Origin of the sequence: Serratia sp. YC16 (assembly GCF_009707615.1) — a bacterium.
GTDB classification, from domain to species: domain Bacteria; phylum Pseudomonadota; class Gammaproteobacteria; order Enterobacterales; family Enterobacteriaceae; genus Serratia; species Serratia surfactantfaciens.
The window spans coordinates 56683-106731 of the sequence record NZ_WLYN01000011.1 but is presented as its reverse complement, the minus strand read 5'-3'; the positions used below and the strand labels follow the sequence as shown (position 1 = coordinate 106731).

The window sequence follows — 50049 nt, the reverse complement described above, 5'->3', positions numbered from 1 at the left end:
GCTTTTTGCTATGCGTAAAATGGAAAATCCCCGTTGTAACCCGCTTCAACTTTCATCGTACTGTTTAATATTCATCACAAAACCAACGCATTGTTTCTCTGAATGTCAGATATTCTTCGTCCGCTATTAAGTTTGGCTGTTAACTTATAAATAACAATAAAGTAACACCAGGCGGCAGGAAGCCGAATTTCATCATTGCTATGGCTCGGAGAAAACATCATGACAGAAACAACCTCGGCTCTTGAGGGTGAGCACGGCGTCGAACAGGGGGCGCTCGATAACAAGAAACGCATTTTCGCTATCGTCGGGGCTTCATCAGGCAATCTGGTGGAGTGGTTTGATTTTTACGTTTACTCCTTCTGTTCCATTTACTTTGCCGCCTCGTTCTTCCCGGCAGGCAACAGCACCACGCAGCTGTTGCAAACCGCCGGGGTATTCGCCGCCGGCTTCTTCATGCGGCCGATCGGCGGTTGGTTATTTGGCTACATCGCTGACAAACATGGTCGTAAAAACTCAATGCTGCTGTCGGTCTGCATGATGTGCGCTGGATCGCTGGTGATCGCCTGCCTGCCGACTTATGAATCGATCGGCAGCTGGGCGCCGGCGCTGCTGCTGATCGCCCGCCTGTTCCAGGGGCTGTCGGTAGGTGGAGAATATGGCACCAGCGCCACCTATATGAGTGAGGTGGCGATCAAGGGGCGACGCGGTTTCTATGCTTCGTTCCAGTACGTCACCTTGATCGGCGGGCAACTGCTGGCCCTGCTGGTATTGGTGATCCTGCAGCAAATTTTGTCCGGCGAAGAACTGAAGGCCTGGGGCTGGCGTATTCCGTTCGCCTTGGGGGCGGTGTTGGCGGTGGTGGCGCTGTACCTGCGCCGTTCGCTGAATGAAACCTCCGATGCGAAGACGCGTAACCACAAGGATGCCGGTTCGCTGACGGGGCTGTGGAAAAACCGCAAGGCATTCCTGATGGTGCTGGGCTTTACCGCCGCCGGTTCGCTGACCTTTTACACCTTCACCACCTACATGCAAAAATATCTGGTCAACACCGCCGGTATGGACGCCAAGCTGGCCAGCGCCATCATGACCGTCGCACTGTTCGTCTTTATGCTGCTGCAGCCGGCAGTGGGCGCGTTCTCGGATAAAATCGGCCGTCGCAGCTCGATGTTGATCTTCTCAGCCTTCGCCACCGTGTTGACGGTACCGATCCTGTTCGCTCTGAAAGGAGTGACCAACCCTTTTATGGCGTTTGGCCTGATCGTATTGGCGCTGTTCATCGTTAGTTTCTACACCGCGATCAGCGGGCTGCTTAAAGCCGAGATGTTTCCGCCGGAGGTGCGCGCGTTAGGGGTGGGCTTGTCTTATGCGGTGGCGAACGCCCTGTTCGGCGGCTCGGCGGAATATGTCGCGCTGTCGCTAAAATCGTTCGGCGTGGAGAACGCTTTCTTCTGGTATGTCTCCGGCATGTGCCTGCTGGCGTTGCTGGTTTCGCTCCGGCTGCATCGCAAAGGCAAGGAGATACAGCTGTAATGAAAACCCCGGCCTTGGCCGGGGTTAGCGTAGAGCTTACAGGATGCGGCTAATCAGCCGATCGATGCGGATGCGGCGCAGGCGGCGAATCAGCTTGCGCACCTTGATCGGGTACTGCTGAATGCTTTGCAGTTCCTGATAATGGCCGACCACAGTGGTGTGGGTGCGGATGCACTCCAGCTCTTTTTGCCGCTGCTCGCGCATCTCTTGTTTGGGATCGTGGATCAGAATGGCGTTTTCCAGATCCAGCCGCCAGGCGCGCGGGTTGAGGTTATTGCCGGTAATCAGCTGCCACTCTTCGTCCACCCACATGCCTTTCAGGTGATAGCTGTTATCGCCATCCTTCCACAGCCGCACGATCAGCTGGCCGGTATCGACGTAACGCTGCAACCGGCTCAGGAAGCGGCGCAGGTTGATCTCGTAAAGGTAGGGCAGTGCGCCGATGATTTTGAACGGCTGATCTTCCGGAATATAGAAGTCGTTGGCGGTCTTATCGCCGACGATGATCTCCACCTGTTTGCCCTGGCGCAGCAGATAGATGATGTTGCGCACCAGCAGCGCCGGCAGGTTGAAATAGGGGGTGCACAGCGTCAGTTTCTGGTCGGCGCACGACATCAGGTGATGAATGGTTTTATTCAGCACGCTTTGTTTGCCCAGCCCAACCAACGGTGTCACCGCCAGCTCATCGTTGCCGGCCTTGCCGCGGAAGTGATAACCGGCGCGGCGCAGGGCGAAACGGAACAGGCGGGTCTCGTTTTTAATCTCCGGGCTTTTCGGCCGATCGCTGCGATCGAGGCGCTGCACCGCGCCGGCGGTCAGCAGATGCTGCTTGATGTAATCAATCAGGGTATCGGCCAACACCTCATTGGTGATCAGCTGGTAGCGATCGTAACGGTATTTCTCATGCTGATGCAGATAAACGTCGTTGATGCTGGCGCCGCTGTAGATCACGGTATCGTCGACCACAAAGCCCTTCAGATGCAATACACCCAGCGCTTCACGGGTATTGACCGGCACGCCGTAGATCGGCACCGACTGTTCCGGGTGTTCGCTGGCCATGGCGCAATACCAGTCGGCGTTGGTATTGGCGGCGGCAGCGCCGATGCGCCCGCGCTGTGCGCGGTGCCAGTCGACCAGCACGCAAATTTCCAGCTCGGGCCGCCGTTGCTTGGCTTGATACAGTGCGTTGAGGATCTCACGCCCGGCGTCGTCATGCTCCAGATACAGGGCCACCAGATAGATGCGTTGGGTGGCGTTGGCGATGGAATCCAGCAGCGTGGTGCGAAAGTCGGACGGCGCGTACAGAGTACGAACGTCAGCAACCGTCTGGGGGAGTTTGGGCAGTTGTGCAAGGTGTTGTTGATGTTTGCTACGTTTAAATTTTGACAACATCACAGTGCGCTTCTTCTCTCATGATTGATGGCCGGAACGCCACAGGCTTAAAAACAATAAACCGAATAATCGGGCGATAATACCATTAGTTGCCTCGATTGTGCGTATGTTTTGGCGTTAAGTGGTGGATTCGTAGCGCATTGCGACGCAGGTCACTGCGCGTCGGCGGCCTGCAGCGGCAGCGTCAGATTGACGATGCCGTCCTCAAGCTGCACCTCGATGCCAAAGCCCAGCCGCTGAGCCAGCGCGATCATGCCACGGTTATTCGGCATGGTGATGCCGCTCAGGCGGGTTAGGCCATGGGCGCGCGCATAGGCGATCATTTTTTCCAGCAGTTGCCGGCCCAGCCCCAGCCCTTTCAGGTCGGAACGCACCAGCACGGCGAACTCGGCATCGGTGTTGTCCGGATCGGACAACGCGCGGGTCACGCCGATGATTTCGTCTGCGCGCACCGCCACAAAGGCCATTTCTCGATCGTAGTCGATCTGTGTCATGTTGGCCAAATCGTCATGGGTAAACTCGCTGATCTCGCTGAAGTAGCGATAATAGAGATCTTCCTTGGTCACCCGGTCGATGAAATGCTTCAGCGCCGGTTCGTCTTCGGGCAGGATCGGACGGAACAGGCACTGGCTGCCGTCTTTCAGCGCGATGGTTTCCTCCAGCTCATGCGGATAAGGGCGGATCGCCAGCCGCGCCTGCGGATCGCCGCTGAACGGCGCGAGCTGCATCGAAACGTCCAGCAGGGTGAATTCGCTGCCGGAAGCCAGCACCGGGTGAATATCCAGCCGGGCGATCTCCGGGCAATCGAGGATCAGGTTGGAAACCTGCACCAGCAAGCGGCTTAGCCCGGGGATATCTAAAGGCCGCAGCGCGCTGCGCCCGCGGATCTTGCCGCCTTTCACCGCCTGCAGCACCAGATAACGCGCCAGCGCCATATTCAGCGGCGGCAGCGCGACCGCCACCTGATTTTCCTGACGCCACTCCACGCCGCCTTCGCCCAGCATGATCAGCGGGCCGAAAATGGCATCCTGTTCCACCGCGATACGCAGTTCCTGGGCGCCGGCGCGGTTGGCCATGCTCTGCACCAACAGGCCGTGGATACGCGCCTGCGGATAGGTGCGCTTCACGCGGTCGAGGATCGCCTCCGCCGCGCGTTGCACTTCGGTCGCGGTGCGCAGATAAAGCATCACGCCCTGAACTTCCGATTTGTGCGGGATATCCGGCGAACGCAGCTTCAGCGCCACCGGATAGCCGATCTGTTCGGCGATGTGTACCGCCTCGGCGCTGTCTTCGGCGATCCAGGTTGGCAGGGTGCTCAGGTCATAGGCCTGCAGAATGGATTGCACCTCGTGGGTATCCAGCTGTGTGGCCCCTTCGGCCAGCGCCTGGTGGATCAGACGGTGGGCGTCGGCGGTGTTGGCGGTCAGGCCAACCGGCAGCGCCGGCGTCTCTTTCAGCTGCTTCTGGTTGCGGCGGTATTCCACCATATGCATAAAGGCGGTGACCGCGCCTTCCGGCGTGCGGTAGGTGGGAATGGCGGCTTCGGTAAACAGCCGTCGTGCCTCTTGCGAGGAGTATTCGCCACACCAGTTGGTCAGCAATGTGATGCGCTTGCCGCGCGCATGGCGGTGCAGCGCGTCGATCAGCCGCTGCGCCGTGGCGGTGCCCGGCGCGGCCGCGCTCGGCGCGTGGATCAGCAGCAGCGCGTCATAGTCGTGGCTGTCGAGCAGCGCTTCGAGCGCCGCCAGGTAACGCTGCGGCGTCGCGTCGTCGCGCAGATCGAGCGGGTTGCCGGCGCGAATGAAATCCGGCAGCGCATCGCTCAACGTCGCCAGGCTCTCATCGCTCAGCGTCGCCAGCTTGCCGTTGCGCCCGAGCAGCTCGTCCAGCGCCATCGCCGCCGGCGCCGCACCGTTGCTGACGATCATCAGCCGCTCGCCGCGTAGCGGGTGCATATGGCTGAGGGTTTCCACCGCCGAGAACAACTCGTGAGTATCCTGCACGCGCAGCAGACCGGCGCGCTGGATGGCGGCGTCATAGGCGGCGTCCAGCCCCAGCTGGCTGTTGAGCAACAGCTGCGCCTGTTGGCTGCGGCCGCTTTTGATCACCAGAATGGGTTTGTTGCGTGAGGCGCTGCGCGAAGCGGAGAGAAAACGCCGCGCGTCGCTGATGTTTTCCAGATACAGCAGGATGGCGCTGGTCTTGCCGTCGCGCGCCAAAAAGTCGAGTAGATCGTCGACGTCGATATCCAGGCTGTCGCCCAGCGCAATGAAATAGGAGAAGCCGACCTCGCGCTGTTGCGCCCAATCGAGAATGGTGTTGGCCACGGCGGCGGACTGCGAGATAAACGCCAGCTTGCCTTTTTGGATAGGCACCGGCGAGAAGCTGGCGTTGATGCCCTGCCACGGCGCCAGCAATCCCAGGCTGTTGGGGCCCAGCAGCCGCATGGCGTAGCGCTGCGCGCAGGCTTTCAGCTCGGCGAACTGTTCCGGTGGCGAAGAGAGCACGATGGCGGTTTTACAACCGCGTTGGCCCAGCGCTTCGATCAGCGCCAGATTGCGGTCGGCGTGGGTGCAGATGATCGCCAGATCCGGCGTCAGCGGCAGGCTGGCGACGTCGGGATAGGCCATGACGCCGCATACCGCCTTGTAGCGCGGCGTGACCGGCAAGATAGGCCCGCTGAAACCGCCGGCCAGCAGGTTGCTCATCATCAGGTTGCCGGCGCGGCCCGGCTGTTGCGAAGCGCCCAGAACGGCGATCGATTTGGGACGTAGTAGCGCTTCTAACCCTCGCTGGCTCATGCACGGCTCCTTTTGGCAACGTTACGCCTGATTTTAGGCGCTTTATGGCTACATTGCTGTGACCGGTGCCTCCGGCCGGGTCGGTTTTCCTGCCAGATACTGTTGACGGAAATAGCGGAAATGCTGATTCAATCCGTCGGCGGCCGGCAGATCGCCCGCCTGTTGCAGCAGGGCGGCGGCCACTTCCGCCGTACAGTGTTGCTCGGCGCGGCTGGCTTCGCGCAGTTGATAATCCGATGCGGCGTCGACGTTGAGGGAAAATACCGGGAATTGATTGAGGTACGGGCTTTTACGGAACATTTTGCGCGCTTCCGCCCAGGTGCCGTCCAGCATGATGAACAGCGGCGGTTTGCCGCCGGCGGGCAGCTCGCTGAACACCGGGCGTTCGGCGTCGGCGTAAGAGGCGGGGAACACCACGTAAGGCTGCCGCGTCGGATCGTTGATGGCCGCCAGCAGGGCGGGATCGATCTCGGTGCGCGACCAGAGGAACGCCTGGGTGTCCGGCAGGATATCGGCGATCAGGCGGCCGGTATTGCTGGGCTTGAGCGGCTCGGCGCCGAACATGATCAGGCAGAAACGGCTGCCGGCCTGCTGCGGGCGAATGGTGTCGCACAGGCAGTTTTTATGCGGCAGCAGGCAACCCTGACAACGCGCCACCCGGCAACCGCGCGCCAGGAAGGGGCGGGTGGCGCGGTCTAAACGGAATTGGCGCAGGCGAAGTACGGCGTTGTCGGTCATAACGATCCTGGGGAAAAACCGCTATTGTAACGCAGAAAAAAGCCCGCCGGGAGAGGCGGGCTCGATCGGGGGCGTTCGCGCGCGATGGCGGGATACGGCCTATACTTGCCGAATCACACCAACTCGTTGAGCCAGTTGTCAAACGGCGCTTTCGGCATCGCGCCGTTAAGCATGTCGACCATCTTGCCCTGACGGAACACCATAATGGTCGGGATGCTGCGGATGCGGAAACGGGCGCTCAGCTCCGGCTCGGCTTCGGTGTTCACTTTCACGAAGCGCACCTTGCCGGCGCGCTCTTCGGCCACGTCTTCGAAGATCGGCGCAAAGCTGCGGCACGGACCGCACCACGGCGCCCAGAAATCGACCACGACCGGCAGATCGTCCTGCAGCAACTGGTCCAGCGTGGCGGCGGTGGCGTTGATCACTTCACCGTCGAAGAGCTCGTGGCCGCAGCGGCCGCATTTCGCGTTGTCCGCCAGACGTTCTTCCGGCACACGGTTGGTGGCATTGCAAGCTGCACAAACTGTATTCATGTTGACCTCGGGTACAGAGAAAGCATGGTCCCCGCAACGCGGTTGCGGAGATGTTTCTTTAATGCTGACAATTATCGGCAAAACCCGGCGCATGAACAATGAGGTTTGTTCAATGGATGTGATAGTTGGGAGCTTTTAGCGCAAGTTGGTGGCTTCATGCACCAACATCAGGTAATCTTCGCGCCCTGCGCGTTGGTGGAGAAGACAATGAACGATTCATTTAGTGGCAAGAACGGTAAAGTTAAAGTGATGTACGTCCGCAGCGACGACGACAACGGCGACGACCGCAACAAGAATAAACGTCCGGCCGGCAAAGGCCGTCCGGCTGACGGTGCGCGCTCGGGCCGCACCGGCCAAGACAAGGCGCGCGGCGGCAACGATCGTCGCGGCGCCGACTCCCGCCGCAGTGAAAGCGATCGTCCTCGCCGTCCGGCGCGCTCAGAAGATCGCGGTGGCAACGAGTCGCCGTGGAGAACCGTTTCGCGCGCGCCGAATGAAGAGCCGGCGTTCGATCACGGCGGCATCAGCGGCAAAAGCTTTATCGATCCGGAACAGTTGCGCCGCCAGCGCGCGGAAGAAACCCGCGTTTACGGTGAAAACGCCTGTCAGGCGCTGTTCGCCAGCCGTCCGGAAGCGATCGTGCGCGCCTGGTTCGTGCAGTCGGTCACCCCGCGCTTCCGCGAAGCGCTGCGCTGGATGGCGGCGAACCGCAAAGCCTACCACGTGGTGGACGAGGAAGAGCTGGCCAAGGCTTCCGGCACCGAGCACCACGGCGGCGTGTGCTTCCTGATCAAAAAACGTCAGGGTCTGGATGCGCAGAGCTACCTGAAAACCGCGCCGGCGACCGACTGCGTGCTGGCGCTGGAAGAAGTGGGCAACCCGCATAACCTGGGTGCCATCGTCCGTTCTTGCGCCCACTTCGGCGTCAACGGCGTGCTGCTGCAGGATCCGGCGCTGCTGGAGTCCGGCGCGGCGGTGCGCACCGCAGAAGGCGGCGCGGAGCATATCAAGGCGATCAACGCCGATGATTTCCTGTCGGTGCTGGATACCTTCCGCAAAGCGGGCTACACCATCGTCACCACCTCCAGCCACAAAGGCACCGCGCTGGCGCAAGCCAAGCTGCCGGCCAAGATGGTGCTGGTGCTGGGCCAGGAGCGCGACGGTCTGAGCGACAGCGCCTGGCAGCAAGGCGACATGAACGTGTCCATCGGCGGCACCGGCAAGGTGGAAAGCCTGAACGTTTCCGTCGCGACCGGCATTCTGCTGGCGGACTGGTGGCGTCAGAATCAGGCGTAATATTTATTCCGCCGGATAAAAAACGGGCGCCTCAGGGCGCCCGTTTCGTTTATTGAAGCTTAGTGAGCGCCGCCGCCCCCGCCGCCGCCGGAACTGAACGGCGGTTTCGCCACCCACACCAGCGCCAGCAGCACCAGGAATACCCCGGCCGACAGCCAGAAGATCTCGTTGGCGGAGATGATCAGGCCCTGCGCGGTGATCTCGTTGGCGATGTAGGCCGACGCCTGCTGCTTGCTCATGCCGAGCTGCTCCAGCTGTCGGTACATCTCCTGCGACTGCGGATTGTAAGGGTTGACGAACTCCGTCAGCTGCGCGTGATGCTGCGATTCGCGCTGCGTCCACAGGGTGGTGGTGATCGAGGTGCCGATCGAGCCCGCCAGCGTTCGCGTAAAGTTCGACAGGCTCGATGCCGCCGCCATGCGTTCCGGCGGCAGGCCGGACAGCGTGATGGTGGTCAACGGCATGAAGAAGCAGGCGATGGCGAAGCCCTGAACGAACTGCGGCCACGCCGAAGCGCCGAAGTCCATGCCCGGTTCAAAGGTATAGGCGCGCCAGTAGAAGCACACGGCATACATGATGAAGCTGAAGGTCACCAGCTTGCGCATGTCGAGCCGGTTGCCGAACTTACCGATGATCGGCGACAGCAGCACCGGGATCAGCCCGACCGGCGCCGAAGCCAGCCCCGCCCAGGTGGCGGTATAGCCGTACACCTCTTGCAGCAGCTGCGGCAACAGCACGATGGCGCCGAAGTACAGCATGTAGGCCAGGCTGATGCACAGACAGCCGATGGTGAAGTTACGCGACTTGAACAGCGACAGATCCACCACCGGGTGGTCGTCCGTCAGCTCCCACACCACCAGGAACAGCAGCGCCACCACCGCCACCACGGTTAGGGTGATGATCTCGGTCGAGTTGAACCAGTCTAGCTCCTTGCCCTGGTCTAGCATCACCTGCAGCGAACCGATGCCGACGATCAGCAGCACCAGGCCGACGGTGTCGATCGGCTTGATCTCGGTTTTGGTTTCTCGCCCCTTCAACGTCGCCATCGCCGCCATGATAACGAAGGCGCCGATCGGGATGTTGATGAAGAAGATCCAGCCCCAATGGTAGTTGTCGCTGATGTAGCCGCCGAGGATCGGCCCGAAGATCGGCGCGACGATAACGGTCATCGACCAGAGCGCCAGGGCCATCGCTCGCTTGGCGGGCGGGTAGTTGTTCAGCAACAGACTCTGCGACAGCGGGATCAGCGGCCCGGCCACCACGCCCTGGATCACGCGGAAGAAGATCAGCATGCCGAGGCTGTTGGAGATGCCGCACAGCCAGGAGGCGAGGACGAACAGCGCGGTGGACCAGAGGAACAGCCGCACTTCGCCGATGCGCTTCGCCAGCCAGCCGGTGATCGGGATCGAGATGGCGTTCGCCACGCCGAACGAGGTGATCACCCAGGTGCCCTGCGAGTTGGAAGACCCGAGGTTACCGGCAATGGTGGGGATCGCCACGTTGGCGATGGTGGAGTCCAGCACCTGCATGAAGGTCGCCATGGCGAGCGCGACCGTCATCCAGGCGAGCTGGGCGCCTTCAAGCGGTTTCTGTGGCAAGATGGCCTCCCGCGCGCTTAGCCGGCGTTCGCATGGATCACATCGGCGATCAGCTGATTAACCGGCGCCAGATTCAACGCCAACGCGTTGCTCTGGTACAGCGGTTTATCGCGTACCACGTCGGCCAGCACGCGGCCGTCCAGATTGGCGGTGTCGACGGTCACCAGCGTCGACAGGCCGATGCGCAGCGGATGATCGGCAACCTGTTTGGCGTCGAGCTCAATACGCACCGGCAGGCGTTGCACCACCTTGATCCAGTTGCCGGTGGCGTTCTGCGCCGGCAGCAGCGAGAAGGCGCTGCCGGTGCCCATGTCGATACCGACCACTTTGCCCTGATACACCACGTCGTCACCGTACACGTCGCTGACCACCGTCGCCGGCTGGCCGATGCGCATGTTGGCGATCTGTGTTTCCTTGAAGTTGGCGTCAACCCAGATGTGATCGGCCGGCACCACCGCCATCAGCGGCGAACCGGCGGCAATTTGCGCACCCACCTGCACGCTGCGGCGCGAGACATAACCGGTAATTGGGCTGACAACTTTGGTACGCTGCAGCGCCAGCCAGGCGTCGCGCATCTGCGCGGCGGCCTGTTGGATCGCCGGCTGCTGTTCCAGCGGGGTATTCAGCACCATCGCCTGGTTGGCGTTGTATTGCTGCACCGCCACTTCCAGCGCGGCCTTGGCGCTGTCGACCGCATCGCGAGCGTGTTGCAGCTCTTCGCGGCCGATGGCGTCAACGCTGCCCAGCACCACGCGGCGTTTCAGATCGTTCTCGGCCTTGCTCAGATCGGTCTTGCGCAGGGCGATGTTGGCCTGATACTGCTTGCTGTTGATGATCAGCTGGTGGGTTTGACGCACGCTGTTGGCCAGGCCGGTCTTGGCGCGTTCAAACGCCTGCTCGGCATCGGTCGGATCGAGCGTCAGCAGCACGTCGCCCTGTTTGACGTAGTCGGTGTTGTCAAAATTGACGCTGTTCACGCTGCCTGACACCTGGGCCATGATCTGCACCTGGTTGCCGGAGACGTAGGCGTCGTCGGTTTCCTGGTGATGACGCAGCACCAGGAACCAATACACTAAGTAAGCCACCCCTATAACAATGAAAATAGCCGTCAACAACAGCAGCCAAAACTTGCGCTGCTTCTTTTTGCCGTTCGGCTGCTGCGGGTTTTGGATTTCCGCGCTTGCGCTCATGGTGTTCTCCAAGCCTTATATTATTATGCTTTCGAATCCGCTGCGGCCGGGGCCTGATAGCCACCGCCCAGCGCGCGGATCAGTCCTATCTTCGCCTGCAGTAAATTGCTGCTGGCATTCAACTCCGCCTGTTGCTGCTGCAATAGCTGCGTCTGGCTGGTCAACAGATCGTCGCGCCCGATAATCCCTGCCTGGTAACGGGCACTGGCGACCTGGTACACCTGTTGCATCGACTGGGCCGCGGACGCCGCCTGCAGCTGCTGTTGCGCAGAGCTCTGCTGGATAGTGATGGCGTCGGCGGTTTCCTGTACCGCATTCAGGATGGTTTGGTTATAGGATTCCACCGCTTCGTCATACAGCGCGGATTCCTCGCCCAGCTTGCTGCGCAGCGCCCCGGCGTGGAAGATCGGCAGCGAAATCGCCGGCATCACGTTCCAGGCCTGGCTGGCCGCTTCAAACAGGTTCGGGTTGGTGCCACCGACATTGGTGGTCATCAGACCGGCGAAGGCTGAAATGGTCAGGCTGGGGTAAAACTCTTTGCGCGCGGCGCTGACGCGCTGGCTGTAAGACTCCACCAGCTGGCGCTGCGCGGCGATGTCCGGGCGTTTGCCCAGCAGATCCGCCGTCAGCTCGCCCTGCGGCGCCATCAGGTTGTCGGCGGGCAGCGGCACCTGACGCAGGTGCTGCATGGCGTTTGGCCCCTGGCCCGCCAGCGCGGCGAGCTGGTGTCTGAGCTGCTCGATCTGCGACTGCAGCTGCAGGATCTGCTGCTTGGCGACGTCGGACTGCGCCTGAGTTTGTTGCGGCACGTCGACGCCGGTCAGGCCGGCCTGATAGCGTTGTTGGCGCAGCGCGGTCAGGCGCTCATTGTTGTTCACTTCCTGCTGCAGCAGCTTCTCGAGCGCCAGGTTGCTTTGCAGCTGGTAGTAGGCGGAGGCTACCGAACTGGTCAGCGTCAGCGCCGCCTGCTCCTGCTCGGCGCGTGCGGCGTTCACTTGCGCCTTGGCGGCGTTCACCTGGTTGCGGTATTTGCCCCACCAGTCGAATTCATACGCCAAATTTAACCCCAGTGAGTTGGAGCTTTCATAGATAGGTTTTTGTGGATACCCCAGCCCCATATTGACGTTTTGCGGTATGCGCTGGCGCTGGGTGCTGGCGTTCAGATCCAGGTTCGGCCCGTTGGCTGCGTTGGCTTCGCCCACCACGCTCTGCGCTTCACGTACGCGGGCGGCGGCCTGGCGCAGGGTCGGCGAGCTTTGCAGCGTCTGCGTCATCAACGTGTCCAACTGCGGATCCTTGAGGGCGCGCCACCACTGCGGGCTGACGGCCAGCGAGCTGACTTTCGGCTGAGCCAACTGCAGGCTCTGCGGATCCATCAGCGTGGATTGCGGAGCAATATTATCGGTCGAAGCGCACCCGGCCAGCAGCAACACGGCGAACAGCGGGGTGAATCTCCAGTTAAATGGGGATCGCATAAGTAGGTACCTGAACAGAAATTGTGAATTAGGATAACTGTTCTGTGATTTCCATTTGATCCAGACGTGCCAGCAATTTGCGCGTCAGCTGTTCCAGCTGTTTTTGCTCATCGTCGGTCAGCGTGGACCACAGGAAATGCAGACATTGGTGCTGCGGCGGCAGCAGTTGACTGAGAAATTCTTCCCCCTGCGGCGTCAGATGCAGATGCAGGCAGCGGCGATCGTTGTCGCTTTCCCGGCGCTCGATCCAACCGCGTTTCTCCAGCTCGTCGGCGATGCGGGTTGCATTGGTGCGCGAGGAGCCTAAGGCAGAGCTTAGCTCAGAAGGTTGGATGCTGTGGCTTTCCTGCGCATCCAGGGTAATCAGCGCCATAAACAGTGTTTCGTTAATCCCCTGCGCCTTAAGCATTTTATTGCGATTTTCCAGCAACTTACCTTGCATGTGCATGCACAGGCGGGTCAGCAGGATTTCCTGATAAGGGAAATCTTTCTGCCGGGTGGCGCGGAAATTCAGCATTTGTTCTATGGGGGCAAACGAGCTTTCCATAATTTAGGGCCTCATTAATTTCGTTCGAGATAGTAACGACGGTGACAAATAATGTAAATGTTCAGCCGTGCGGATAATTTAGCAATTCGTGTCATTTGTCAGTGTTTGTAAAGATGCGGCGCATGAAAACACCAAATGGCCGGAAGCGGTGTCAGCCCGGACCGAAAAGCATTAACAGTTTTAATGTGACGCCAAAGGCCGTCGCGCCGAGCAGCGTCGACAGAATGATGCTTTTGCTGCGGTAGAAGCACAGCGCCAGCGCGGCGAAGCCCGCCAGCGTCGGCAGCAGCTTGTCCGGTTCGCGCATCACCACCGGCGTGCTGGAGACCACCAGCAGGGCGCAGATCGAGGCGATGCCGATGCTGTCGAGCAGCAGGGCGGCTTTACCGCGTTTGATGCCGGGTTGGGCGCGCGCCGGCGCCAGCCGCAGCGGCAGATAACGGAACAGGTAATTGGCGCAGCCCACCACCAGACCAATCACCAGCACATCAGTGTTCATGAGCGGCCTCCGCATGTGCGGGTTGGAACAGGGCGGCGATACAGCCGGCGCCGATGCCGGCCAAAATGGCGACCGGGATGGAGAACAGCACCACGCCGAGCAGCGCGCCGGCCAGTGCGGCGGCGATGGTCAGGCTCTGCGGGCGCCGGAAAGCGGCCAGCAGGAAGCTGAGAAACAGCGCCGGCAGCATGAATGAAAGCGAGGCTTCGATCACCGGGAACTGCTCCAGCGGGCCATTGCCGAACAGCGCGCCGAGCGCGGTGCCGGCCACCCAGGAGAGCCAGGAACAGAGCGCGATGCCCAGCATCCAGTTTTCGCTCCAGCTGCGGTTATTGCGCATCAGCTTGGCGGTAGCGGCGGCGAAGACCTCATCGGTCAGCCCAAAGGCCCATATCGCCGTTTTACCGGGCGACATGCGCGAGACGATGCGGTGGCGCAGCGCCGGGCCGTACAACAGATGGCGCACATCCATCGCCATCACCGTCAGCGCGGAGACCCACAGCGACATGCCGGCGCTCAGCAGGGCGGTGATCACGAACTGGCTGGCGCCGGCGTAGATGATGCAGGAGAAGAAAATGCTTTCCAGCGGGGAGAAGCCCAGCTTGACGGCGCTGAGGCCGAAGGCGAACGCCACCGGGACGTACCCGATGACGATCGGCAAACTGTCGACGACGCCGTTGGCGAAGGTGGCGCTGACGGCGGGCGGAGTAAGGCTGTCTGCAGCTTGGCTTTGCATGGTTGTGGGTCGCAGGGTAGATAGGGTTTCAATAGTTTATGCCCAGAACATTACCAGAGAGTAAGTAATGTTTATACCCTGCACCGCTAATAAATTTCTTTGGTTACTATTTGCAAGGTAATCAGATTGTCGCCGGCCCCTGCGGATCGTGGCGTTTGCCGAGCCACCAGGTCAGCAGGTTGAGCAGGCATAGAATCCCCCCGGCGGCGGCGACACCGTACCAGCCGGCATGCTGATAGGCCGAGGCGGAGAGCAGCGAACCGAGAGCGCCGCCGATAAAGTAGCTGGTCATATAGCCGGCGGTCAGGCGGTTGCGCGCGTCCGGCATGATGCGATACATCACGCTCTGGTTGGTGACGTGCACCGCCTGCACCGCTAGATCGAGGATCAGGATGCCGGCGATCAGCGCCCACAGCGATTGTTTAGCCAGCGCGATAGGTATCCACGACAGTAGCAGCAACACCAGGCCGACGGTGGTGGTCAACCCGGCCTTGCCTTTGTCCGCCAGATGACCGGCGCGCGAGGCGGCCAGCGCGCCGGCGGCACCCACCAGGCCGAACAGCCCGATCACGCCCTCGGAATAGTTGAACGGCGGTGCGGCGAGCAGAAAGGCCATGGAGGTCCAGAGCACGCTAAAGTTGGCGAACGACAGGGCGCCGAGAATGGCGCGGGTGCGCAGCAGCGGCGTGCGGCAGAACAGGCTGAAGATCGAGGCCAGCAGCTGCGGGTAGTTCAGCCCGGAGTGTTGCTTATAGCGCGGCAGTGCGCGCCACAAGACCAGCGCCATCAGGATCATCAGCACGCTGGCGACCCAGTAGATGGTGCGCCAGCCGCCGAACGACGCCAATGCGCCCGCGACGGTACGCGCCAGCAGGATGCCGAGCAGCAGGCCGCTCATGATGATGCCGACGGTCTTGCCGCGCTTTTCCGGGTGGGCCAACGTGGCGGCCAGCGGCACCAGGATCTGCGCCACCACCGAGAACAGCCCGGTGAGCGCGGTGCCGAGGATCATCATCGGCAGCGTGGCGGAGGTGGCGGTGATCAACATGCCCCCGGCGGCCAGCAGCGTCATGAACACGATCAGGCCGCGGCGTTCGAACATGTCGCCGAGCGGCACCAGCAGCAGCAGGCCGGTGGCGTAACCCAGCTGCGCGGCGGTAACGATAAAGCCGGCCTGGTTGACCGACAGGTTGAAACCGGTGGCGATGGTTTCCAGCAGCGGTTGCGCATAGTAGTTGCTGGCGACCGCCAGGCCGGTTGCGATGGCGATCAGCACGGTCAGCGCCGGGCTGAGGCCCGGATGGGCGTTTTGTTGGTTCATGATTTTTTCATCACGGGAAAAAGATAGCGCGCAGTATCCGGCAACGCGCATTGGGAAACCAATGTATAATTTTCATTTTATTTATCTCATTTCAAGATAGATGCCATGAACCTGAAACAGATCCGCTATGCGCTGGCGGTGGCGGAAGAGCAGAGCTTCACCCGGGCGGCGCAGCGCTGCCATACGGTGCAGTCGGCACTCAGCCACCAGATTGCCAAACTGGAAGAAGAGCTGGGCTGTACGCTGTTTGAACGCACCTCGCGCCGGGTGCGGCTGACGCCCGCCGGCCAGGCTTTCATTCCGTCGGCGCAGCGGCTGTTGGCGGCGCAGCAGGCGCTGGTGGAAGAAGTGACCGCCGCCGGTGATGCGGTGTCCGGCACGCTCACCATCGGCACCATTTCAACCATAAACGCGATTGATCTGACCGAAAAGCTCGACAAGTTTCATCGCCACTATCCGGCGGTGAACATCCGCCTTTACGTCGGCATGAGCGAAGCCCTGCTGGAGGACGTGCGTCAGCAGAAGTGCGATATGGCGTTCGTCGGCATCTGGCCCGGCGATGTCGACCTGTTGCCGATGTCGCACCGGCAGTTGACCGATGAGCCGCTGGTGGCGTTGGTGGCGCCGCAGCATCCGTTGGCCAACCGCGAGCGGGTGAATCTGCAGGCGCTGGCGGAAGTGCCGCTGGTGGATTTCTACAGCGGCACCGGCGCGCGGCGTCAAACCGATCGCGCCTTCCTGGCGGCGGGTATCCGCCGGCATGTCAGTTTTGAGATCGATCATATCGAATGGCTGGAGAATCTGGTGCGGCGCGGGTTGGCGGCGGGGATCGTACCGATCTCGACCGCGCAGCGTCTAAGCGCGCTGGTGTCGATTCCGATTGAAGACGGGCCGCGGCGCCAGGTGTACTGCATTTGGCCGCAGCCCTTGTCGAATGCCGCCGCACGCTTTTTACAGTTCAGCGGCATCGATCTGGCGGGGTAAGGGGCGCGCGGTTGCGGCGCCCCCGAGTGGTTACGGCTTCGCCGCGGCGGCGGCGGTTTTCACCCAGCCGTCGAAGGTCGCCTGGTGCGCCTTGATCCAGCCGTTAACGTGGTTTTGGATGTCGGCTTCCGAAGCCTGGCCTTCGTGCATGCGCAGGTTTTGCGCGTTGATGTCAGCGATCGGCAGCTTCATGATGGCGAACAGCTTGGCGGCCGCCGGGTTGGCTTCGGCCCACTGTTTGTTGGCGGCGATGCGCATGGTGTTGACCGGGAAGCCGTAGTTGGCGCCGTTAGGCAGCTTGGTATCGACGCTTTTCTGCTCGCCCGGCAGGGAGGAGAACGGCACCTGCAGCCAGACCACGTCGCGGCCCGGTACCATCACATCGCTGACCCAGTACGGCGTCCAGGTGTAATACAGCACCGGCTTGCCCTCTTTGTAGCGGGTGATGGTGTCGGCGATCATCGCCGCGTAGTTGCCCTGATTGTGTTCGACGGTGTTGCTCAGGCCGTAGGCCTTGATGTGGTGGTTGATCACCGCCTCGCAGCCCCACCCCGGGGTGCAGCCGGTCAGATCGGCCTTGCCGTCGCCGTTGGTGTCGAACAGCTTGGCGATCTTGGGATCCTTGAGCTGCTCGACGTTGGTGATGTGGTACTGCTTGGCGGTTTTCTTGTCGATCAGGTAACCCTGCGCGGCGCCGTTGACGTAGACGCCTTCACGGTAGAACTTGGCGTCGCCGCCGGCGGCCTTGTACTGATCGGCGTGCAGCGGATCCCAGTTGACCGCGATAAAGGTCGCGTCGCCGGAGGCGATGGAGGTGTAGGCGACGTTGTAATCCACCTCGCGCGGTTCCTTCACGTCGTAACCCAGTTTTTCCAGCGCCTTGCTAACCAGCAGCGTCTGGAACGTCTCTTCGGAAATGGTGCTTTGCACCGGCTGTACCGCGATCCCCTTACCGGGTAAATCCGCCGCAATGGCGCTCTGTGTACCAATCAGCGTCGTCAGGGCGAGAGCCCAGATGCCCGTGGTGCGCATAGTGTTTCCCCTCTTTCAATGTGGTGGTGTCATAGCCCGCCGGGGCCACAGCCGCCGGCGGGAAAAGCGTCAGGCTTGTTTGATGAACGGGCGGGTAAGCAACCCGATAGGGCCGCGACGGTACCAGCGGCCGATGCCCTTGCTGCGGCGATCGCGCCCCAGCGATTGGGTGAGGCGATCGAGAATGATCGCCAGGATCACGATGCCGACGCCGCCGACGGCGGCCAGGCCCATATCCAGCCGGCCGATGCCGCGCAGCACCATCTGCCCCAGACCGCCGACGGCGATCATCGAGGCGATGACGACCATCGACAGCGCCAACATCAGCGTCTGGTTCACGCCGGCCATGATGGTCGGCATCGCCAGCGGCAGCTGCACCTTGAACAGCAGCTGGCGTGGGCTGGCGCCGAAGGATTCGGCGGCCTCGATCAGATCCTCCGGCACCTGCTTGATGCCGAGAATGGTCAGACGCACGATCGGCGGCAGCGCGAAGATAATGGTCACCACCACGCCCGGCACGTTGCCGATGCCGAACAGCATGACGATCGGCACCAGATAGACGAAGGCCGGGGTGGTTTGCATCGCGTCGAGCAGCGGCCTTATCACCTTGGCGGCGTGCTTGCTGCGCGCCAGCCAGATGCCGAGCGGCAGGCCGATAAGGATGCAGAAGAACAGCGCGGTCAGCACCAGTGCCAGCGTGACCATCGCCTGCGACCAGGCGCCGATGGCGCCAATGGCGACCAGGGAGAGCAGCGTTGCGGCGCCCATGCCGAAACCGGCGACCTGCCAGGCGAGCAGCGAGAACACCAGAATGGCGATCGGTGCCGGCATGCCCAGCAGCAGTTGCTGGAAGCCGCTCAGGATCATGTCCACCGGCACGCGGATGCCCTGGAACAGCGGGCGGAAGTGCAGCACCAGCCAGTCGATGCCTTGCGTGACCCAGGCGTCGAACGGCACCCAGGCTTTGTGGAACGGATCGAGCAGGCTGAAGTGCTCCGGCTGGGCCGGGGCGCTGCTCAGCCAATCGGCGCCTGACGCGGCGGCGTCATGGGCGGCCGGCGGTGGCGCGCTGGACCAGGCGTCGCCGGCGTTGGCGGCGGCATCGTGAGCGGGTGCGGCGCCGGTATCGGCCGGTGCGGTAGCCCAGGGATCTTGGGTTTGCGTGGTATCACTCATTGGCGGAGCCCTCCTTGTCCAACGCCTGCAGCAGCATGGCCTTGGAGATGATGCCGAGATAGTTATGTTCTTCGCATACCACCGGTACCGCGCACGGCGCCTGGGCGACCAGAGAGATCAGATCGCTGAGCGGCGTGTCGGCCGGCACGGCGGCGGGCGCTTCGAGCAGGGCATCGTCCAGCGTCTGATTGGCGGACAGCGCCTTTTTCAGCGACTCTATCGACACCACGCCGATAAATTTCTTCCCGCGTTCAACAACATAACCATAATCACGGTCCTCATCGCGCAGCAGCTGCAGCGCCGAGCGTGGGCCAAAGCCGGGAGTTTTGCGGATCAGCGTTACCGGGCGTCGTTGGGCGATATCCTTGGCGCTGAACACATGACTGATGTCCACACCGCGGAAGAAAGTGCGCACATAGTCGTTGGCCGGGTTATTCAGGATCTCGTCCGGCGTGCCGACCTGGATCACTTCGCCGCCCTGCATGATGGCGATGCGATCGCCAATGCGCATCGCTTCGTCCAGATCGTGGGAAATAAATACGATGGTGCGCTGATGCTGGGCCTGTAATTTCACCAGCTCATCCTGCATCTCGGTGCGAATTAACGGATCGAGCGCCGAGAAGGCCTCGTCCATCAATAATATATCCGGGTCGTTGGCCATCGCACGGGCTAATCCCACGCGTTGACGCATGCCGCCGGATAATTCATCCGGATAAGACAACGCATAATTCTCCAGCCCGACCTGGCGCAGGGCGTCCAGCGCTTTTTCCTGGCGTTCTTGCAGCGGTATGCCGGCTAATTCCATACCAAAGGCGGTGTTATTCAGGACATTCATATGCGGCATAAGCGCGAATGACTGAAATACCATGCTGATCTTATTTCGCCGCACGGTGCGCAGCGCGGCGTCGGATATTTTGGCGATGTCCTCACCGTCGATCAGCACCTGACCGCGGGTGGGTTCTATCAGACGATTGAGAAGGCGTACCAGGGTGGACTTGCCGGAACCGGAGAGCCCCATGATGACAAATATCTCGCCTTCTTCAATGGCCAGAGTGGCGTCTTTTACGCCGAGCGATAAGCCGGTTTTTTCCAACAGCCGATCTTTTGTCAGACCTTTATCCAGCAGTTTGAATGCGCGTTCCGGGTGTTCGCCAAATATCTTATACAGGTTCTTTACTTCGAGTTTAATTGCCATGCAATTTGCTGTTTCCTCTGGTTTAATTAAAGCGTTATGGGCTGTCCTTAGCAAAATAAAAGAGCTTTTTACCCTAACACAGTGAATATCTGAGACAACCCTCAATGTCATTTAAATGGGATATTAGTGGTTTACATCAAGGTTTTAATTAGTTATGGTAATTTGGCCCGTGACTCAAAATTGCCGGCCGTTATTCGCCATCATGATCGGTTTTAGGAGGGAATAACACGGCGTGAAGCAATGGGATATTTCGGTTCTGCACCTGCCGTTCGGATAATAAAAAACCCGACCAGAGGCCGGGTAAAAGTCATCAGTATTTCATCAGTGTTAACGACAGGTGCCGATATCGAGGGGGATATCGTCGGGCGCTATGTTATCGCCTGAATATGACAGCCAGATGGCAGCCTCAGGCCTTGCGATACAGCCGTCGCGGATGGCCGATATTGCCGTACAGCATCTCCACTCGCACGAACTGGGTGGCGACGCAGTATTCCAGATAACGGCGGGCGGTGGTTTTGCTGATGCCGACCTGTTCAACCACGTCTTCCACCGCATGCGCCACCGCCGGCTGGGCGATAAACAGCGCCTGCACCAGCTCAAGGGTGTTGGTTTCGATGCCTTTGGCGCTCGGCTCGCTGGAGAACTGTTTCGACTGCAGGTTATACAGCGCATCGACGTTGTCCTGGTCGATGATCTTGAAGGTGCGCTGGGTCTGTACGAACTGCATGAAACGCTCGAGCGAATTGCGCAGCCGCTTGTAGGACACCGGTTTGATGATGTAATCGAAGGCGCCGTTGCGGATCGCCTGGCTGCAGGTATGCATGTCGCTGGCGGCGGTGATGAAGATCACCGAACAGGCGGGGTTTTTTACCGCCGGTTCTTCCATCAGCTCGATGCCCTGGCCGTCCGGCAGGAAGTTATCCAGCAGGATCAGACGCGGCTGATGCTCATTGGCTTTGGCCCGCGCTTCGGCCAGCGTGGCGGCATAGGCCACCACCCGCAGGTTGAAATTTTTCTCGATGAACTCCGCGTGCAGTGTCGCCAGTTGCGGCTCGTCTTCCACGATCAGAACGTCCAGTGCTTGGTGTGACATAATCGGGTGCTCAAAAAAATCGGGTTATGGGTTTTATTTAGGGATAAATATAGAGAATATCGCGCCGTGCGGCTCGTTGTCCGACACTTCTATGCTGCCGTGCGCCTGCGCCACATGGCTGGCGACCAGATGCAGGCCGATGCCGTGGTCGCTTTTATCCGCTTTGGTGGTCACGCCCTGTTCAAACAGCGTATCACGAATTTCCTCGGCGATGCCGGTGCCGCGATCCGCCACCTCGATCACCAGCTCGTTGCTGCTGTCGCTGATATAGAGTTCGATCGCGTCGTGCGGGGCCGGGCAGTGCAGCGTCGCTTCCACCGCATTATCCAGCAGGTTGCCGACGATCGACATCAGTTCGGTCTCATTCAGCGCCGCCGGGATCTGCCGCAGCTGGCAGGCCGGATCGAAGCGCAATTCGATGCCTTTTTCTCTGGCGCTGGAGTATTTGCCCAGCAGCAGGCCGCACAGCGCCGCCGAACTGAAGCGCTGTGAAATGAAATCGAGGATCTCCTGCGCGCCCTCCGACTGGGCTTCCACATAGCGGATGGCCTCGTCATAGCGCTGCATGTGCAGCAGTCCGGCCAGCGTGGCGGTCCAGTTCAGCTGCTCGTGGCGCATGATGCGCAGGTTGTCGGCATAGCGTTTCACCTGGCTGAGCTGGCTGCTCAGGGTATTGATATCGTTCTTGTCGCGGAAGCTGATCACCCAGCCTTGCAGCTCCTGCTCCTGCATGATGCGCACCCGGCTGGCGATCACCCGCACGTGGTTGAAACGGCACACCTCATCGTGCGTATCCTGGCCCAGCTGCGCGGCGCCGAAGAAGTTCGGCTGCGCCTGGATCACTTCGCCGATCGGCCGGCCCAGCAAGCTGGCGGCGGGCTGGTGCAGATCGAGCAGCTCGCGCGCCGCATGGTTGATGGTGATGATCCGCAGCTGCGGATCGACGGCGATCACCCCTTCATAGATGGCTTCCAGCAGCGCTTTCTGTTGGCGCACCAGCAGCGCGATCTCTTTCGGCTCCAGCCAGAACATCTGACGCTTGAGGTTTTTCGACAGCAGCCAGGAAAAAACGAACAGGGCGATCAGCAGCAGGACGATGGAGCCGATAATTTGCGTCAACGTCCTGGCATTTAAACTATCAATATGCGATTTCAAATAGCCGACGGAAACGATGCCGATAACGCGGTTATTTTCATCCAGGATCGGCGCCTTGCTGCGTAATGATACGCCGATGCCGCCCTTGCGAATGGAAATAATGCTTTTGCCTTCCAACACCTCTTTATTATCGCCGCCGATCATCGGCGTACCCAGGCGGCCTTCATATTCGGAATGATAAAGATGGCGGGCGTGATTATCGCCGATAACGATATAGCTGGCATCGCTGCTGGCGCGGATTTTTTTCATCAGCGCGGCGATCCTGGCGGCGTCACTCTTTTCCACCGCGTCCACCAACGAAGGGATAAGGGCGATTTCCCGCGCCTGCACCTGGGCGCGGGCGCCGAGATCGCGGTGCAGCTGCGCATCCAGCTGATAATAGGTGTAGGCGCCGATGCAGGTCAGCAGCAGGCAGGAGAAGGCCACCAGGCACAGAAACAGTTTGATTTGAAATGAGAGTTTAAGGCGCATGGCGGAGCTTTACCGTAAAGAGATCCTGAAGCCTTACCCTATCACGAGAAGCGGGGTCTGTAATATTGCGCCCGATCAACTTGTGATCCCTCACACGGGATTAGAGTGAAACGGACGAGAATTGTTCGTCTGCGATAAAGTTGATAAGCTTTAAAATAAAAACGGTATTAACACCATTAAAACCACACCGGGTTTTACATAATCTTAATTAACCCCATAGAAACCATAACCACCATTAAAAACCCTTTCTAATTTTGAACATAATCACAGCAGATAATCCGTGCGCTTCTCTATGATGGCTGAACAAACTAATAAGAGGCCAGATTATGAGCACAACAGATGATTCTTACCTCGTAGCCAAAGACAAGACCGCCGATATTCCTCTGCGTGAAAAATGGTGGCGGATACTGGACAATTATAAAGTAGGGAGCATTCCGTTACCGTTCTTTATTCTGGCCGGCGTATTGATTCTGCTCGACTGCCTGGAAGGCAAGCTGCCGAGCGACATCGTGGTGATGGTGGCCACGCTGGCGTTCTTCGGTTTCGCCTGCGGCGAATTCGGCAAGCGCCTGCCGCTGATCGGCAAGATGGGCGCGGCGGCGATCTGCGCCACCTTCATTCCTTCCGCGCTGGTGCACTATGGCCTGCTGCCGGACGTGGTGGTGGAATCGACCACCAAGTTCTACAAATCGACCAACATTCTTTATCTCTACATCTGCTGCATCATCGTCGGCAGCATCATGAGCATGAACCGCCAGGTGTTGATCCAGGGCTTCCTGCGCATCTTCATTCCGATGCTGTGCGGCGAGATCGTCGGCATGCTGGTGGGGATGGGCGTCGGCATGGCGCTGGGCCTGGAGCCGTTCCAGATCTTCTTCTTCCTGATCCTGCCGATCATGGCCGGTGGCGTCGGTGAAGGGGCGATTCCGTTGTCGATGGGCTACGCGGCGATCCTGCACATGGAGCAGGGCGTGGCGTTGGGGCGCATCCTGCCGATCGTGATGCTCGGCAGCCTGACCGCCATCGTCATCGCCGGCCTGCTCAATCAACTGGGCAAGCGTTATCCGCATCTGACCGGCGAAGGCAGCCTGATGCCGAGCAAGCAGGGCGACGGCGACATGAACGCGGTGGAAAAAATCAGCGGCAAGGTTGATGTCAGCACTATCGCCTGCGGCGCGCTGCTGGCCATTCTGCTGTATATGGTGGGCATGCTGCTGCACCGTCTGATCGGCCTGCCGGCGCCGGTGGGCATGCTGTTCGCCGCCGTGGCGGTGAAACTGGCGCACGGGGTATCGCCGCGCATTCAGGAAGGTTCGCAGGTGGTGTACAAATTCTTCCGCACCGCCGTGACTTATCCGATCCTGTTCGCCGTCGGGGTGGCCATCACGCCATGGCAAGAGCTGGTGGACGCGTTTACCGTACAGAACCTGATCGTGATCGTCACGACCGTCAGCGCGCTGGTGGCGACCGGTTTCTTCGTCGGTAAGAAAATCGGTATGCACCCTATCGACGTGGCGATCGTCTCCTGCTGCCAGAGTGGGCAGGGCGGCACCGGCGACGTCGCGATCCTCACCGCCGGCAACCGCATGTCGCTGATGCCGTTCGCCCAGATCGCAACCCGTATCGGCGGCGCTATCAACGTCTCGCTGTCGCTGCTGGTGTTGGCCAAGTTCTTCGTATAACTCCTATAAATCCTTAGCATTACTTTGCCTTTCCCCGCCCCCGCGGGGATTTTTTTGCCCGCGCGCCGGCCGGCCGCGCAGGCGGGAAAGCACCAGTTATGCCGCTTGCTTCATGGCGGCGTCATACCAGGCGAAGTAGCGCTCTACGCCGCGACGGCCGGATTCGATCAGCGCGCGTTTTTTCTCCTCGCTGATGCCGAACTCCAGCGTGCCGACGTCGAGCGTGTCGACATACACGGTGCGTTTCCAGTCATCGCTGTCCAGATGCACCTTGGTTTGGATGTCCAGCATCACGTTGGCCACCGCCAGGGTGAAATCAAACAGGTTGTTGACTGGCGTGCGCGGGCCTGCCTGGCCGGCGGCCTGGGCGATTTCGCTGGCGGAATCCAGGCGAAGGCCCAGCGTGCGGGTGTTGATGCGCTGGCTGGAGCTGTCGATGTAAGGCGGCGTGGCGGAGAAGTCATAATCGAATAGCCGCACCGGATAGTTGTCGATCATGCCGCCGTCCATGCACAGATCGCCCAGGGTATTGTTCTTTGCCACGAAGGCGAACGGGAACGACATCGAAATGCGCAGGCCGTCCGCCACTTTCATGCGCGGCGTGGTGCGGTGAGAATAGACCTCGCGCTGACCGCTGTTGAGGTTGGCGCCGATAAAGTAAATTGACTTGAACCCTTTCGCCGCCTTCATCGCTTCGAACTGCTCGAAAGTAATATCCGGGTTGCCGGTATATTGCTTGATAATATCGCGCGACCATTGATAGAAATAATCGCCGGGTGCGATGCCGTATTGATTGAACAGCCGATAGGCGTCCTGGATCGTGCCGAAAAAGCCGCCGTTATAATCGAGGAATTTTTTAAAATCCATCGCCGACAGAATTTTGGTTACGTCTGCCGAGCTGCAGCCCAGGCCGACCAGCAGCGCGGCGATGGCGCCCGCCGAGGCACCGGAGGTTTGCTTGATCTGCGGCATGATGCCTTTGGCTTCCAGCAGCTCCAGCGCGCCGCCATAGGCGATGCCTTTTACGCCGCCGCCTTCAAAGACCAGGTTTTCGAATTGATAGCTCATGTTATTTCCTTACTCGTGGTTTAGGGAGTAAGGAAAATAACCAAGTGGCGAGCGAGAAAATATTGATTGGGGTTGTGTGAATTAACAAACAAAATTATTCACAGTAAATATATTATTTATATATTTATCAAAGGCATTTATTAAACAGGCGCATCGGGCTTTTTGCGTCAATACTTAGCGCTGTTCAATTCTCGCAAGGAGTCATCATGTTCTGGAAACGTTGTCTGCTGGGGGCGGCGCTGGCCGTTATGTCATTACAGGCCGGGGCCGCCGCGCCGCAGGCCAAAACCCCGACGCCGGGATTCTACCGCATCATGTTGGGCGGTTTTGAAGTGACCGCATTGTCTGACGGCATCATTCGCCTGCCGGCGGACAAACTGTTGCTGAACAGCACGCCGCAGCAGATCGCCGCCGGGTTAGCCGAGCAGCATCAAAGCCTGCCGGTGGTCACCTCGGTCAATGCCTATCTGATCAATACCGGCGACAAGCTGGTGATGATCGACAGCGGTGCAGGCCAACTGCTGGGCGGCGGGCTGGGCAAGCTGGTGGATAACCTGCGCGCGGCGGGCTACCAGCCGGAACAGGTGGATGAGATCTACCTGACCCATATGCACCCGGACCATCTTGGCGGTCTGACGCGCGATGGCAAGGCGGTATTCCCCAATGCGGTGGTGCGCGCCGCCAGCCAGGATGCGGACTTCTGGCTAAGCGCCGAGCGGCTGAAACAGGCTAATGCGGAGAGCAAAAGCAACTTCGAAAGAGCCCAGGCGGCGATCAAACCTTACCAGACGGCCGGCCATTTTAAGCCGTTCAACGGCGACGGTGAACTTTCGCCGGGCATTGCCGCCTTTGCCGCCCATGGACATACGCCGGGCCACAGCGTCTATCAGGTGACGAGTCAGGGTAAAAAGCTGCTGCTGTTGGGGGATCTGATCCACGTAGCGGCGGTGCAGATGCCGCATCCGAAGGTGGCGATCGGCTTTGATAGCGACGCCAAGGCGGCGGTCGCCCAGCGGCTGCGGGTGTTCAGCGACAGTGCACGGCAGAGCGAGCTGGTCGGTGGCGCACACCTGTCGTTCCCGGGATTGGGTTACCTGAACCGCCAGGGTGAAGGCTATACCTGGGTGCCGCTGAACTACGGCGCGCTGTAATGGACATGGCCGCCCAACGGGCGGCCATCGAACAGAGCCCAGCGGCATTGTTCGATAATTTGGGATTATGATGCCAGAGAATCAGGGCTGATTCGCCGTGATAAACAGTGCATGATGAACGCTCTGCCCGTTGCTTTCTTTAAGGATCTCCCGATGAACCAGAAAACGCCTCCTGTCGCCATCGTTACCGGCGCATCGCGCGGCATCGGCGCCGCTATCGCCGAGCGCTTGGCCGCCGACGGCTTTACCGTCGTCATCAACTATTCGGGCAACCCGGCACCGGCCGACGAGCTGGCGCGCAAGATAGAACAGCGCGGCGGCCGCGCCTTGAGCGTCAAGGCCGACGTCAGCGATGCGGCTGCGGTCGCCCGGCTGTTCGACAGCGCCGAACAGGCGTTTGGCGGCGTCGATGTCCTGGTCAATAACGCCGGGGTGATCGCGCTGGCGCCGATAGCGGACATGGGGGATGAAGAGGTGAATCGCCTGCTCGACATCAACCTGAAAGGCAGTTTCAACACGATGCGCGAGGCGGCGAAGCGCCTGCGCGACAACGGTCGCATCATCAACTTTTCCTCCAGCGTGGTGGGGTTGCTGCAGCCGGGTTACGGCATGTATGCCGCCAGTAAGGCGGCGATCGAGGCGTTGACCAGCGTGCTGGCGAAAGAGCTGCGCGGCCGCAATATCACGGTGAACGCCGTCGCGCCGGGGCCGACCGCCACCGGCTTGTTCCTCGACGGCAAAACCCCGGAGCTTATCGAGCGGCTGGCGAAGATGGCGCCGCTGGAACGCCTGGGCTCGCCGGAAGACATCGCGGCGGCGGTGGCCTTTCTCGCGGGGGCCGACGGCGGCTGGATCAATGGCCAAACCCTGCGCGCCAACGGCGGCATCATCTGATTGACGGCGCGCCGCCGCCGGATCGGGTATCCTGTGGCGGCACACATCACATCAAGGGCGGTTTATGGCGGGCAACAATCAGCAATCTCATCTCGGCGTCAGGTCGCCCTGCATCAGCCTGTGTCGGCTTGATGATGAGACGCAGCAGTGCCGGGGATGCCGGCGCACGCGGGCGGAGATCGCCGCCTGGCCGACCGCCAGCGACGCGGAGAAGCGCGCCATCTGGCGGCGGCTTGAGCTGCGTCAATGGGTGAAATAATCCTCAGTGTTATTGCGCTGCCAGACTTCGTGTAGCACAATTGAGCTACATGTAACTGACAGACGTTGGGAGCGCTTATGCCTACGACGACCATCCGTATTCCTGATGAGCTTAAAGCCCGCGTGGCCGCCGTCGCCGAGCAGGCTGGCGTGACTTCTCACAGCTTTATTTTGCAGGCAATAGCGGAGAAAACGCAGCAAGAAGAGTTGCGCCGTGACTTTGAGAATGAAGCGGAAAAACGCTATGCCAAGATAATTGCGACGGGAGAGACGGTCTCTTGGAAAGAGATGTGCGGTTATTTGGAAAATTACGCTGCGGGTAACACCGCCGCGGTTAAACCTGCCGTTAAAAAACTGGGGCGCTGATGGCAAATGTCGAGTTGGCGCCAGAGGTCAGGGATGATATCGAACGTATTCTCGCTCATTTGGCTCAGTATGGTGCTGCGGATGTAGGGCGGCGCATTCAGGAAATCATCCAGGCGATTGCGGTATTGGAACATAATCCATTGATCGGACGGTCTCTTGACGCAGGACTGCGTGAATTGATTATTGGGCAGCAAGCTCGCGGTTATTTGGCGCTCTACAAATACATCCCTGATATCGATACGGCGTTTGTTCTGGCGATCCGTAGTCAGAAAGAACGAGGGTATTGAATGCACGATACCGGACAGAAAGACCGGTATCGTTGCCATGCCGTCAGAAATCCCAGTCCTCATCCTCGGTGTTGACCGCTTTGCCGATAACGTAGGACGAACCTGAACCGGAGAAGAAGTCGTGGTTTTCGTCGGCGTTCGGTGACAGCGCCGACAGGATCGCCGGGTTGACCTCCGCCATCGCCGGTGGGAACAGCGCTTCATACCCGAGGTTCATCAGCGCCTTGTTGGCGTTGTAGTGCAGGAAGGTCTTCACGTCTTCCGTCCAGCCGACGCCGTCGTACAGCTCCTCGGTGTAGCGCACCTCGTTGTCGTACAGATCCTGCAGCAGATCGAAGGCGAAGTTTTTCACCTGTTGGCGCCGCGCAGCGTCCACCTTCTCCAACCCTTTCTGGAACTTATAGCCGATATAGTAGCCATGCACCGCCTCGTCGCGAATGATCAGGCGGATCAGATCGGCGGTGTTGGTCAGCTTGGCGCGGCTGGACCAGTACATCGGCAGATAAAAGCCCGAATAGAACAGGAACGACTCGAGGAACACGCTGGCGACTTTTTTCAGCAGCGGATCGTCGCTGCGGTAGTGCGCCAGAATGATGCCGGCTTTCTTCTGCAGAGCGCGATTTTCCTCGCTCCAGCGATAGGCGTCATCCACGTCCGGCGTTTGGCACAGGGTGGAGAAGATTGAGCTGTAAGAGCGGGCGTGCACCGCTTCCATAAAGCTGATGTTGGAGTACACCGCCTCTTCGTGCGGCGTCAGCGCATCGGCGATCAGGGCCGGCGCGCCGACGGTGTTCTGGATGGTGTCCAGCAGCGTCAGCCCGGTAAACACCCGAATGGTCAGCTGCTGCTCCTTCGGCGTCAGCGTGGCCCAGGAGGGGATATCGTTGGACAGCGGCACCTTCTCCGGCAGCCAGAAGTTGGAGGTCAGGCGGTTCCACACCTCCAGATCCTTGTCGTCTTCGATGATGTTCCAGTTGATGGCGCGCACCAGCGGCGCCGATGTTACGGTCGTCATAAGTTGCCTCACAGCGAGCAGGACACGCAGCCCTGCACCTCGGTGCCTTCCAGCGCCATCTGGCGCAGGCGGATGTAGTAAATGGTCTTGATGCCTTTGCGCCAGGCGTAGATCTGCGCGCGGTTGATGTCGCGGGTGGTGGCGGTATCGCGGAAGAACAACGTCAGCGACAGCCCCTGATCGACGTGTTGCGTGGCGGCGGCATAGGTATCGATGATTTTCTCCGGGCCAATCTCGTAGGCATCCTGGTAATACGCCAGGTTGTCGTTGGTCATGTAAGGCGCGGGATAGTAAACGCGGCCGATCTTGCCCTCCTTGCGGATCTCGATGCGCGAAACGATCGGATGGATGCTGGAGGTGGCGTTGTTGATGTACGAGATGGAACCGGTCGGCGGCACCGCCTGCAGGTTCTGGTTGTACAGCCCGTGCATCATCACCGACTGGTGCAGCGCGCGCCACTCGTCGCGGCCCGGAATGGCGATGCCGGCGGCGGCGAACAGCTCGCGCACCCGCTCGGTCTGCGGCAGCCAGTCGCGTTCGGTGTACTTGTCGAAGTACTCGCCGCTGGCATAGCGAGAGTGCTCAAAGCCGTCGAACGTGCCGCCGCGTTCGATCGCCAGCCGATTCGAGGCGCGGATGGCGTGATAGGCCACGGTATAGAAATAGAGATTGGTGAAGTCGATGCCTTCTTCCGAGCCGTAGAAGATGCGCTCGCGCGCCAGGTAACCGTGCAGGTTCATCTGGCCCAGACCGATGGCGCGGGCGCTGCGGTTGCCTTCGGCGATCGAGGGCACCGAGCGGATGTCGCTCATGTCGGCCACCGCGGTCAGCGCGCGGATCGCGGTCTCGATCGCCTTGCCGAAGTCCGGCGCGTCCATGGTTTTGGCGATGTTCAGCGAGCCGAGGTTGCAGGAGATGTCCTTGCCGATGCGATCGTAGCTCAGATCCTCATGATACGTGCTGGCGCGGTTGACCTGCAGGATCTCCGAACACAGGTTGCTCATGTTGATGCGACCGGCGATCGGGTTCTCCCGGTTGACCGTGTCCTCGAACATGACATACGGGTAGCCGGATTCGAACTGGATCTCCGCCAGCACCTGGAAGAACTCGCGCGCGTTGATGCGCGACTTGCGGATGCGCTTGTCGTCCACCATCTCGCGGTATTTTTCACTGACGCTGATTTCAGACAGCGGCATTCCATACACCCGCTCGACGTCGTAGGGCGAGAACAGGTACATCTCTTCGTTGTTCTTCGCCAGTTCGAAGGTGATATCCGGGATCACCACCCCCAGCGACAGCGTCTTGATGCGGATCTTCTCGTCGGCGTTTTCCCGCTTGGTGTCGAGAAAACGCAGAATGTCCGGGTGGTGGGCGTTGAGATACACCGCGCCGGCTCCCTGGCGCGCGCCGAGCTGGTTGGCGTAGGAGAAGGCGTCTTCGAGCATTTTCATGATCGGAATGACGCCGGAAGACTGGTTTTCGATGCGCTTGATCGGCGCGCCCACTTCGCGAATATTGCTCAGCAGGAAGGCCACGCCGCCGCCGCGTTTCGATAGCTGCAGCGCGGAGTTCACCGCCCGGCCGATCGATTCCATATTGTCTTCGATGCGCAGCAGGAAGCAGGAGACCAGTTCGCCGCGCTGGCGTTTGCCGCAGTTGAGGAAGGTCGGCGTGGCCGGCTGGAAGCGGCCCGAAATCATCTCCTCCACCAGATCCTGCGCCAGGGCGGTATCGCCCGCCGCCAGCGTCATCGCTACCATGCACACCCGATCTTCGTAGCGTTCCAGATAGCGCTTGCCGTCGAAGGTTTTGAGCGTATAGCTGGTGTAGTACTTGAAGGCGCCGAGGAAGGTCTCGAAGCGGAATTTTTTGGCGTAGGCCTGCTGGAACAGCTGCTTGATAAACGGGAACTCGTACTGCGCCAGCACCTGCGGCTCGTAGTAGCCTTCTTCCACCAGATAGCGCAGCTTTTCCTCCAGGTTATGGAAGAACACGGTGTTTTGGTTGACGTGCTGCAGGAAGTATTGCCGCGCCGCCAGCCGATCCTTGTCGAACTGGATCCGGCCTTCCGCATCGTAAAGATTGAGCATCGCGTTGAGCGAATGGTAATCCAGCGCGCCCGTCTCGGGCCTGGTCAGTTCTGTCGTTGCCAAAATGCGGTTACTCCCTGTCGAACGTTTTCAACGTCTTGCGAGGTGCCGAGCAGCTCGAAGCGGTACAAAAAAGGCACCTGGCATTTTTTGGCGATGATGTCGCCGGCGATGCCGTATGCCGCGCCGAAGTTAGTGTTCCCGGCGGCGATGACGCCGCGCAGGTAGGAACGGTTTTGCGGAACGTTGAGAAAGCGGATCACCTGGATCGGCACCGCGCCGACGGCGCTGCCGCCGCCATAGCTGGGCACGATCAAGATATAGGGTTGTTCCATCAGCAATTTGCTGCGGGCGCCGGCGATCGGAATGCGGATCGCCGGCAGGCCCAGTTTCTCAACGAATCGATGGGTGTTCTCCGAGCTGCTGGAGAAATAGACCAGCGGATTCATCGGCGGGCCTCAGCAGGTGAGCGCCAGCGCGCCGATTTTGTCCGGACGGAAACCGGACCAGTGATCGTCACCGGCGATAATCACCGGAACCTGCTGATAACCTAATGATTTAACGTGGTTCAGCGCCTGCTGATCCTGGGTGAGATCGATCACCTGATAATCAATCCCCTGCTTATCAAATGCGCGATAGGTGGCGTTGCACTGGACACAGTCCGGCTTACTGTAAATAATAATGCTCATGATTCGCATTTACCTTTTAGGCTGAAGGAAAGGCGGACAAGTCAGATAACGGAGCATCGTTCCTGGCGTTTCTGACGGCGTTATCAACCGAACGACATTCCCTGCGGCTGACCTATAAAATACTATATGTTGATATTTGTTTTATCAACCACGCTATATATGGTGTTTTGTGTAAGGTGATACGCAGACCGCGTCGGGGCTGGGAAGGCGAGGGGAAAATTTTTTTTGCGGGTGGGAAATTCCCCCTCTCAGAGAAGAGGGGGAGGCGAACGCATTATTGACGCATGCTGACGGCCAGTCGGTTGAAGGCGTTCATGATGCTGATGGCAAAGGTCAGATCGGCGATCTCGGCGTCGCTGAAGTGTGCTTTCAGCGCCTCAAAAGCGCTGTCCGGCGCGCCGGTGGCGGCGATCAGCGTCACCGACTCGGCCCATTCCAGAGCCGCGCGCTCACGTGCGCTGAATTCATGGCTGACGCGCCAGCCCGCCAGCGTATCGAGTTTGGCATGGCTGAAGCCGTTTTCGCGTAGCGCTTTACCGTGCATGTCCAGGCAGTAGGCGCAGCCGTTGATCTGCGAAACGCGCATAAACATCAACTCGATGGTCGCTTTGTCCAGAGCGCCTTTCTCCAGCGCCATCAGCGCGCCCACCATATTTTTGTACGGGGCGGGCGCCAGCTCGGCGTAGTTCAAACGTTGCTTAATCATGGTCAACCTCAATGGGGAGTAACGAAATCATGACGCTACTTTAGCGGCCTTATGGTCTATGCTATAGGGCCATAAAATGATTATTTAACCGGGCCATGATGCCAACTTTCCTGACCTCGCTGCGTTTGGACAGCCGGCTCGCCGAGCCGCTGTACCGGCAGATTTATCTGCGAATCAAAGACGCCATCGCCCAGGGCAACCTGGCGGCGGGCAGCCGGCTGCCTTCGGTGCGCGGGTTGGCGAGCGATCTTGGCGTGGCGCGTGCCACGGTGGAAAGCGCCTATGCTCAACTGATCGCCGAAGGTTTCTTGCTGAGCCGGGGGCAGGCGGGCACCTATGTCTCGCCGCAGTTGCCACCCATGCAGGGGGCGGCGTCTGCTGCGCCGTCGCTGCCGGCGGTGGCGCCCGATCCGCTGCAGCCGCAGGGCATGCTGCAGCCTTTCCAACTGGGCGTGCCGGCACTGGATGCGTTTCCTCGGGCGCTGTGGCAGCGCATTGTCGCCCGCCAGCTGCGAGGTTCTACGGTGGCTTCCCTGGCGCTGCCGCCGGCCGGCGGCCTGCCTGAACTGCGTGAGGCGATCGCCCATTATCTGCATTTGTCGCGCGGCATCAGCTGCCGGCCGGAACAGATTTTCCTCTGCGCCGGCTACCCGGCGCTGTTGGACTGGGTGGTGGAGACGCTGTTGCACGCCGGTGACTCGGTATGGATTGAAGATCCCGGTTATCCGGTCACGCGCCCGCTGCTGCGGGCCGCCGGCGTGAGGCCGGTCGCCGTGCCGGTGGATGAACAGGGCATGGACGTCGCCGCCGGTATCCTGACTGAGCCCGAGGCGCGGCTGGCGGTGGTGACGCCGACTCATCAAAGCCCGCTTGGCGTTTCGCTCAGCCTGGCGCGGCGCATGGCGCTGCTCGACTGGGCGCAGCAGCGTGCGGCCTGGATCCTCGAGGATGACTACGACAGCGAATTTCGCTATCACGGGCGGCCGCTGCCGCCGCTGAAAAGTCTCGATGTTCAGGGACGGGTGCTGTACGCCGGCACTTTCAGCAAAACGCTGTTCCCGGCGCTGCGCATGGCTTATCTGGTGGTGCCCGCCGATCTGACGGAGGTATTCGCGCGCAGCAGCCGGCTGCGCGGCTGCGGCTGCCCGCCGCTGCTGCAGGCCGGCGTGGCGGATTTCATCCGCCAAGGTCATTTCTACCGCCACCTGAAACGCATGCGGCCGGTGTACCGCCAGCGGCGCGAGTGGTTGACGCAGGCGCTGGAACGGCAGCTGGGGGCATGGCTGACGGTGGTGCCGCAGCAGGGCGGCATTCAGCTATTGGCTCGGTTGCATCACGGGCTGGCGGATGCGCCGTTGGCGGCGCAAGCGTGGCGGCACGGGTTGGCGGCGCAGGCGTTGTCGGATTGGCAAATCGATCATCCGGCGGGGCAAGGATTACTGTTGGGATTTGCCAATTTCAGCCGGCGAGAAGAGACAGAGCGGGCGGTGCAGGGGTTGGCGCAGCTGTTCAAACGCGCAAATTAAACGGCCCGCGATTTCCGCGGGCCAGACGCACATCTGTTTTATCTTTATGACTGCAGGGGTGTTAACGCCGGGCCAGCAGCACGCCGAGCACGATGCCGACAGCGGCACCGATCCCTACGCCCTGCCAGGGTTTGTCACGCACATAGCTGTCGGCTTGATCGACCGCGTCGCGCGCATGCTGTGTCAGACTGGTGGAGCCATTGAACCGCGCCCTTGCGTCGCGCAGCACGCCTTTCGCCTTGCTGTGCAGCTCTTTCAGTTCCTCTTTGGTCTTGTCACCGGACTCACGCAACACTTCATCCAGCGTATCGGCCAACAGAGTGACGTCCTGATCGATGTCGCGTTCTGTTCTTTCTGCTTTCTTAAACATTCGGCTCTCCGTTTCGACACATGTCTTTTAAGTGTAGACCATGCTGAGATTTGTGTGGCCGATCACGGAAAAAAACGACGATTCGCCGGCGTTAACAACCGGCGGCGATGAAATCGCCGTTAGTGCTGACCGGGATCACGGAATTAAACAGCACCAGCGCGAACAGGATAAGAATTACGCCGCCGAGCATTACCGCGATGCGGGAAACCTGTGCCAGATAATAGCCCGTCAGGCCGGGTTGGCTGGTCAGAAAGCGCTCGCGCGCGTGGTGCACCAGCGTGGCGAGGATCATGATCGACAGCCCGGTGCCCAGCGCCATGCTCATGGCGGAGATCACGCCCCAGGTGAACATGCCGATGGCGTTGGCGAAGACCAAGATCAGGATCGCGCCGCTGCATGGACGAATGCCGATCGAGACGATCAACCACAGGGCGTTGCGCCAGCCACCGGTCAGTTCGGCCGCGTTGGGTTGATGTCGGTGGCCGCATTCGCATGCCGCCGTATGCGGATGGTCCGCCGGATGCAGCGCTTTGATGACCGGTGAACGGCGCCACCGCCAGCCGCCGGCGCGCAGGATGACCATCAGGCCGAAGGCGGCGATAAATAACGCGCTGCCTTTTTCTACCCAGTAACGGCTGAGGCTGAGATCGCCCATCGACAGGTTAAGCGCCACCGCCAGCACCACCACGAACACAATGGCAACGACACCTTGCATCAGGCTACCCAATAGGGTGATCAGCCGGCTGGCGTTCAACTGCTGGCGATGGGTGGCCAAGTAGGTCGTGATGACTAACTTGCCGTGGCCGGGGCCGATGGAGTGCAGGAAGCCGTAAGCGAAGCTGGCCAGCGTCAGCATCAGCCCGCCGCTGTATTGCTGGTTGCGCTGCTGCAGCAGATAGAGCACCAGATAGCGGTGCATGTAAATCTGGAAGTTAATGCAGTACTGCACGAACTCCGCCCAGTGCCGCACGAACAGATAGAGCAGCGTCAGCAGCAGCAGGCCGGCGAGGGCCAGGCCGGCGTAGCGGCCGGGCGCGTGTTTCAACGAGGCGGTTTTCATAGCGTGAACAGACCTGTGCCGAGGGCGTCTTTCTACAGCATATATCCGCCGATAGGGTTCACAAGCGCCATTCACAAACGTTGTACATTTGGTTACTCGGCGAAACCAATCACTCACGGAAACGGCGGTTTGATTCCACTAGTATCTGTTTCAACGGCTCCACCGGAGCTTACCGAAACAACACTCTGAGGATTTAAAGATGAAAAAAGTATTAGCGCTGATCGTTGCTGCCACTATGGGTCTGTCTTCTGTTGCTTTCGCTGCTGATACTGCAGCTACTGCTCCGGCTACCACCACTGCTCCAGCTGCGACCACCACTACCGCTGCGCCAGCGGCTGCTGCTGAAAAAGCGCCAGCTAAAGCAACGCACCACAAGAAAGCTAAGCACCACAAAAAAGCGCCAGCCCACACAGCTCAGGCCGCTAAAACGCACCACAAAAAAGCGCCAGCCCACACAGCTCAGGCCGCTAAAACGCACCACAAAAAAGCGCCAGCTCAGAAAGCCCAGGCTNCAGCTGCGACCACCACTACCGCTGCGCCAGCGGCTGCTGCTGAAAAAGCGCCAGCTAAAGCAACGCACCACAAGAAAGCTAAGCACCACAAAAAAGCGCCAGCCCAGAAAGCTCAGGCCGCTAAAAAGCACCACAAAAAAGCGCCAGCTCAGAAAGCCCAGGCTGCTAAAAAGCACCACAAAAAAGCGCCAGTGCAGAAAGCTCAGGCCGCTAAAAAACACCACAAAAAAGCCGGTAAAAAAGCTTAATTAAGTGATGTTTGCGGAACCGAAAGGTTCCGCATGATCCAGCCCGTATTTCAGACACCCGGTTCTTCCGGGTGTCTTCTTTTGAGGCTACGCACGATGATCAATCGCTATCTGTTTGAAGTCATTTTCAGCGCGGTGACCCTGTGCGGGGTGATCGTCGGCTGGGAACTGTTTTTGGCCGGCAGCTTTTTGTGATTACTGCGCCATAGCGGTTTCGTGCAAATGTCGCCAGCCGATTGCGGCGGGCAGACGCTCGAACACCACCGTGGAGTGCCGCAGGGTGGCGCTTTGCCCTGGCAACCGCTGTTTTTCTCGATAACTGACTACCGCGCCCGTCGGCCATTCGGCCACCAGCTTCATCTCTTCTATCTCGATTTCCAATCCCGGTTTGGCGGCGCGATGCGCGCGGAAAAAAGCGCACAGCGCGGTGAAATCCAGCGGGGCGCCGTTCAGCGCGATCATGCTGAAATCCGGCGTAAAGCGCGCCAGCAGCGCCTGTTCCTCTCCAGCCCCTTTGCCCAGCCAGCGCTCAATGGCGATGTGGGCGTCGATCACTTCGGTAAAATACGGGTTCATACAGCATCCTGTTTAGCGTTGAGTTGGCGCACGATGGCGCGGTTGGCGAGACGCAGGCACAACAGCAGCGGAATAAGTACGCTGGCGCCCGCCAGAATAAAGCAGGTTCGGTAGGCGGCTGCGGGTGGCAACACGGTCAGCAACAGATTCAACAGCAGGCTGAGCAGCGCCACGCCGAGGCAGAAACTGAGCTGGCGGTTGATATTCCACAGCGCGCTGGCGTCCGCCAATTGGCCGTCGGGGATCTGCAGGAACGCGCTGCTCTGCGCGGTGCTGCTGCACAGGCTGCCGCCGAACCCCATCAGGGCGAAGGCGGCGATCTGCAGCACATGCTGCCCGGCCTGATCGATCTGCGCCAGCGTCAGCATGCCGGCGCCTTGCAGCAGGCAGCCGACGATCAAAAGCGGCCGCGGGCCGAGGCGATTAAAGCTTTTGCCGGTCAGCGTGATAGCCAGGAACGACGCCAGCGCCCAGGGCAGCATCAGGCCGCCCACCTGAGCGGCGGGCATCGCCAGCTGGTTTTGCAGATACAGCATCGCCACCAGGCTGACGCCGATGAACAGGCCGGGAATGCATAAGTAAACCGCCATGGCGTTGCGCAGCAGCGGGTCGCCGATCAGTCGCAGGTTCAGCAGCGGTTGCGGAGTGTGCAGGCTATGGCGCAGATAATAGGCCAGCACCAGCAGGCCGGCGATCAGCAGCGCCGTGCCGGAAGCCTGATGACCGGCTTCGCTGAGCCGCGTCAGGCCGAGCAGCAGCAGCGTCAACGCCGCGCAGGCGCTCAGCAGGCCAGTGGCGTCGAGCGGTTTTCGCTCCGTCGCCGATGTTTCCGCGCGCAGCCATAGCGCCGCCAGCGCCAGCGCCAAGGCCGCCAGCGGCAGGTTGGCGAAAAACACCCAGCGCCAATCCAACCGATCGACGAGCCAGCCCCCCAGCGCCGGTGACAGCGCCGGCGCCAGCAGCCCGACTAACATGATGGCCGCCGACAGCCCGGCGCGTTCATGGCTGCGATACAGCTGATAGGTCAGCGTCTGGCCGATGGGGATCAGCAAGCCGCCGCCCATGCCCTGCAGGGTGCGCCAGCCGATCAGCGCGCCGATGCTCTCGGCGTTGCCCGCACCGAGGGTGGCCAGCATGAACAGCGCCAGTGAAAGAATAAATACCCGCCGCCCGCCGATGCGCTGCGCCAGCCAGGCGCTGAGCGGGATCACCAGCGTCAGGCCGAGAATATAGCCGTTGCTGACCCACGCCAGCTGGCTGACCGACGCCCGCATTGCCTGGCCGATGGCGGGGTAGGCGACGTTGGCGATAAACATATTGATCAGATCGACGAAAAAGCCGAGCAGATAGACGATTGCCACTTTGCTGCGATAAGACATGGTGCCTCCGGTTGAAGGCGAGCAGTGTAGCGGGGGGAAAAGTGCGGATAAATCGGCGGCGGGCGATTACACTGTCAAAATCATTTTGACAATAAGGGTATCGAAATGCTGAATTTGCAGCGCCTGGCGATCTTCGCGGCGGTGGTGGAGGCTGGCAGCTTTACCGCCGCCGCGGTGGCGCTGGGGCAAACCAAGGCGGTGGTGAGCTTTAACGTCAAGCAGCTGGAGAACGAGCTGGGGGTTTCACTGCTGGCGCGCAGCACCCGGCGGCTATCGCTGACCGATGCCGGCGAGCGTTTCTACCAGCGCAGCCTGCAGCTGCTGCAGGAGGCGGAAAATGTGCTGGACGACGTGCGCCGCGATCATCATGGGTTGAGCGGCGTGCTGCGTATCACCAGCACGCCGGAGTATGGCGCGCAGGTGGTGGTGCCGGCGCTGGCGGCGTTTTCGCGACAGCATCCGCGCCTGCGCATCCAGCATGTCTCTTCTTCTTACCATGCCGATCTGATCTCAGAGCGCTTCGACGTGGCGATCCGCCTGGGGCAACTGGCGGATTCCAGCCACCGTGCGGCCTTGATCGACAGCTTCGCCATTTTTCCGGTGGCGGCGCCGGATTATCTGGCCGACCGGCCGATCCATTCGCTGACGGATCTGGCACAGGCGCAGTGGATCGCCCACAGCCGGCTCAGTTCGCCGCTCAGCTGGCAGGTGATCACGCCGCAGCGCGAAGCGGTGCTGTTCAAGGTCGCGGACGCCGCGACGCTCACCGGCGACAGCGCTGCGGCATTGCTGGCGTTCACCTTGCATGGCGGCGGCGTGGCGCTGTTGCCGGCGTGGCTGGCGCAGCCCGCAATCGATGCCGGCAGGCTACAACGGTTGCTGCCGGATCATCGTTTCCCTGAGCAGAGCATCTATGCGCTCTACCCGAACACCCGCCATGTGCCGGAGAAGGTGCGGGCGTTTATCGATTTTCTGCGCGCGCGGGTGGCGACAAACCGTTAGCGAAATAATAATTCGTTATCACTCTCTCATTTATCATCAGATCCCATCGGGGTATGCTGGAGAGCTTCGTCTACCTCGTCCGATGCGAGCCACCTTCGATGACCGCAGAAAATAACCTCCAGTTGAACCGACGCATTCTGTCCGTGGTGATGTTCACCTTCGTCTGCTACCTGACCATCGGCCTGCCGCTGGCGGTGCTGCCGGGATTCGTGCATAACCACCTGGGCTACAACTCGGTGCTGGCAGGCCTTATCATCAGCGCGCAGTACTTTGCCACGCTGTTCAGCCGCCCGCACGCCGGGCGCTACGCCGATCTGCTGGGGCCGAAGAAGGTGGTGCTGTTCGGCCTGGCGTGCTGCGGCGTCAGCGGCCTGTTTTACGCGCTGGCGTTCGGCGTTGACGGCTGGCCGTGGCTCAGCCTGCTGCTGCTGTGCGTGGGGCGGGTGTTTCTCGGCGTCGGCGAGAGTTTCGCCAGCACCGGTTCCACGCTGTGGGGCATCGGCCGGGTCGGGGCGATGCACACCGCGCGCGTGATTTCCTGGAACGGCGTCGCCACCTACGGCGCAATGGCGGCCGGTGCGCCGCTCGGCGTATATCTGAACCAGCTGTGGGGATTGGCCGGTGTGGCGGCGCTGATCGTGCTGGCGGTTGCAGTCGCGCTGCTGTTGGCGAGCGGCAAACCGGACGTCTCGATCGCCGCCGGGCAACGCATCTCCTTCAGCGCGGTGCTCGGCCGTATCTGGGCCTATGGCCTGGGGCTGGCGATGGGCACCGTCGGCTTCGGCGTGATCGCCACGTTCATCACCCTTTACTACGCCGACAAGGGCTGGAGTGGCGCGGCGTTTTCGCTGACGCTGTTCAGCTGCGCCTTCGTCGGCATCCGCCTGATCTTCAGCAATGTCATCAACCGCCACGGCGGTCTGAAGGTGACGCTGGCGTCGTTTCTGGTGGAGATCGTCGGGCTGCTGTTGATCTGGCAAGCCGGCGAGCCCTGGATGGTGCAAACCGGTGCGTTGCTGGCCGGCGCCGGTTTTTCGCTGGTGTTCCCGGCGCTGGGCGTCGAGGCGGTGAAGCAGGTGCCACCGCAGAATCAGGGGACGGCGCTCGGCACCTATTCGGCCTTCCTCGATCTGGCGTTGGGCATCACAGGACCGCTGGCCGGGCTGTTGATTGGGCAAGCGGGCGTGCCGTCGATCTATCTGGCGGCGGCGCTGCTGGTGGCGCTCGGAGTATTGCTCACCCTGCGTCTGTTGCAGCAGCGTCGGGCCTGAGTCAGGAATAGTCTGAAACCCGGATTCCTCCCCAGAAAATCATTGTTTCGGTGAATGATTACGGTAAGGTCGCTCAGCGGTCCAGAATGAGAGGAGGAATCGATGTATTTACGGCCGGATGAAGTGGCTAAAGTGTTGGAGAATACCGGCTTTGAGCGTGATTATGTCACCGATCAGGCCTATGGCTACCGCAAGGGCGCACACTATGTGTATGTGAATCGCGAAGCGCGGATGGGCAGAACCGCGTTGGTGATCCACCCGGCGCTGAAAGAGAAAAGCGTGCATTTCGCCACGCCGACCTCGCCGGTGCGCACCAGCGAACAGTATCTGGAGTTTCCCCTGGATTTAAGCGGCGACGCCCCGAACCAGCGTTACGGCATCGCACACGGCTTCAGCTCGCGCGAAGCGCTGTCGCGCTACCTCTACAGCATGTTCCTGTAATCGGTCCCCCGCCCCAGGGGGACGCTATCAGCCGTGGGCCAATGCTTCGCGGTTGAAACGCTCATTATAGGCGCGACGGAACTGCGCCAGTTCAAACGCATCGATATCCAGCTCGGCGAAGTAAAACAGCGCCGCTTCCGTGTGTTCGGCGTGCAGCTCCGGCGACAGCCCGGCGCGCAGCAGCATATCGCGCCATTGGCCGATCTGTTCGTCATCCGCCTGCTTGATGAACGTCAGGTAGATGAACAGCAGGTAAGCGGCCTGGTGCATCTCTTCGGTGTAGCCGTTGTTCAGCATGCGGATAAAGGTCTGGCTTTGGCGGCCGCCCATTTCCTGAATCATCGATTCGATCAGCATCGGTTTGACCCTCAGCAGATGGGCCAGCGAATCGATGGCTTTACGGGTGTCGGACGTCAAAATGCGGTAACCGATAATAAATACGACGATCAGGGCGGCGAGGATGATCCAGGTCATTTAGGCTTTATTACACTCTCAATACGCCAGAAGAGGGGCGGGAGGCGCTGTGCGACAGCGCCTGTTATCAATGCTGTTCGCCGCTGAAATTACCGACCGCGCTCTGTTGGCGCAGGTGGTGATTGAAGGTGGCCGCGTCTTTGGCCAGCGCATCCAGATGGGCGCCGAGCATTTTGATCTGCTTCACCAGCGCATGCTGTTCCGGCACCGAGCTGGCGGTGCTCAGCTTGCGCACCAGTTGTTCATTCTGCGCCCGCAGCGCGGCTTCGCGCTGTTTGGCTTCTTCCAGCAGTTGCTGCAGCGCCTGGTAGCTTTGCTGCCATTCGCGGTGTTGCCGTTCGAAGCTGCTCTGCAACTCATTCATCGCATTTTGAAACTGGATTTCCAGCTCGCGCATTGTCATGGGCTCGATCCTTTGCGGCACTCAATGATGGCTTAGCAGTATAGCGAAAACTGCTCGCAAGCTCACCCGTTGACGACAAATGAGACAAATGCCGCTGACAATTCCCGGCTTGCAACCGCGCCAAGGCGTCTTACAATCGTCCCCATCCCCGGCCGTAAAGGCTGCCGTTCAAGAGAGGTGGAACCATGAGCGAGCAGGAAAAAGACTTTTTTGAACAGGCGATGGCGGACGTGGTGCCGCTGGCGAGCGGGCGGCAGACGCTGTACCTCAAGCCGCAGGAGACGGCGGACAAAAGCGCGCGGCGCGAAGCGCAGCGGCTGCTGCAAGAAAATTTCCTCAGCACTGATTTTCTCGAGGTGATCCCCTGTGAACAGCCGCTGGAGTTCAAAGGGGAAGGCATTCAGCAGGGCGTGCTGGACAAGCTGCGCAACGGCCGTTACCCGCCGCAGGCGTCGCTGAATCTGCTGCGTCAGTCGGTTGAAGCCAGCCGGCAGGCGCTGTTTCGCTTTATCGTGCAGGCGGAGGCGCAAAACCTGCGTTCGCTGCTGATCGTACACGGCCGCGGGCGCCAGAACGAGAGCCATCCGAATATCGTGCGCAGTTACGTCGCCAAATGGCTGGCGCAGTTTGAACAGGTGCAGGCGTTTTGCCGCGCCTTACCCCGCGACGGCGGTGAGGGCGCCTGCTACGTCACGCTGCGTAAATCGGCGCAGGCCAAGGCGGAAAACTTCGAGCGCCACGCCAAGCGCAGCCGTTGAGTGAGGAAACCGCTATACCTCAGGAGAATGATTGCGGCGTGGCATGAGACATGAAACAGCGGACTTATCGATGGCGACGAGATTTACCCGAAAAGATAACAGTACCGATGATATGGCAGTTGCTGTTGATTGGGATGTAACGTTCCGGCCAATCAGGATTGAGTGCTTTTAGCATCCGTTCTGAGCCCTCTTCAATAAAACGTTTAAATGTGGTTTCGCCGAAGTCGCTCATTAAAGCGATCACGTCATCGCCATTCCAGGGGGTAACATCAGGATCGACAAAAATCAGATCGCCAGGGGAGTATTCCGGGCTCATTGAATCGCCGACCACACGCAAAATGTAGGTCCTTTCCCCACAGGCGACAGGGCAGGGATAGTGTTCTGTTTGAATCAAATCAACCTCTGAAAACGCGATTTCCGTCCAGGCTCCTGCCTGAACCCAGGATATCACCGGAACCAATTTTATCTTTTTATCGTTGCCGTACGATGTTTCCTGAACGTTGGTGTGGCCGGCGGCGGTGTCATGGGTTTTATCCAACCATCCGGTAGCAAGAGAAAAACAAATTTCCATATGGCGAGCGAGATCGTCGCCAATTTTTTTTGTGGGGTTTTTACCGATAACTCGGCTGATTTGCGTCGCTTCGCGATCCAACATGGCAGCGAAGTTTGAGTTGCCGCCCACGCCGTCGCGCAATTTTCTGGCGTTTTCCCGTCGGATTTCTTCGATCGTTTTCATATCACTTATTACAGCATATGTACCAAAATGGTACAAGTTACTTGTTTAACTATTTTTTATATGCATAATGTATCCACTAGGTACATTTGTTGATGGTTTTAGTCAGCGTAAATGTACTTTTAGCACATTTTTTGAGTGATAGTGAATTCATAAGGTACATTCCTGGAGGGGGCATGAGGGATATACAGCAGGTATTGATGCGGTGGGGAGGCTGGGCGCGGGAACATCCTTCGATGGGATACTCTCATATCGCTGCGGGCTTTAAGGGATTGTTGCCGAATACGGCAAAGAATCGCCTTTCTTGTTGTGATGAAGACGGATTGGCTGTCGATCGTGCCGTTGCTCGATTGCAGGCTATACGTCAACCAGAAGAGTTGGAATTGATTCTGCGTCACTATGTGTATGGCGAATCAAAATCGGCTATCGCACGTGGTTGGAAATGCTCTGAAGGGAGAGTTCGTCAGCAAATGCAAATTGCGGAAGGTTTTATAGATGGATGTTTATCTCATGAGGAAATAAAGTTGCAGATGGAAAACTATTAGCGTATTCATAAAAAGCGTTGAGGTTTTTCACAATTTTTTATATAGCCCCGTTTATCGGGGTGTTTTTGTTTGTTTTATTTTTTAATTTAAAAAAATAATAAAATAATTCTTTTCGCTTCGAATTTTATCATGTAGCTTGATAACATCTGAAGTTGGCATGCATGAGGCATTAATTCTAATTTTTCTATTCTCGTTGATAAAAACACCATATAAGATTGTGTCAATTCCTGATGGGCATGAGAGGATTTATGGATTAAATTATTTGGAGGTTGTGTTGAGTACCTTAAAGATAAAAGATTTGTTTGAGTCGGTACTGTTGCAATGGGCGGAAAAAAACAATATCGACTATACGTTGGCAAATTTCCCTGTTGAGGGAAGTGCGGTGTTGCATCTTGAGCCATTTATTGTTCCTGCAGTCAATCAGGGGGTCGGTGTTTCTCAGGATGTGACGATATACAGCGGTAATTATCAGGTCAATATTGTGATCAAAAAAGGCGAGGGGAGCCATGATGGCTATCTGTTAGCGGAGCGGGTGTTGTCACTTTTTCCCAATGGTGCTGAGCTTTTCGATGATTATTTGAGCTGCAGTATTAATGCCCCGGCCAGTATTTTACCTGCTATTCAAAAAGAAGATAGCTATATCATTCCTGTTAGTATCAGTTATTGGTCTCAGTCATGAATTTTCTAATGCGCTGAGACGTAACCGATTATAAATGTAATGAAGAAGTACATCAAAATGATGTCTTTCTTTTTATCTGCTACCGCCTCCTGGCGGTTTTTTTATATCTAAAAATGGAGAGTTACCATGAGTTTTGCATTACCTAATGGCGCAACTGTATTTGCCGGTATCCCTGCTACTTCGACGGTAGCAACGACGGCGGTTAGCAACGCTAATGGCGCTGTATTTACTCTGGCCACAGGTCATGGTTTGAAAATTGGGGACATTGTCATTGTCAATTCAGGCTGGGGGCTGATTGATGACTTGGTTGCCAAGATCACAGCCTCAACCGATACCAGCGTTACTATTGGTGCGATCAATACTTCGGATGTGAAGTTTTTCCCTGCCGGTATCGGTAAAGGTGCACTGACTAAAGTCGCCAACTGGACCCAAATTCCGCAAATTACCGAAGTGGCTCAGTCGGGCGGCGATCAACAATATGCTCAGGTTCAGTTTCTTGAGGATGATCGTCAACGCAACCTCGCGACATTCAAGGCGGCGAAAACGCAAACCTTTACCTTCGCTCACGATTCGACACAGCCAATTTATAGCGTGTTGCAGAATGCGGATCGTAATGGCGATGTTTTGGCATTTTATATGTACGTCCCTAAAGCTAACGAACTGCGCTATTGGTCAGCAATTCCATCTTTTGACCCTCAACCAACAACGGCTGTCAACCAGGTGGAAACTGTGGCTGTATCGCTGGCAATTCAGTCCAGCGACATGACTTTCTATAAAACCACCCTTTAATCGGTACGGCAAACAGGTCTTATCTCGGTAAGGCCTGTTTTTCAACGACACTATTTTTGCTTGGAGCTTTTTCATGATGACTGAATTTACCCTTAACCCAACCCCAACCTTTAGCATTGACGTCGCTATTCCGCGTGCGGGAAGCGAGGATGGAATATTGACATTTTCGTTCAAACATAAAAAACGCAGCCAATTGGAAACGCTGGAAAAATCGCTGCGCGAAGCAACCGAACAGCAATTGGATGCGGGTAGCTACAACAATGAACCTATGGCCGATTTCTTGCACGAAATTTGTGATGGATGGGCATTGCCCGACACGTTGAATAGAGAAAGCATTATCACATTGCTTGATAACTATCCGCGCGCGTTTGATGCAATTGCCACTGCGTATACCAAAGAGTTGATGGTGGTACGGGAAAAAAACTGACGGCGCTTGCCGAGGCTTTCTACACGCTTAAAACCCCTCCCGAAGAACTTGCCGCATTTGGATTAACGATAGATGACTACGAAACGGTCACTCTGGAAATCTGGCCGGATATGGTATCAGCTGTCACTATTTTCCAGATGATGGCGACGCAGTGGCGTATCGGAATGAATGGTGTCACCGGGTTGGATTATAACTGTCTGCCTTGGTTAATGAAGGTTTATGCGGTAGATGACGAGGCGAGCACATTAAATGATATCCGTATTATGGAAAACGCAGCGCTAAGAGTCATTCACCGAAAATGATCGCCTGCGAGGGTGCCAGCCCCGTGCTGGCTTTTGTTGTGGCGAGGAGCCAGACATGGCAGATATTGCAACCATGACGCTGCGTATTCATACCGGTGATTTGCAGCGTGCGAATAAAGAATTGAACGACTTGCAACGTAACGCTTCGGCAACCGTCGGTAAAATCGATGTGCTGAATCGCGCTTTTCGCAGTGGGGCGCAGGATCTCCGCCGCTATAGTGATAGTTTACATCAGATGTCGACTCGGCTGGGGCCGTTAAATAATGAATTGGGCAAGTTGATTCGGCAGCAACGTCAAACCCAGAGTTCAGTTTCCCGCAGCGCCTTCGATGAGCAAGGTTTAAGGCGCCATGGGGCGGCGCTGCAGCAGCTTAGGAGGCAAATGGGGCAGCAAGCTGCTGATATGCATACTGGTAATAATAATGCCAAAGCCTATAAGGAAACATTAAACACTCTATCAACCAATATGTTGGGTTTGGTGTCGTCATTGGCGTCGGGGGAGCCTGTTTGGAAAGTTGCGCTAAATCATGGGGCACAACTGGTCACTTCATTTGGTGGCGTAAGCAATACGTTGCAAGCATTACGCCCATTGTTGGTGACCACTAGCGCCGCTTTGGGTGGGGTCATCGGTGGTGTCGCAACGTTGGCCAGTTGGGGCTATAACGTCCGTGAATCATTCGACAGTATGCGAACTTCCATCATTATGACCAACGGCCAGGCCTTCAACTCGATTGGCCAAATGGAGTCTCTGGCAGTTTCTATCGGTTCAATGACGAACAGCAGTATCAGTTCGAATGAAACATTGCTCACGTCTTTGAACCGTTTGGGACGTTATTCCGCGCCGCAGATAGGCATTATTGCCAAAGCAACGCAGGATCTTGGTGCGGTGACCGAGGTGACCGCTGAAGAGGTTGAAGCCAACTTCCGCAAAATAGCGGACGATCCCGTTAAAGGATTGGCGGAGTTGGGTAAGCAGTATGGCTTTGTCAACGTTGAGATGTTAGAGCATGTCTCTCGTTTGGTTGATGCTGGGAAAAGCACCGATGCGGCTACGTTGGCGATGCAGTTCTATGGTGATGAGACCGGCAGGCAGTCTGCGGCTATCATGGAAAACATGTCTCCGCTGTCGCTGATGTGGATGGACGTTAAAAAATGGGCTTCTGATGCCGCACATGGCGTTGGCGTGGATATGTTGGCCATGGCCAGGCTGGTGAAAGATATCGTGGGCACGCTTATCGATGAAGTCAGGCTGTTAATCACAAAAGGCGATGGATTGATTTCCGGCTTTATCGTTGATTCTTTGGGGCCTATAGCCAAGATGGCCCACGTTGACTTTCTTAACGGTTTTATTGAGACGAATAAAAAAATTGTTGAGGACAGCCAGAAGACCTCCGCTAAGTTAGAGGAGAGCATCTTTCAGGGGCACGCAAGAATCAGTGCCGGCCTTGCAGGTTATCGTGAGGCCATGACGGCGGAACAACCGCCTGTTCACAAGGGGGACAGCCGTGAGCAAATAGACACGTGGCTGGGTAAGCGCAATAAACGCTCCGGATTTTATTCACCCACGGCGGTAGCGGCCCCTGTCTCGTCGGCGAAAGGGCAAGAAAAGCCCGACTACGGCCGTATTGCGGGGGATTACATTAATCAACAACGCTCGAAATCCCAGCAAGTACTGCAAGAAAGCGGAGTGAGTGACCGTGAATTGCAACGCCGTCGTGAGCTTCAGCAGTTGAGTCGGGAGAATAAAGAAAACCCGTTTGCTGCAAATATGATGAGTGAGCTGGCAAACACATTTGCTGCTGAAGATAAGGTTCGTGGCGACTGGCTCGCCGGTGCACGTAAAGGATGGAGCGAATATCTGGATACTGCGACCAACGTTTACGCCTCTATGGCGGATGTTGGGCGAGCCACCTTTAACGGCCTTTCCGGAATGTTGACGGATATGGTCACCACAGGGAAAACCAGTTTTCAAGAGTTTACTTCCTCTATCTTGAAAATGATCGTCCAGGTTATCAATCAGTTGTTGGTGGCGTTTATGGTGCAAAAAGCCATGGGATGGATTGCCCGAGACGCTTCTTCGGGCGGTAACACTCCTGGGGCGGTGCCGATGGGGTTGAAGTCCTCCGGTGGGTATACCGGTGATGGCGGCAAGTATGATGCTGCCGGCGTTGTGCATCGCGGTGAGTTTGTCATGACCAAGGAGGCGACGCAGCGTATTGGCGTAGGTCATCTTTACGCCATGATGCGCGGCTACGCTGACGGTGGTTTGGTCGGCGAGCGTGCACCGATGTTCGGACTGAAAGGCGATCGGGGAGGCGGTATTACGGTAAATAGTACTGTGGTGATGAGCCAGGATGGCAATGCGCGTAACGCCGGTGAGCCTCCTGCGGGAGGGATGGGGAAAATCGTACAGGGTATCGTCAACCAAGCGATTACCGAACGGTTGAGCAAAGAACTAAAACCGGGGGGATTGATTTGGAATGCCTCGGGAGCGCGCTGATTTTATCGGTGCTAAAACTACGAAATATACGGTCACAACCCGCTACGGCGGGTTTTTTTATGTCTGGAGTAAATATGCCAATCGATACTTTTCAATGGCGCACGCAGGCGGCACCTGTCGGCAACTTTTTTCACAATGTCCGCAGCGCACAGTTTGGCGACGGATATAAGCAAATCAGCAGCAATGGGTTAAACAGCGTTACCCAATCCTGGCAGCTGGTCTATACCGGCCACCCTACGGTTACGGAGTCGCTGTTGTCTTTTTTAAATGCGCATGTGATCCGCGCCTTTTTCTGGACGCCGCCCGGCGGCAGAAAAAATCTGTTTAGAGTCAAATCTGACTCCATCACGGTATCACCGCTTTCACGCAATGTGTTTTCGGTGAGTTTTACCTTTGAACAGGCCTTCGGGGTGTAGGGGGAGCCATGTCATATCACAACGATGTGCAAAAATTAGAGCCCGGTGAAGTTATCCAATTGATTGAAATTGATGGGACCGGTTTTGGCGCGGACATCCTGCGCTTCCATGCGCACAGCCTTCCTCGGGAATCTGAGGAGCTTGCCGCGTCTGCAGGGGATGAGCAACGCCTGAAGCCCAGGTCAATTTGGTGGCGGGGCCAGGAATATGAAGCTTACCCGTATGAAATTACCGGCTTGGCCACGACAACTGACGGTTCACAGCCTACGCCGAAACTGCGCGTTGCTAATATCAGCAATGTGGTGACTGCGTTATGTCTGGCGTACAGCGATCTTGTCCAGGCCAAAGTCTCCGTGCATCAAACCTTTGTGAAATACCTTGATGCGCGCAACTTTCCGGCAGGCAATTCGCTGGCGGATGCCAGTCAGGAACGGGTGCAGGTATTTTATATCGATAGCAAAACTGCTGAGACTAACACCGTCGTGGAATTCCAACTGGCCACACCCTTTGATTTGCAGGGGCAACAATTGCCGTCACGGCAAATCCATGGTTTGTGCACGTGGTGTATTCGCGGTTGGTATCGTACAGGAAGAGGTTGCGACTACGGCGGCGTTGCCGGCTTCGACAAAGATGATCAACCGGTGGACGATCCCGCGTTGGATGTCTGTGG

Annotated in this window: 52 protein-coding genes (1 of these 52 only partly in view); 23 read left to right on the top strand and 29 right to left on the bottom strand. The window is 58.7% G+C overall.

What is annotated here, in order from left to right:
* The first annotated feature begins 219 nt into the window (after positions 1–219).
* The gene (locus GKN89_RS21360; RefSeq protein WP_063919965.1) at positions 220–1530 is read left to right on the top strand and encodes an MFS family transporter; all 1311 of its coding nucleotides are present in this window, start codon (positions 220–222) and stop codon (positions 1528–1530) included.
* A gap of 36 nt (positions 1531–1566) precedes the next feature.
* On the opposite strand, the gene pssA is transcribed toward GKN89_RS21360, so the two are convergent.
* From pssA to trxC, 4 genes are all read right to left on the bottom strand, one after another.
* Positions 1567–2922, bottom strand: coding sequence for a CDP-diacylglycerol--serine O-phosphatidyltransferase (pssA, locus tag GKN89_RS21355; protein ID WP_154747729.1), 1356 nt, complete (start codon positions 2920–2922; stop codon positions 1567–1569).
* A 152-nt stretch (positions 2923–3074) separates the two neighbouring features.
* Complete coding sequence (locus tag GKN89_RS21350) at positions 3075–5723, bottom strand: bifunctional acetate--CoA ligase family protein/GNAT family N-acetyltransferase (RefSeq protein WP_019455599.1); 2649 nt, start codon at positions 5721–5723, stop codon at positions 3075–3077.
* A gap of 48 nt (positions 5724–5771) precedes the next feature.
* On the bottom strand, positions 5772–6461 hold the full coding sequence (locus tag GKN89_RS21345; protein WP_033649762.1) for a tRNA-uridine aminocarboxypropyltransferase: 690 nt from the start codon (positions 6459–6461) through the stop codon (positions 5772–5774).
* 113 nt (positions 6462–6574) lie between these two features.
* Complete coding sequence (gene trxC / locus GKN89_RS21340; RefSeq protein ID WP_004928868.1) at positions 6575–6994, bottom strand: thioredoxin TrxC; 420 nt, start codon at positions 6992–6994, stop codon at positions 6575–6577.
* A gap of 207 nt (positions 6995–7201) precedes the next feature.
* Between trxC and GKN89_RS21335 the strand changes: the two genes are divergently transcribed.
* On the top strand, positions 7202–8290 hold the full coding sequence (locus GKN89_RS21335; RefSeq protein ID WP_019455597.1) for a tRNA/rRNA methyltransferase: 1089 nt from the start codon (positions 7202–7204) through the stop codon (positions 8288–8290).
* Between the two features lie 59 nt (positions 8291–8349).
* Here the strand turns inward: GKN89_RS21335 and emrB are convergent, their stop codons facing one another.
* From emrB to GKN89_RS21300, 7 genes are all read right to left on the bottom strand, one after another.
* On the bottom strand, positions 8350–9888 hold the full coding sequence (emrB, locus tag GKN89_RS21330; protein ID WP_019455596.1) for a multidrug efflux MFS transporter permease subunit EmrB: 1539 nt from the start codon (positions 9886–9888) through the stop codon (positions 8350–8352).
* A gap of 17 nt (positions 9889–9905) precedes the next feature.
* Positions 9906–11078 carry a multidrug efflux MFS transporter periplasmic adaptor subunit EmrA gene (gene emrA / locus GKN89_RS21325; RefSeq protein ID WP_154747728.1) on the bottom strand — a complete coding sequence of 391 codons (1173 nt, stop codon included), beginning with the start codon at positions 11076–11078 and terminating at the stop codon, positions 9906–9908.
* 23 nt (positions 11079–11101) lie between these two features.
* Positions 11102–12553: an efflux transporter outer membrane subunit gene (locus tag GKN89_RS21320; protein WP_154747727.1), complete on the bottom strand. Its 1452-nt coding sequence runs from the start codon at positions 12551–12553 to the stop codon at positions 11102–11104.
* 28 nt (positions 12554–12581) lie between these two features.
* Positions 12582–13100, bottom strand: a complete 519-nt coding sequence (gene mprA / locus GKN89_RS21315) for a transcriptional repressor MprA (protein WP_025160249.1) — start codon at positions 13098–13100, stop codon at positions 12582–12584.
* A 151-nt stretch (positions 13101–13251) separates the two neighbouring features.
* On the bottom strand, positions 13252–13599 hold the full coding sequence (gene ygaH / locus GKN89_RS21310; RefSeq protein WP_019455592.1) for an L-valine transporter subunit YgaH: 348 nt from the start codon (positions 13597–13599) through the stop codon (positions 13252–13254).
* The gene (locus GKN89_RS21305) at positions 13589–14335 is read right to left on the bottom strand and encodes an AzlC family ABC transporter permease (RefSeq protein WP_019455591.1); all 747 of its coding nucleotides are present in this window, start codon (positions 14333–14335) and stop codon (positions 13589–13591) included. The genes ygaH and GKN89_RS21305 overlap by 11 nt, the downstream gene beginning before the upstream one ends.
* 121 nt (positions 14336–14456) lie before the next feature.
* Positions 14457–15656 carry an MFS transporter gene (locus tag GKN89_RS21300; protein ID WP_025160248.1) on the bottom strand — a complete coding sequence of 400 codons (1200 nt, stop codon included), beginning with the start codon at positions 15654–15656 and terminating at the stop codon, positions 14457–14459.
* 105 nt (positions 15657–15761) lie between these two features.
* On the opposite strand from GKN89_RS21300, the gene GKN89_RS21295 reads away from it, so the two are divergent.
* The gene (locus GKN89_RS21295; protein WP_019455589.1) at positions 15762–16640 is read left to right on the top strand and encodes a LysR family transcriptional regulator; all 879 of its coding nucleotides are present in this window, start codon (positions 15762–15764) and stop codon (positions 16638–16640) included.
* Between the two features lie 30 nt (positions 16641–16670).
* Here GKN89_RS21295 and proX read toward each other — a convergent pair whose 3' ends face one another.
* The 5 genes from proX to GKN89_RS21270 form a co-directional block, all read right to left on the bottom strand.
* Positions 16671–17672 carry a glycine betaine/L-proline ABC transporter substrate-binding protein ProX gene (gene proX, locus GKN89_RS21290; protein WP_154747726.1) on the bottom strand — a complete coding sequence of 334 codons (1002 nt, stop codon included), beginning with the start codon at positions 17670–17672 and terminating at the stop codon, positions 16671–16673.
* A gap of 69 nt (positions 17673–17741) precedes the next feature.
* The gene (proW, locus tag GKN89_RS21285) at positions 17742–18848 is read right to left on the bottom strand and encodes a glycine betaine/L-proline ABC transporter permease ProW (RefSeq protein WP_154747725.1); all 1107 of its coding nucleotides are present in this window, start codon (positions 18846–18848) and stop codon (positions 17742–17744) included.
* On the bottom strand, positions 18841–20043 hold the full coding sequence (proV, locus tag GKN89_RS21280) for a glycine betaine/L-proline ABC transporter ATP-binding protein ProV (RefSeq protein WP_063919959.1): 1203 nt from the start codon (positions 20041–20043) through the stop codon (positions 18841–18843). Before proV ends, proW begins: the two co-directional genes overlap by 8 nt.
* A 406-nt stretch (positions 20044–20449) precedes the next feature.
* On the bottom strand, positions 20450–21136 hold the full coding sequence (locus GKN89_RS21275) for a response regulator (RefSeq protein WP_019455585.1): 687 nt from the start codon (positions 21134–21136) through the stop codon (positions 20450–20452).
* A gap of 33 nt (positions 21137–21169) precedes the next feature.
* Entirely contained in the window at positions 21170–22762 is a 1593-nt protein-coding gene (locus GKN89_RS21270; RefSeq protein ID WP_063919958.1) for a sensor histidine kinase, read from the bottom strand.
* Between the two features lie 326 nt (positions 22763–23088).
* Between GKN89_RS21270 and GKN89_RS21265 the strand changes: the two genes are divergently transcribed.
* Positions 23089–24444 (top strand): 2-hydroxycarboxylate transporter family protein, encoded by a 1356-nt coding sequence (locus tag GKN89_RS21265; RefSeq protein ID WP_154747724.1) that lies wholly within the window; start codon positions 23089–23091, stop codon positions 24442–24444.
* Positions 24445–24540: 96 nt separating this feature from the next.
* Here GKN89_RS21265 and GKN89_RS21260 read toward each other — a convergent pair whose 3' ends face one another.
* Positions 24541–25512, bottom strand: coding sequence for a patatin-like phospholipase family protein (locus GKN89_RS21260; protein ID WP_019455582.1), 972 nt, complete (start codon positions 25510–25512; stop codon positions 24541–24543).
* Between the two features lie 206 nt (positions 25513–25718).
* Between GKN89_RS21260 and GKN89_RS21255 the strand changes: the two genes are divergently transcribed.
* The 5 genes from GKN89_RS21255 (at position 25719) to GKN89_RS21235 (ending at position 28468) form a co-directional block, all read left to right on the top strand.
* Positions 25719–26663 carry an MBL fold metallo-hydrolase gene (locus tag GKN89_RS21255; RefSeq protein ID WP_019455581.1) on the top strand — a complete coding sequence of 315 codons (945 nt, stop codon included), beginning with the start codon at positions 25719–25721 and terminating at the stop codon, positions 26661–26663.
* A gap of 153 nt (positions 26664–26816) precedes the next feature.
* Positions 26817–27557 (top strand): SDR family oxidoreductase, encoded by a 741-nt coding sequence (locus tag GKN89_RS21250; protein ID WP_063919957.1) that lies wholly within the window; start codon positions 26817–26819, stop codon positions 27555–27557.
* Positions 27558–27621: 64 nt separating this feature from the next.
* Positions 27622–27816, top strand: a complete 195-nt coding sequence (locus GKN89_RS21245) for a DUF1289 domain-containing protein (RefSeq protein ID WP_154747723.1) — start codon at positions 27622–27624, stop codon at positions 27814–27816.
* A gap of 77 nt (positions 27817–27893) precedes the next feature.
* A complete protein-coding gene (locus tag GKN89_RS21240) occupies positions 27894–28181 on the top strand; it encodes a CopG family ribbon-helix-helix protein (RefSeq protein ID WP_154747722.1) in 288 nt (95 codons plus the stop codon).
* The gene (locus GKN89_RS21235) at positions 28181–28468 is read left to right on the top strand and encodes a type II toxin-antitoxin system RelE/ParE family toxin (protein WP_154747721.1); all 288 of its coding nucleotides are present in this window, start codon (positions 28181–28183) and stop codon (positions 28466–28468) included. Before GKN89_RS21240 ends, GKN89_RS21235 begins: the two co-directional genes overlap by 1 nt.
* A 43-nt stretch (positions 28469–28511) precedes the next feature.
* On the opposite strand, the gene nrdF is transcribed toward GKN89_RS21235, so the two are convergent.
* The 5 genes from nrdF to GKN89_RS21210 form a co-directional block, all read right to left on the bottom strand.
* On the bottom strand, positions 28512–29483 hold the full coding sequence (gene nrdF, locus GKN89_RS21230) for a class 1b ribonucleoside-diphosphate reductase subunit beta (protein ID WP_004928917.1): 972 nt from the start codon (positions 29481–29483) through the stop codon (positions 28512–28514).
* 8 nt (positions 29484–29491) lie between these two features.
* A complete protein-coding gene (gene nrdE, locus GKN89_RS21225; protein ID WP_154747720.1) occupies positions 29492–31636 on the bottom strand; it encodes a class 1b ribonucleoside-diphosphate reductase subunit alpha in 2145 nt (714 codons plus the stop codon).
* Complete coding sequence (gene nrdI, locus GKN89_RS21220) at positions 31618–32022, bottom strand: class Ib ribonucleoside-diphosphate reductase assembly flavoprotein NrdI (RefSeq protein WP_063919954.1); 405 nt, start codon at positions 32020–32022, stop codon at positions 31618–31620. The genes nrdE and nrdI overlap by 19 nt, the downstream gene beginning before the upstream one ends.
* Positions 32023–32031: 9 nt before the next feature.
* A complete protein-coding gene (gene nrdH, locus GKN89_RS21215) occupies positions 32032–32262 on the bottom strand; it encodes a glutaredoxin-like protein NrdH (protein WP_004928934.1) in 231 nt (76 codons plus the stop codon).
* Positions 32263–32536: 274 nt separating this feature from the next.
* Positions 32537–32968, bottom strand: a complete 432-nt coding sequence (locus GKN89_RS21210) for a carboxymuconolactone decarboxylase family protein (RefSeq protein ID WP_063919953.1) — start codon at positions 32966–32968, stop codon at positions 32537–32539.
* Between the two features lie 95 nt (positions 32969–33063).
* On the opposite strand from GKN89_RS21210, the gene GKN89_RS21205 reads away from it, so the two are divergent.
* Positions 33064–34494, top strand: a complete 1431-nt coding sequence (locus GKN89_RS21205; RefSeq protein WP_154747719.1) for a PLP-dependent aminotransferase family protein — start codon at positions 33064–33066, stop codon at positions 34492–34494.
* A gap of 61 nt (positions 34495–34555) precedes the next feature.
* On the opposite strand, the gene GKN89_RS21200 is transcribed toward GKN89_RS21205, so the two are convergent.
* Both GKN89_RS21200 and GKN89_RS21195 read right to left on the bottom strand, forming a co-directional pair.
* The gene (locus GKN89_RS21200; RefSeq protein WP_004928950.1) at positions 34556–34864 is read right to left on the bottom strand and encodes a YqjD family protein; all 309 of its coding nucleotides are present in this window, start codon (positions 34862–34864) and stop codon (positions 34556–34558) included.
* A gap of 91 nt (positions 34865–34955) precedes the next feature.
* Entirely contained in the window at positions 34956–35924 is a 969-nt protein-coding gene (locus GKN89_RS21195) for a nickel/cobalt transporter (RefSeq protein ID WP_154747718.1), read from the bottom strand.
* 199 nt (positions 35925–36123) lie between these two features.
* Between GKN89_RS21195 and asr the strand changes: the two genes are divergently transcribed.
* Positions 36124–36684 carry an acid resistance repetitive basic protein Asr gene (gene asr, locus GKN89_RS21190; protein WP_154747717.1) on the top strand — a complete coding sequence of 187 codons (561 nt, stop codon included), beginning with the start codon at positions 36124–36126 and terminating at the stop codon, positions 36682–36684.
* Positions 36685–36879: 195 nt separating this feature from the next.
* On the opposite strand, the gene GKN89_RS21185 is transcribed toward asr, so the two are convergent.
* Entirely contained in the window at positions 36880–37260 is a 381-nt protein-coding gene (locus GKN89_RS21185) for a DUF4440 domain-containing protein (protein WP_063919950.1), read from the bottom strand.
* Complete coding sequence (locus tag GKN89_RS21180) at positions 37257–38639, bottom strand: MFS transporter (RefSeq protein WP_063919949.1); 1383 nt, start codon at positions 38637–38639, stop codon at positions 37257–37259. Before GKN89_RS21180 ends, GKN89_RS21185 begins: the two co-directional genes overlap by 4 nt.
* Positions 38640–38744: 105 nt before the next feature.
* On the opposite strand from GKN89_RS21180, the gene GKN89_RS21175 reads away from it, so the two are divergent.
* The 3 genes from GKN89_RS21175 (at position 38745) to GKN89_RS21165 (ending at position 41353) form a co-directional block, all read left to right on the top strand.
* On the top strand, positions 38745–39641 hold the full coding sequence (locus GKN89_RS21175) for a LysR family transcriptional regulator (RefSeq protein ID WP_154747716.1): 897 nt from the start codon (positions 38745–38747) through the stop codon (positions 39639–39641).
* Positions 39642–39739: 98 nt separating this feature from the next.
* Positions 39740–40912: an MFS transporter gene (locus tag GKN89_RS21170; protein WP_154747715.1), complete on the top strand. Its 1173-nt coding sequence runs from the start codon at positions 39740–39742 to the stop codon at positions 40910–40912.
* A gap of 102 nt (positions 40913–41014) precedes the next feature.
* On the top strand, positions 41015–41353 hold the full coding sequence (locus GKN89_RS21165; RefSeq protein ID WP_019455568.1) for a DUF2002 family protein: 339 nt from the start codon (positions 41015–41017) through the stop codon (positions 41351–41353).
* Positions 41354–41380: 27 nt separating this feature from the next.
* On the opposite strand, the gene GKN89_RS21160 is transcribed toward GKN89_RS21165, so the two are convergent.
* Positions 41381–41827, bottom strand: coding sequence for a DUF1198 family protein (locus GKN89_RS21160; protein WP_063919944.1), 447 nt, complete (start codon positions 41825–41827; stop codon positions 41381–41383).
* A gap of 67 nt (positions 41828–41894) precedes the next feature.
* Positions 41895–42230 carry an MbeD/MobD family mobilization/exclusion protein gene (locus GKN89_RS21155; RefSeq protein ID WP_099784257.1) on the bottom strand — a complete coding sequence of 112 codons (336 nt, stop codon included), beginning with the start codon at positions 42228–42230 and terminating at the stop codon, positions 41895–41897.
* Between the two features lie 185 nt (positions 42231–42415).
* Here GKN89_RS21155 and smrA point away from each other — a divergent pair, with 185 nt between their 5' ends.
* Entirely contained in the window at positions 42416–42988 is a 573-nt protein-coding gene (smrA, locus tag GKN89_RS21150) for a DNA endonuclease SmrA (protein ID WP_154747714.1), read from the top strand.
* A 64-nt stretch (positions 42989–43052) separates the two neighbouring features.
* Here smrA and GKN89_RS21145 read toward each other — a convergent pair whose 3' ends face one another.
* Positions 43053–43724 carry a LexA family transcriptional regulator gene (locus tag GKN89_RS21145; protein ID WP_019455565.1) on the bottom strand — a complete coding sequence of 224 codons (672 nt, stop codon included), beginning with the start codon at positions 43722–43724 and terminating at the stop codon, positions 43053–43055.
* A gap of 173 nt (positions 43725–43897) precedes the next feature.
* Between GKN89_RS21145 and GKN89_RS21140 the strand changes: the two genes are divergently transcribed.
* The 8 genes from GKN89_RS21140 to GKN89_RS21105 all read left to right on the top strand — a co-directional run.
* Positions 43898–44266 carry an antiterminator Q family protein gene (locus tag GKN89_RS21140; RefSeq protein ID WP_154747735.1) on the top strand — a complete coding sequence of 123 codons (369 nt, stop codon included), beginning with the start codon at positions 43898–43900 and terminating at the stop codon, positions 44264–44266.
* Positions 44267–44423: 157 nt separating this feature from the next.
* Positions 44424–44945 carry a phage tail terminator-like protein gene (locus tag GKN89_RS21135; protein ID WP_019455563.1) on the top strand — a complete coding sequence of 174 codons (522 nt, stop codon included), beginning with the start codon at positions 44424–44426 and terminating at the stop codon, positions 44943–44945.
* Between the two features lie 126 nt (positions 44946–45071).
* Positions 45072–45734: a phage tail protein gene (locus GKN89_RS21130; protein ID WP_019455562.1), complete on the top strand. Its 663-nt coding sequence runs from the start codon at positions 45072–45074 to the stop codon at positions 45732–45734.
* Positions 45735–45807: 73 nt separating this feature from the next.
* A complete protein-coding gene (locus GKN89_RS21125) occupies positions 45808–46161 on the top strand; it encodes a phage tail assembly chaperone (RefSeq protein WP_019455561.1) in 354 nt (117 codons plus the stop codon).
* Positions 46158–46463: a DUF1799 domain-containing protein gene (locus GKN89_RS24490; protein WP_154747734.1), complete on the top strand. Its 306-nt coding sequence runs from the start codon at positions 46158–46160 to the stop codon at positions 46461–46463. The genes GKN89_RS21125 and GKN89_RS24490 overlap by 4 nt, the downstream gene beginning before the upstream one ends.
* Before the next feature lie 55 nt (positions 46464–46518).
* Positions 46519–48963, top strand: a complete 2445-nt coding sequence (locus GKN89_RS21115) for a phage tail tape measure protein (protein ID WP_154747713.1) — start codon at positions 46519–46521, stop codon at positions 48961–48963.
* A gap of 74 nt (positions 48964–49037) precedes the next feature.
* Positions 49038–49379 (top strand): phage tail protein, encoded by a 342-nt coding sequence (locus GKN89_RS21110; protein WP_019455558.1) that lies wholly within the window; start codon positions 49038–49040, stop codon positions 49377–49379.
* An 8-nt stretch (positions 49380–49387) separates the two neighbouring features.
* Positions 49388–50049, top strand: the 5' portion of a protein-coding gene (locus GKN89_RS21105) for a phage minor tail protein L (protein WP_154747712.1). 91 nt of this gene lie beyond the right edge of the window; only the first 662 of its 753 coding nucleotides appear in the window; its start codon is at positions 49388–49390; its stop codon lies beyond the right edge, outside the window.

Bases quoted from the DNA above. Each gene is read 5' to 3' on its own strand.
- GKN89_RS21360 (WP_063919965.1), top strand. From the start codon at position 220: ATGACAGAAACAACCTCGGCTCTTGAGGGTGAGCACGGCGTCGAACAG.
- pssA (WP_154747729.1), bottom strand. From the start codon at position 2,922: ATGTTGTCAAAATTTAAACGTAGCAAACATCAACAACACCTTGCACAA.
- GKN89_RS21350 (WP_019455599.1), bottom strand. From the start codon at position 5,723: ATGAGCCAGCGAGGGTTAGAAGCGCTACTACGTCCCAAATCGATCGCC.
- GKN89_RS21345 (WP_033649762.1), bottom strand. From the start codon at position 6,461: ATGACCGACAACGCCGTACTTCGCCTGCGCCAATTCCGTTTAGACCGC.
- trxC (WP_004928868.1), bottom strand. From the start codon at position 6,994: ATGAATACAGTTTGTGCAGCTTGCAATGCCACCAACCGTGTGCCGGAA.
- GKN89_RS21335 (WP_019455597.1), top strand. From the start codon at position 7,202: ATGAACGATTCATTTAGTGGCAAGAACGGTAAAGTTAAAGTGATGTAC.
- emrA (WP_154747728.1), bottom strand. From the start codon at position 11,078: ATGAGCGCAAGCGCGGAAATCCAAAACCCGCAGCAGCCGAACGGCAAA.
- GKN89_RS21320 (WP_154747727.1), bottom strand. From the start codon at position 12,553: ATGCGATCCCCATTTAACTGGAGATTCACCCCGCTGTTCGCCGTGTTG.
- mprA (WP_025160249.1), bottom strand. From the start codon at position 13,100: ATGGAAAGCTCGTTTGCCCCCATAGAACAAATGCTGAATTTCCGCGCC.
- ygaH (WP_019455592.1), bottom strand. From the start codon at position 13,599: ATGAACACTGATGTGCTGGTGATTGGTCTGGTGGTGGGCTGCGCCAAT.
- GKN89_RS21305 (WP_019455591.1), bottom strand. From the start codon at position 14,335: ATGCAAAGCCAAGCTGCAGACAGCCTTACTCCGCCCGCCGTCAGCGCC.
- GKN89_RS21300 (WP_025160248.1), bottom strand. From the start codon at position 15,656: ATGAACCAACAAAACGCCCATCCGGGCCTCAGCCCGGCGCTGACCGTG.
- GKN89_RS21295 (WP_019455589.1), top strand. From the start codon at position 15,762: ATGAACCTGAAACAGATCCGCTATGCGCTGGCGGTGGCGGAAGAGCAG.
- proX (WP_154747726.1), bottom strand. From the start codon at position 17,672: ATGCGCACCACGGGCATCTGGGCTCTCGCCCTGACGACGCTGATTGGT.
- proW (WP_154747725.1), bottom strand. From the start codon at position 18,848: ATGAGTGATACCACGCAAACCCAAGATCCCTGGGCTACCGCACCGGCC.
- proV (WP_063919959.1), bottom strand. From the start codon at position 20,043: ATGGCAATTAAACTCGAAGTAAAGAACCTGTATAAGATATTTGGCGAA.
- GKN89_RS21275 (WP_019455585.1), bottom strand. From the start codon at position 21,136: ATGTCACACCAAGCACTGGACGTTCTGATCGTGGAAGACGAGCCGCAA.
- GKN89_RS21270 (WP_063919958.1), bottom strand. From the start codon at position 22,762: ATGCGCCTTAAACTCTCATTTCAAATCAAACTGTTTCTGTGCCTGGTG.
- GKN89_RS21265 (WP_154747724.1), top strand. From the start codon at position 23,089: ATGAGCACAACAGATGATTCTTACCTCGTAGCCAAAGACAAGACCGCC.
- GKN89_RS21260 (WP_019455582.1), bottom strand. From the start codon at position 25,512: ATGAGCTATCAATTCGAAAACCTGGTCTTTGAAGGCGGCGGCGTAAAA.
- GKN89_RS21255 (WP_019455581.1), top strand. From the start codon at position 25,719: ATGTTCTGGAAACGTTGTCTGCTGGGGGCGGCGCTGGCCGTTATGTCA.
- GKN89_RS21250 (WP_063919957.1), top strand. From the start codon at position 26,817: ATGAACCAGAAAACGCCTCCTGTCGCCATCGTTACCGGCGCATCGCGC.
- GKN89_RS21245 (WP_154747723.1), top strand. From the start codon at position 27,622: ATGGCGGGCAACAATCAGCAATCTCATCTCGGCGTCAGGTCGCCCTGC.
- GKN89_RS21240 (WP_154747722.1), top strand. From the start codon at position 27,894: ATGCCTACGACGACCATCCGTATTCCTGATGAGCTTAAAGCCCGCGTG.
- GKN89_RS21235 (WP_154747721.1), top strand. From the start codon at position 28,181: ATGGCAAATGTCGAGTTGGCGCCAGAGGTCAGGGATGATATCGAACGT.
- nrdF (WP_004928917.1), bottom strand. From the start codon at position 29,483: ATGACGACCGTAACATCGGCGCCGCTGGTGCGCGCCATCAACTGGAAC.
- nrdI (WP_063919954.1), bottom strand. From the start codon at position 32,022: ATGAATCCGCTGGTCTATTTCTCCAGCAGCTCGGAGAACACCCATCGA.
- nrdH (WP_004928934.1), bottom strand. From the start codon at position 32,262: ATGAGCATTATTATTTACAGTAAGCCGGACTGTGTCCAGTGCAACGCC.
- GKN89_RS21210 (WP_063919953.1), bottom strand. From the start codon at position 32,968: ATGATTAAGCAACGTTTGAACTACGCCGAGCTGGCGCCCGCCCCGTAC.
- GKN89_RS21205 (WP_154747719.1), top strand. From the start codon at position 33,064: ATGATGCCAACTTTCCTGACCTCGCTGCGTTTGGACAGCCGGCTCGCC.
- GKN89_RS21200 (WP_004928950.1), bottom strand. From the start codon at position 34,864: ATGTTTAAGAAAGCAGAAAGAACAGAACGCGACATCGATCAGGACGTC.
- GKN89_RS21195 (WP_154747718.1), bottom strand. From the start codon at position 35,924: ATGAAAACCGCCTCGTTGAAACACGCGCCCGGCCGCTACGCCGGCCTG.
- GKN89_RS21185 (WP_063919950.1), bottom strand. From the start codon at position 37,260: ATGAACCCGTATTTTACCGAAGTGATCGACGCCCACATCGCCATTGAG.
- GKN89_RS21180 (WP_063919949.1), bottom strand. From the start codon at position 38,639: ATGTCTTATCGCAGCAAAGTGGCAATCGTCTATCTGCTCGGCTTTTTC.
- GKN89_RS21175 (WP_154747716.1), top strand. From the start codon at position 38,745: ATGCTGAATTTGCAGCGCCTGGCGATCTTCGCGGCGGTGGTGGAGGCT.
- GKN89_RS21170 (WP_154747715.1), top strand. From the start codon at position 39,740: ATGACCGCAGAAAATAACCTCCAGTTGAACCGACGCATTCTGTCCGTG.
- GKN89_RS21165 (WP_019455568.1), top strand. From the start codon at position 41,015: ATGTATTTACGGCCGGATGAAGTGGCTAAAGTGTTGGAGAATACCGGC.
- GKN89_RS21160 (WP_063919944.1), bottom strand. From the start codon at position 41,827: ATGACCTGGATCATCCTCGCCGCCCTGATCGTCGTATTTATTATCGGT.
- GKN89_RS21155 (WP_099784257.1), bottom strand. From the start codon at position 42,230: ATGACAATGCGCGAGCTGGAAATCCAGTTTCAAAATGCGATGAATGAG.
- smrA (WP_154747714.1), top strand. From the start codon at position 42,416: ATGAGCGAGCAGGAAAAAGACTTTTTTGAACAGGCGATGGCGGACGTG.
- GKN89_RS21145 (WP_019455565.1), bottom strand. From the start codon at position 43,724: ATGAAAACGATCGAAGAAATCCGACGGGAAAACGCCAGAAAATTGCGC.
- GKN89_RS21140 (WP_154747735.1), top strand. From the start codon at position 43,898: ATGAGGGATATACAGCAGGTATTGATGCGGTGGGGAGGCTGGGCGCGG.
- GKN89_RS21135 (WP_019455563.1), top strand. From the start codon at position 44,424: ATGCATGAGGCATTAATTCTAATTTTTCTATTCTCGTTGATAAAAACA.
- GKN89_RS21130 (WP_019455562.1), top strand. From the start codon at position 45,072: ATGAGTTTTGCATTACCTAATGGCGCAACTGTATTTGCCGGTATCCCT.
- GKN89_RS21125 (WP_019455561.1), top strand. From the start codon at position 45,808: ATGATGACTGAATTTACCCTTAACCCAACCCCAACCTTTAGCATTGAC.
- GKN89_RS21115 (WP_154747713.1), top strand. From the start codon at position 46,519: ATGGCAGATATTGCAACCATGACGCTGCGTATTCATACCGGTGATTTG.
- GKN89_RS21110 (WP_019455558.1), top strand. From the start codon at position 49,038: ATGCCAATCGATACTTTTCAATGGCGCACGCAGGCGGCACCTGTCGGC.